The 57,529-nt window shown below is 69.6% G+C and carries 51 protein-coding genes and 1 pseudogene (2 of these 52 only partly in view); 19 read left to right on the plus strand and 33 right to left on the minus strand.

Annotated features, from left to right (window positions below; all coding sequences use genetic code 11):
* The 3 genes from AB0H49_RS21175 to AB0H49_RS21185 all read right to left on the minus strand — a co-directional run.
* A protein-coding gene (locus AB0H49_RS21175; RefSeq protein WP_354999843.1) for a Tex family protein crosses the window boundary here: on the minus strand, positions 1 to 1,007 show its beginning. 1,324 nt of this gene lie to the left of the window's left edge; 1,007 of the gene's 2,331 nt are visible here — the first part of the coding sequence; its start codon is at positions 1,005 to 1,007; its stop codon lies off the left edge, out of view.
* A gap of 440 nt (positions 1,008 to 1,447) precedes the next feature.
* A complete protein-coding gene (locus tag AB0H49_RS21180; RefSeq protein ID WP_357253737.1) occupies positions 1,448 to 3,082 on the minus strand; it encodes an AMP-binding protein in 1,635 nt (544 codons plus the stop codon).
* Entirely contained in the window at positions 3,079 to 4,722 is a 1,644-nt protein-coding gene (locus AB0H49_RS21185; protein WP_357253739.1) for an AMP-binding protein, read from the minus strand. Before AB0H49_RS21185 ends, AB0H49_RS21180 begins: the two co-directional genes overlap by 4 nt.
* 96 nt (positions 4,723 to 4,818) lie before the next feature.
* Between AB0H49_RS21185 and AB0H49_RS21190 the strand changes: the two genes are divergently transcribed.
* Together AB0H49_RS21190 and AB0H49_RS21195 are read left to right on the plus strand one after the other, a co-directional pair.
* Positions 4,819 to 5,670, plus strand: a complete 852-nt coding sequence (locus AB0H49_RS21190) for a LuxR C-terminal-related transcriptional regulator (RefSeq protein WP_357253741.1) — start codon at positions 4,819 to 4,821, stop codon at positions 5,668 to 5,670.
* A 357-nt stretch (positions 5,671 to 6,027) separates the two neighbouring features.
* Entirely contained in the window at positions 6,028 to 6,396 is a 369-nt protein-coding gene (locus tag AB0H49_RS21195; protein WP_141809511.1) for a VOC family protein, read from the plus strand.
* Positions 6,397 to 6,471: 75 nt separating this feature from the next.
* Here the strand turns inward: AB0H49_RS21195 and trmD are convergent, their stop codons facing one another.
* The 4 genes from trmD to rpsP all read right to left on the minus strand — a co-directional run bounded on the left by trmD (position 6,472) and on the right by rpsP (position 8,489).
* Positions 6,472 to 7,155, minus strand: coding sequence for a tRNA (guanosine(37)-N1)-methyltransferase TrmD (gene trmD, locus AB0H49_RS21200; protein ID WP_354999326.1), 684 nt, complete (start codon positions 7,153 to 7,155; stop codon positions 6,472 to 6,474).
* A 52-nt stretch (positions 7,156 to 7,207) separates the two neighbouring features.
* Positions 7,208 to 7,732: a ribosome maturation factor RimM gene (rimM, locus tag AB0H49_RS21205; RefSeq protein WP_354999325.1), complete on the minus strand. Its 525-nt coding sequence runs from the start codon at positions 7,730 to 7,732 to the stop codon at positions 7,208 to 7,210.
* Positions 7,733 to 7,975 carry an RNA-binding protein gene (locus tag AB0H49_RS21210; RefSeq protein WP_067782143.1) on the minus strand — a complete coding sequence of 81 codons (243 nt, stop codon included), beginning with the start codon at positions 7,973 to 7,975 and terminating at the stop codon, positions 7,733 to 7,735.
* 82 nt (positions 7,976 to 8,057) lie between these two features.
* A complete protein-coding gene (rpsP, locus tag AB0H49_RS21215; RefSeq protein ID WP_067782140.1) occupies positions 8,058 to 8,489 on the minus strand; it encodes a 30S ribosomal protein S16 in 432 nt (143 codons plus the stop codon).
* A 286-nt stretch (positions 8,490 to 8,775) separates the two neighbouring features.
* Here rpsP and AB0H49_RS21220 point away from each other — a divergent pair, with 286 nt between their 5' ends.
* Positions 8,776 to 8,949, plus strand: a complete 174-nt coding sequence (locus AB0H49_RS21220) for a hypothetical protein (protein ID WP_354999323.1) — start codon at positions 8,776 to 8,778, stop codon at positions 8,947 to 8,949.
* A gap of 58 nt (positions 8,950 to 9,007) precedes the next feature.
* Here AB0H49_RS21220 and AB0H49_RS21225 read toward each other — a convergent pair whose 3' ends face one another.
* The 8 genes from AB0H49_RS21225 to ftsY form a co-directional block, all read right to left on the minus strand.
* On the minus strand, positions 9,008 to 9,562 hold the full coding sequence (locus AB0H49_RS21225) for a dihydrofolate reductase family protein (RefSeq protein ID WP_357253744.1): 555 nt from the start codon (positions 9,560 to 9,562) through the stop codon (positions 9,008 to 9,010).
* Positions 9,563 to 9,819: 257 nt separating this feature from the next.
* Complete coding sequence (locus tag AB0H49_RS21230; RefSeq protein WP_357253845.1) at positions 9,820 to 10,914, minus strand: amidohydrolase family protein; 1,095 nt, start codon at positions 10,912 to 10,914, stop codon at positions 9,820 to 9,822.
* Positions 10,915 to 11,013: 99 nt separating this feature from the next.
* Complete coding sequence (ffh, locus tag AB0H49_RS21235; RefSeq protein ID WP_354999321.1) at positions 11,014 to 12,582, minus strand: signal recognition particle protein; 1,569 nt, start codon at positions 12,580 to 12,582, stop codon at positions 11,014 to 11,016.
* A 102-nt stretch (positions 12,583 to 12,684) separates the two neighbouring features.
* On the minus strand, positions 12,685 to 12,975 hold the full coding sequence (locus AB0H49_RS21240; RefSeq protein ID WP_067782136.1) for a hypothetical protein: 291 nt from the start codon (positions 12,973 to 12,975) through the stop codon (positions 12,685 to 12,687).
* 156 nt (positions 12,976 to 13,131) lie between these two features.
* The gene (locus tag AB0H49_RS21245) at positions 13,132 to 15,582 is read right to left on the minus strand and encodes a [protein-PII] uridylyltransferase (RefSeq protein ID WP_357253746.1); all 2,451 of its coding nucleotides are present in this window, start codon (positions 15,580 to 15,582) and stop codon (positions 13,132 to 13,134) included.
* Positions 15,583 to 15,665: 83 nt separating this feature from the next.
* The gene (locus AB0H49_RS21250; RefSeq protein ID WP_040868325.1) at positions 15,666 to 16,004 is read right to left on the minus strand and encodes a P-II family nitrogen regulator; all 339 of its coding nucleotides are present in this window, start codon (positions 16,002 to 16,004) and stop codon (positions 15,666 to 15,668) included.
* A 4-nt stretch (positions 16,005 to 16,008) separates the two neighbouring features.
* A complete protein-coding gene (locus tag AB0H49_RS21255) occupies positions 16,009 to 17,307 on the minus strand; it encodes an ammonium transporter (RefSeq protein ID WP_185757244.1) in 1,299 nt (432 codons plus the stop codon).
* 440 nt (positions 17,308 to 17,747) lie between these two features.
* Positions 17,748 to 19,343, minus strand: coding sequence for a signal recognition particle-docking protein FtsY (ftsY, locus tag AB0H49_RS21260; protein ID WP_357253748.1), 1,596 nt, complete (start codon positions 19,341 to 19,343; stop codon positions 17,748 to 17,750).
* 163 nt (positions 19,344 to 19,506) lie between these two features.
* Between ftsY and AB0H49_RS21265 the strand changes: the two genes are divergently transcribed.
* Positions 19,507 to 19,896 (plus strand): DUF2237 domain-containing protein, encoded by a 390-nt coding sequence (locus AB0H49_RS21265; RefSeq protein ID WP_019048221.1) that lies wholly within the window; start codon positions 19,507 to 19,509, stop codon positions 19,894 to 19,896.
* A 269-nt stretch (positions 19,897 to 20,165) separates the two neighbouring features.
* On the opposite strand, the gene AB0H49_RS21270 is transcribed toward AB0H49_RS21265, so the two are convergent.
* Positions 20,166 to 20,951, minus strand: coding sequence for a TetR family transcriptional regulator (locus tag AB0H49_RS21270; protein WP_357253750.1), 786 nt, complete (start codon positions 20,949 to 20,951; stop codon positions 20,166 to 20,168).
* Between the two features lie 109 nt (positions 20,952 to 21,060).
* Between AB0H49_RS21270 and AB0H49_RS21275 the strand changes: the two genes are divergently transcribed.
* From AB0H49_RS21275 to AB0H49_RS21285, 3 genes are all read left to right on the plus strand, one after another.
* Positions 21,061 to 21,957, plus strand: coding sequence for an NmrA family NAD(P)-binding protein (locus AB0H49_RS21275; RefSeq protein WP_357253752.1), 897 nt, complete (start codon positions 21,061 to 21,063; stop codon positions 21,955 to 21,957).
* A gap of 136 nt (positions 21,958 to 22,093) precedes the next feature.
* Entirely contained in the window at positions 22,094 to 22,981 is an 888-nt protein-coding gene (locus tag AB0H49_RS21280; RefSeq protein WP_357253754.1) for an MBL fold metallo-hydrolase, read from the plus strand.
* 241 nt (positions 22,982 to 23,222) lie between these two features.
* Complete coding sequence (locus AB0H49_RS21285; RefSeq protein ID WP_357253756.1) at positions 23,223 to 24,203, plus strand: nitroreductase family protein; 981 nt, start codon at positions 23,223 to 23,225, stop codon at positions 24,201 to 24,203.
* Between the two features lie 60 nt (positions 24,204 to 24,263).
* Here the strand turns inward: AB0H49_RS21285 and smc are convergent, their stop codons facing one another.
* Positions 24,264 to 27,878: a chromosome segregation protein SMC gene (gene smc, locus AB0H49_RS21290; protein ID WP_357253758.1), complete on the minus strand. Its 3,615-nt coding sequence runs from the start codon at positions 27,876 to 27,878 to the stop codon at positions 24,264 to 24,266.
* Positions 27,879 to 28,152: 274 nt separating this feature from the next.
* On the opposite strand from smc, the gene AB0H49_RS21295 reads away from it, so the two are divergent.
* Positions 28,153 to 29,607, plus strand: coding sequence for a hypothetical protein (locus AB0H49_RS21295; protein WP_357253760.1), 1,455 nt, complete (start codon positions 28,153 to 28,155; stop codon positions 29,605 to 29,607).
* A gap of 244 nt (positions 29,608 to 29,851) precedes the next feature.
* Here the strand turns inward: AB0H49_RS21295 and AB0H49_RS21300 are convergent, their stop codons facing one another.
* Complete coding sequence (locus AB0H49_RS21300) at positions 29,852 to 30,799, minus strand: DUF4231 domain-containing protein (RefSeq protein WP_357253762.1); 948 nt, start codon at positions 30,797 to 30,799, stop codon at positions 29,852 to 29,854.
* A 167-nt stretch (positions 30,800 to 30,966) separates the two neighbouring features.
* A complete protein-coding gene (locus AB0H49_RS21305) occupies positions 30,967 to 31,392 on the minus strand; it encodes a DUF1707 domain-containing protein (RefSeq protein ID WP_357253764.1) in 426 nt (141 codons plus the stop codon).
* A gap of 181 nt (positions 31,393 to 31,573) precedes the next feature.
* Between AB0H49_RS21305 and AB0H49_RS21310 the strand changes: the two genes are divergently transcribed.
* Together AB0H49_RS21310 and AB0H49_RS21315 are read left to right on the plus strand one after the other, a co-directional pair.
* Complete coding sequence (locus AB0H49_RS21310; protein WP_354999310.1) at positions 31,574 to 32,659, plus strand: S-(hydroxymethyl)mycothiol dehydrogenase; 1,086 nt, start codon at positions 31,574 to 31,576, stop codon at positions 32,657 to 32,659.
* Complete coding sequence (locus AB0H49_RS21315; RefSeq protein ID WP_357253766.1) at positions 32,656 to 33,282, plus strand: MBL fold metallo-hydrolase; 627 nt, start codon at positions 32,656 to 32,658, stop codon at positions 33,280 to 33,282. The genes AB0H49_RS21310 and AB0H49_RS21315 overlap by 4 nt, the downstream gene beginning before the upstream one ends.
* Positions 33,283 to 33,363: 81 nt before the next feature.
* Here AB0H49_RS21315 and AB0H49_RS21320 read toward each other — a convergent pair whose 3' ends face one another.
* From AB0H49_RS21320 to AB0H49_RS21360, 9 genes and pseudogenes are all read right to left on the minus strand, one after another.
* Entirely contained in the window at positions 33,364 to 33,813 is a 450-nt protein-coding gene (locus AB0H49_RS21320; protein WP_354999308.1) for a DUF350 domain-containing protein, read from the minus strand.
* A gap of 39 nt (positions 33,814 to 33,852) precedes the next feature.
* A complete protein-coding gene (locus tag AB0H49_RS21325; protein ID WP_354999307.1) occupies positions 33,853 to 35,019 on the minus strand; it encodes a glutathionylspermidine synthase family protein in 1,167 nt (388 codons plus the stop codon).
* Positions 35,019 to 35,720 (minus strand): hypothetical protein, encoded by a 702-nt coding sequence (locus AB0H49_RS21330; protein WP_354999306.1) that lies wholly within the window; start codon positions 35,718 to 35,720, stop codon positions 35,019 to 35,021. The genes AB0H49_RS21325 and AB0H49_RS21330 overlap by 1 nt, the downstream gene beginning before the upstream one ends.
* Before the next feature lie 31 nt (positions 35,721 to 35,751).
* Positions 35,752 to 36,060 carry an acylphosphatase gene (locus AB0H49_RS21335; protein WP_354999305.1) on the minus strand — a complete coding sequence of 103 codons (309 nt, stop codon included), beginning with the start codon at positions 36,058 to 36,060 and terminating at the stop codon, positions 35,752 to 35,754.
* A gap of 138 nt (positions 36,061 to 36,198) precedes the next feature.
* Positions 36,199 to 36,666: an OsmC family protein gene (locus AB0H49_RS21340; RefSeq protein WP_354999304.1), complete on the minus strand. Its 468-nt coding sequence runs from the start codon at positions 36,664 to 36,666 to the stop codon at positions 36,199 to 36,201.
* A 150-nt stretch (positions 36,667 to 36,816) separates the two neighbouring features.
* Positions 36,817 to 37,593 carry a response regulator gene (locus AB0H49_RS21345; RefSeq protein WP_354999303.1) on the minus strand — a complete coding sequence of 259 codons (777 nt, stop codon included), beginning with the start codon at positions 37,591 to 37,593 and terminating at the stop codon, positions 36,817 to 36,819.
* Positions 37,594 to 38,012: 419 nt separating this feature from the next.
* A pseudogene (locus AB0H49_RS21350) lies at positions 38,013 to 40,493 on the minus strand (sensor histidine kinase KdpD); the annotation flags it as partial.
* Between the two features lie 71 nt (positions 40,494 to 40,564).
* Positions 40,565 to 40,723, minus strand: coding sequence for a hypothetical protein (locus AB0H49_RS21355; RefSeq protein ID WP_354999302.1), 159 nt, complete (start codon positions 40,721 to 40,723; stop codon positions 40,565 to 40,567).
* Positions 40,724 to 40,891: 168 nt separating this feature from the next.
* Positions 40,892 to 42,337: a serine/threonine-protein kinase gene (locus AB0H49_RS21360; RefSeq protein WP_357253770.1), complete on the minus strand. Its 1,446-nt coding sequence runs from the start codon at positions 42,335 to 42,337 to the stop codon at positions 40,892 to 40,894.
* A gap of 187 nt (positions 42,338 to 42,524) precedes the next feature.
* Here AB0H49_RS21360 and AB0H49_RS21365 point away from each other — a divergent pair, with 187 nt between their 5' ends.
* Genes AB0H49_RS21365 through AB0H49_RS21380 form a run of 4 tightly spaced genes read left to right on the plus strand, consistent with a single transcriptional unit; the run spans position 42,525 to position 47,515 of the window.
* Complete coding sequence (locus AB0H49_RS21365; protein WP_354999300.1) at positions 42,525 to 42,803, plus strand: potassium-transporting ATPase subunit F; 279 nt, start codon at positions 42,525 to 42,527, stop codon at positions 42,801 to 42,803.
* Positions 42,804 to 44,474 (plus strand): potassium-transporting ATPase subunit KdpA, encoded by a 1,671-nt coding sequence (gene kdpA / locus AB0H49_RS21370; protein WP_357253772.1) that lies wholly within the window; start codon positions 42,804 to 42,806, stop codon positions 44,472 to 44,474.
* 1 nt (position 44,475) lies between these two features.
* Positions 44,476 to 46,629 (plus strand): potassium-transporting ATPase subunit KdpB, encoded by a 2,154-nt coding sequence (kdpB, locus tag AB0H49_RS21375; protein ID WP_357253774.1) that lies wholly within the window; start codon positions 44,476 to 44,478, stop codon positions 46,627 to 46,629.
* Position 46,630: 1 nt separating this feature from the next.
* Positions 46,631 to 47,515 (plus strand): potassium-transporting ATPase subunit C, encoded by an 885-nt coding sequence (locus AB0H49_RS21380; protein ID WP_357253776.1) that lies wholly within the window; start codon positions 46,631 to 46,633, stop codon positions 47,513 to 47,515.
* A 96-nt stretch (positions 47,516 to 47,611) separates the two neighbouring features.
* On the opposite strand, the gene AB0H49_RS21385 is transcribed toward AB0H49_RS21380, so the two are convergent.
* Complete coding sequence (locus AB0H49_RS21385; RefSeq protein WP_357253778.1) at positions 47,612 to 48,133, minus strand: hypothetical protein; 522 nt, start codon at positions 48,131 to 48,133, stop codon at positions 47,612 to 47,614.
* A gap of 189 nt (positions 48,134 to 48,322) precedes the next feature.
* Between AB0H49_RS21385 and AB0H49_RS21390 the strand changes: the two genes are divergently transcribed.
* The 5 genes from AB0H49_RS21390 (at position 48,323) to AB0H49_RS21410 (ending at position 53,780) form a co-directional block, all read left to right on the plus strand.
* On the plus strand, positions 48,323 to 48,763 hold the full coding sequence (locus tag AB0H49_RS21390) for a carboxymuconolactone decarboxylase family protein (protein WP_354999295.1): 441 nt from the start codon (positions 48,323 to 48,325) through the stop codon (positions 48,761 to 48,763).
* Between the two features lie 61 nt (positions 48,764 to 48,824).
* On the plus strand, positions 48,825 to 49,913 hold the full coding sequence (locus AB0H49_RS21395) for a winged helix DNA-binding domain-containing protein (RefSeq protein WP_354999294.1): 1,089 nt from the start codon (positions 48,825 to 48,827) through the stop codon (positions 49,911 to 49,913).
* Positions 49,914 to 50,297: 384 nt separating this feature from the next.
* On the plus strand, positions 50,298 to 51,392 hold the full coding sequence (locus AB0H49_RS21400) for a glycosyltransferase family 4 protein (RefSeq protein ID WP_357253848.1): 1,095 nt from the start codon (positions 50,298 to 50,300) through the stop codon (positions 51,390 to 51,392).
* A gap of 74 nt (positions 51,393 to 51,466) precedes the next feature.
* Positions 51,467 to 53,524, plus strand: coding sequence for a glycogen debranching N-terminal domain-containing protein (locus AB0H49_RS21405; protein WP_357253849.1), 2,058 nt, complete (start codon positions 51,467 to 51,469; stop codon positions 53,522 to 53,524).
* A 70-nt stretch (positions 53,525 to 53,594) separates the two neighbouring features.
* Positions 53,595 to 53,780 carry a hypothetical protein gene (locus AB0H49_RS21410; protein WP_141809478.1) on the plus strand — a complete coding sequence of 62 codons (186 nt, stop codon included), beginning with the start codon at positions 53,595 to 53,597 and terminating at the stop codon, positions 53,778 to 53,780.
* A 21-nt stretch (positions 53,781 to 53,801) separates the two neighbouring features.
* Here the strand turns inward: AB0H49_RS21410 and AB0H49_RS21415 are convergent, their stop codons facing one another.
* The 4 genes from AB0H49_RS21415 to mutM all read right to left on the minus strand — a co-directional run.
* Positions 53,802 to 55,352, minus strand: coding sequence for a substrate-binding domain-containing protein (locus AB0H49_RS21415; protein WP_357253781.1), 1,551 nt, complete (start codon positions 55,350 to 55,352; stop codon positions 53,802 to 53,804).
* 104 nt (positions 55,353 to 55,456) lie between these two features.
* A complete protein-coding gene (locus tag AB0H49_RS21420) occupies positions 55,457 to 56,515 on the minus strand; it encodes a PHP domain-containing protein (RefSeq protein ID WP_357253783.1) in 1,059 nt (352 codons plus the stop codon).
* A 4-nt stretch (positions 56,516 to 56,519) separates the two neighbouring features.
* Positions 56,520 to 57,101, minus strand: coding sequence for a dihydrofolate reductase family protein (locus AB0H49_RS21425; protein ID WP_354999291.1), 582 nt, complete (start codon positions 57,099 to 57,101; stop codon positions 56,520 to 56,522).
* Positions 57,102 to 57,167: 66 nt separating this feature from the next.
* On the minus strand, positions 57,168 to 57,529 hold the end of the coding sequence (mutM, locus tag AB0H49_RS21430; RefSeq protein ID WP_357253785.1) for a bifunctional DNA-formamidopyrimidine glycosylase/DNA-(apurinic or apyrimidinic site) lyase. 499 nt of this gene lie beyond the right edge of the window; the window shows 362 of its 861 coding nt (coding positions 500–861); its start codon lies off the right edge, out of view; the stop codon is at positions 57,168 to 57,170.

A 57,529-nucleotide genomic window follows, 5' to 3' on the forward strand; every position in this document is an offset into this window, starting at 1 on the left:
ACCTTGCCGGTGGCATCGACGACCGCGACCTTGACGCCGGTGCGGTAGCCCGGGTCCAGGCCCATCGTGGTGCGAGTGCCCGCGGGCGCCGCGAGCAGCAGATCGCGCAGGTTGGCGGCGAACACGTCGACCGCGTCCTTCTCCGCGGCCTGACGCAACCGCATGCGGGTGTCGATACCGAGGCTGACCTGAAGCTTGGTGCGCCACGCCCAGCGCACCGTGTCCAGCAGCCAGGAATCGGCGGGGCGGCCCTTGTCGGCGATGCCGAACCGCACCGCGATGCGGCCTTCGTAGACACTGCGCTCGCCTGGCTCGGGCTCTTCGGTGTCCGGCTCGAGGTGCAGGGTGAGCACGTCCTCCTTCTCACCGCGCAACAGCGCGAGCACGCGGTGCGAGGGCAGCTTGTGGAACGGCTCGCTGAACTCGAAGTAGTCGGCGAACTTCGCGCCCGCCTCCTCCTTGCCCGGCCGCACCGTCGAGCTGATCTGACCGCGGTTCCACATCATCTCGCGCAGCTCGCCGACCAGATCCGCGTCCTCGGCGAACCGCTCGACCAGGATCGCGCGGGCGCCGTCGAGCTGCTCGGCGGTGTACTGGCCGGGATCGGTGGTCGGATCGCCGATCAGCGCGTCGGCCACCGGCTCATGCCCCGCCTCGCGCGCGATCTGCGCCTTCGTGCGCCGCTTCGGCTTGAACGGCAGGTAGATGTCCTCCAGGCGGGCCTTGGTCTCGGCGAGCATCAACTGCCCGAGCAGCGCGTCGTCGAGTTTGCCTTGGCCACGGATGGATTCGATGATCGCGCCACGGCGCTCGTCGAGTTCGCGCAGGTAGGACAGCCGCTCGTCGAGCTGGCGCAGCTGGGCGTCGTCCAGCCCGCCGGTCACTTCCTTGCGGTAACGCGCGATGAACGGCACGGTCGAACCCGCGTCCAGCAGTTCGACCGCGGCGCGGACCTGGCTCTCGCGCACACCGAGTTCGTCGGCGATACGCCTGCCCACGCTGGCCAGCGGGGCGCCTGTCGGTGCGGCGGCGGTCGTGTCGGTGCTGTTCTGCTCTGAACTGGCGATCTCGGGCGCTGTCGTCACGACCCGCAACACTAGCTCGTCAGCCCGCCTCTCCGCGTCTCAGGCCGGTCGTGAGAGCCTCGGGAGTTTCGCAACGGGCCGGCGGTCGGGAGCGGGGTATGTTTTGGGCGTACCCGACGAGTTACCCGGGCCTCGCGAAATCAGTTGTCGCCTCGGCAGGCCTACCCCCGCGTTCGCTCCGGCCGTGCGCGGGCTGACAGCGGACTACCTCCGGCAGCGCTCATCGGGCGTACCTCCGCATTCCCTCCGGCCATGTGTGCGCTGACGACGGGCTCCGTCCGGCTGCGCCCATTGTGCCCCGAGGAACGGAGGCGCCGGTTTCGGTGCGCCCGTTCCTCGGGGCTCAGTGGGGGCAGCTCGGGCTAGCCGAGGAGTTCCCTTGCCATCTCTCGCATCTCGGCCTTGCGGATCTTGCCCGTGACGGTCATCGGGAATTCGTCGACCAGGTGGACGTAGCGCGGGATCTTGAAGTGGGCGAGTTTGCCGGTGCAGAAGGCGCGCAGGGACTCGGCGTCCAGCGGGATGGCGCCCTCGCGCATGCGGATCCAGGCCATCAGTTCCTCGCCGTACTTCGCGTCGGGCACACCGATCACCTGGGCGTCCAGGATGTCCGGATGGGTGTAGAGGAATTCCTCGATCTCGCGGGGGTAGATGTTCTCGCCGCCGCGGATCACCATGTCCTTGATCCGTCCGGTCACGGCGATGTACCCGTCGGCGTCCATCACGCCGATGTCGCCGGTGTGCATCCAGCGGGCCGCGTCGATGGCTTCGGCGGTCTTCTCCGGCTGATCCCAGTAGCCGAGCATCACCGAGTAGCCGCGGGTGCACAGTTCGCCGGGCTCGCCGCGCGGGACGGTCAGACCCGTTGCGGGATCGACGATCTTGACCTCGAGATGCGGGCCGACGCGGCCGACGGTCGCGGTCCGGCGATCGAGGTCGTCCTCGCGGCGGGTCTGGGTGGAGACCGGAGACGTTTCGGTCATGCCGTAGCAGATGCACACCTCGTGCATGCCGAGCCGGTCGATGACCCGCTTCATCACCTCCACCGGACACGGCGAACCCGCCATGATGCCGGTCCGCAAAGTCGACAGATCTGGTGTCGCGCCCGTCTTCTCGAGCACCGAGTCCAGCTCGGCGAGCACGGCGATGAACATCGTCGGCACGCCGTAAAGGGAGGTGCAGCGCTCCAGGGCGACCGCTTCCAGGGTTGCCGCCGGGTCGAAGGCCTGCGCCGGAATCACCACCGCCGCACCGTGACTGGTGGCGGCCAGATTGCCCATCACCATGCCGAAGCAGTGGTAGAAGGGCACCGGCACGCAGATCCGGTCTTGTTCGGTGTACCCGCACAGCTCCCCGACGAAGTAACCGTTGTTGAGGATGTTGTGATGGCTGAGCGTGGCGCCCTTTGGGAAACCCGTTGTGCCCGAGGTGTACTGGATGTTGATCGGATCGTCCGCCGACAACGTCACCGCCACGGCGGCCAGTCGCTCGGCGTCGACCGGCGCGTCGGCCACCGCGGCCCAGTCCGCGCCGCCGAGGATCAGAACCTGGTCGAGGCCCGGGCATTCGGGTCGGACCTCCTCGATCATGGCGACATAGTCCGAGGTCTTGAACTCCGGTGCGGCGATGAGCATCCGAACCCCGGCCTGGCGCAGCACGTATCCGAGTTCGCTGGTGCGGTAGGCCGGATTGATGTTGACCAGGATCGCGCCCAGCTTGGCGGTGGCGTACTGCACGAGGAACCACTCCGCGCAGTTGGGGGCCCAGATGCCGACGCGATCGCCCTTGGTGAGACCGCGGGCGGCGAGACCGGACGCTATCGCGTCGACCGCCGCGACGAGTTCGCGGTAGGTCCAACGGCGTCCGGTCGGCGAGTCCACCAACGCTTCCCGATCCGGATGTGCCGCGGCGGTGCGGTCCAAGTTGGCCCCGATGGTGTCGCCGAGCAGCGGCGCGTCCGAGGTGCCCGAGGCGTAGCTCGGCAGCGCGAGGTTCATCGAGCACCTCCCTGCTGCCGCAGCACGAAACGCTGCACCTTGCCGCTGGGCGTCTTCGGCAGACTCGTCACGAAATGCACCCGGCGCGGATAGGCGTGCGCCGCGAATTTCTCCTTCACCAATTGCTGTAGCTCGGCGGCCAATTCGGCGCTGCCCGCGGATCCGTTGCGCAACACCACGAATGCCTCCAGCACTTCCCCGCGCAACTCGTCCGGCAGACCGACCACCGCGGCCTCCGCCACCTGGTCGTGCAGCACCAGCACGCTCTCCACCTCGAACGGGCCGATGCGGTAGCCCGCCATGATGATCACGTCGTCGTCGCGGGCGGAGAAGTGGAAGAACCCGTCGGCGTCGCGGGATCCGGCGTCGCCGGTGAGATACCAACGGCCGTCGGCGGTGTAGCGCTGCGCGGTGCGCTCGGGGGCGTCGAGATAGCCCAGGAACCACAGCAGCGGACTGCGCTCGGTGTCGATCGCGACCCGGCCGAGTTCACCGGGCGCGGCCTCGACGTCCGCGTCCTCGGCGAGCACGGCACAGGTCCAGCCGGGCAGCTGCCTGCCCATCGATCCGAGCGGGGCGTCGGCGCTGAGCTCGTCGTGCCAGGCGTTGCAGACGACCATGCCGTGCTCGGTCTGCCCGTAGTGGTCGCGGACGGCGACGCCCAGATTCCGCGCCGACCAGGCGACGACCTCGGGGGTGAGCGGTTCGCCCGCGGAGGAGGCGCGGCGCAGCGCGAAACCCGTTGGCGGCGCGTTGTCGTCGGCCCGCAGGGCGCGGTAGACGGTGGGCGCGGCGGCGAAGTTGGTGACCCCGAAGCGCTCCATGACCCGCCAGGTGAGCGGCGCGGAGAAGCCCGCGTGCAGCAGCAGGCTGCGGGTGCCCGACGCGAGCGGGCTCAGGATCGCGTAGTAGAGCCCGTAGGCCCAGCCCGGATCGGCGGCGTTCCAGTAGACGTCGTCGGGGCGGACATCCAGCGCGAACTCCTGATACGCGTGGAAGGAAGCCAGCGCGCGCAGCGGGATCGGCACGCCCTTCGGGGTGCCGGTGGTGCCGCTGGTGAACAGCTGGACGAGCAGTCCGTCACCGCCGACCGCGACCGCCGCGGCGCGCGGGTCGTCGGCGGCGTACGCGTCGAGCAGGTCGGCGAAACGCAAGGTGTCCGGTCCGACCTCCTCGGACGATCCCGCGACGACCAGTCGCCATGGCGCGTCGGCCGGAATGTCGTCGCCGGGCGCCAGCTTCACGGCCTGATCGGCGTCCGCGACGACGAGCGCGGCGCGGGCGGCCGCCAAGCGGAAGGCGATGGCAGGCGGCGCGAACGCGGTGAACAGCGGCACGTGCACAGCGCCGCGGCGCCAGATGCCGAGCAGCGCCACGATCAGGTCCGCGGACTTGCCCATCAGGGTGGCGACGCGATCGCCGCGCCCGACCCCGAGCCCGGCCAGCGCCGCGGCGAAACGCGCCGAACGCTCGCGGAGTTCGCCGTAGGTGAGGTCGGTGGCGCTCAGGTCGGCGTCCACCACCGTGAACGCGACGCGCTCCGCCGGATGTCGGTCGCACAGCAGCTCCGCCGCACAGGCCTCCGGTCCGTCGTAACACTCCAGCAGTTCGCGCACCCGCGCGTCCAGGTCCGTGCTCATGTCGCCTCTCCTCGTCGGTGATCCACGCCACCCTCGTGTCCCATAGGATGTGGGTTGCATCACGTTCGTCACTACCCCCGAAAAGGGGTGAGTCGTTTGACCACCACTTCCCTGCTGCGGCCCCGCGACGCGGACGCGCTGCGCGCCGAGATCCGCTGGGTGGCGCATCGGGCGGGCGTCCCCGTCGTATTCGGTGGCGAGGTGCACGAGGATGCGTTGCTGCTCACCGAGTTCGTCGGGACGATGACCAACGGGCTGCGCGGCCTCACCGTGTTGCGCCGTTCGGGCCTCGGCGGGCAGGTCATGGATATGCGCAGGCCCGCGTCGGTGGCGGACTACCGCAACGCCGCCTCCATCACCCACCACTACGACGCGCCGGTCTCGGGCGAGGGCATCCGCTCGGTGCTCGCGGTGCCGGTGGTCGTCGACGATCGGTCGCGCGCGGTGCTCTACGCCGCGACACGCGGTACGAGCCCGCTCGGCGACCGGACCGCCGATCTGATGATGCAAGCGGGCAAACGGCTGGCCACCGAGTTCGCGATCCGCGACGAAGTGGATCGGCGGCTACGGCTGCTGGAGATGACGGCGCCGACGCCGGACACCGCGCCCGCCGCCACCGAGGAATTGCGCGACATCGGAGCCGAACTGCGCGGCCTGGCCCGCACGGCCACCGACGAGCGACTGCGGGCCCGGCTGCACGGCATCTGCGACCGTCTCGGCCGGGTCCTCACCGGCGAACCCGCTCCCGACGCGCCGCGCCTGTCCCGCCGGGAATTGGACGTGCTCGCCGAGATCGCGCTCGGATGCACCAATCAGGAAGCGGCCCAACGTCTCTCGCTCGGTGCGGAAACGGTGAAGAGCTACCTGCGCAACGCCATGACCAAACTGGACGCGCGCACCCGGCACGAGGCCGTCGTCACCGCCCGCCGCCTCGGCCTTCTTCCCTGATTCGGACCGACCTCCCTCATCCGGCACCGACCGTCGGCTCGGCCCGTGCCATGATCATGCGGTTGTGCGAACGCACCCTGGTCGCTGGCCGCGAACCCAGCGTGCGCGGGGAAGCCCCGATTCTTGCCATGGCGCTGGATCATTCGGAGCCGCAGTCCGCGCCCTGGGGTCTGATGATCCACGGGTACCAACGGCAGCATCGCCGTCATACCGGCTCGATAGCAACCGCTCTGCGCCCCTTGGGCCTTCGGCGTTTCCGGTGTTCGGGCCGATTCGCCCGGCCGCCAAGGGATTGCGGCGGCCGTTGGAGGACTCCCGGGTCGGGGCGGTGATGTGGTCCGCCCTACACTCCCTTGCGTGACAGAGCCTTTCCGTATCGCGGGATTGTCCCTGGACTGCGCCGACCCCGATGCGCTCGCGCGGTTCTACCTCGATCTGCTCGGCGGACACACACTGTGGAGCAAGGAGCGCAGCGCGGCGATCCGCATCCCGTCCGGTCTAGCGGTCATCGCGCAGCGGATCGCGGACTACAAGCCGCCCGTGTGGCCCGGTAGCTCGATCGTGCACTTGGATTTGGCGGCCGACGACGACTTGGACGCGTGCGAGCAGCGCGCGCTCGCGTTGGGTGCGGTGCCCGCGCCCACCCAGCCGGGCGACCGGTGGCGGGTCTTGCTCGATCCGGCCGGGCATCCGTTCTGCATCACGACGGCGCAGTTACCCGACTGAACGACGCTGTCGATCCTCCGACTGGCGGACAACCCGATAACGTTGGCGCTTCAGGAAATTCGGCCGCTGGATGATTCACTCCGGCGGCAGCAGATCCGGGCGGCGTTCGCGGGTGCGGGCCAGTGACTGTTCGCGACGCCAGGCGGCCACCTTCGCGTGGTCGCCGGAGAGCAGGATCGGTGGCACGTCGAGGCCGCGCCAGCTGACGGGGCGGGTGTAGCTCGGACCTTCGAGCAGGCCGTCGGAGAACGAATCCTCTTGGTGCGACTGCTGATTGCCGAGCACGCCGGGCAGCAGGCGCACGACGGCCTCGGTCATCACCAGCACCGCGGCCTCGCCGCCGATGAGGACGTAGTCGCCGATGCTGACCTCTTCGACGCGCACCCGCCGCGCGGCGTCGTCGAACACGCGCTGATCGATGCCTTCGTAGCGGCCGCAAGCGAAGACCAGATGCTGCTCGGCGGCCCAGCGCTGGGCGGTGGCCTGGGTGAACGGGACGCCCGCCGGGGTGGGCACCACCAACAGGGCGTCGTCGGGGCACACCTCGTCCAGCGCGTCGCCCCAGACGGTCGGCTTCATGACCATGCCCGGCCCGCCGCCGTACGGCGAATCGTCGACCGACTTGTGCACGTCGTGCGTCCAGCGCCGCAAGTCGTGCACGTCGACGGAGATCAGTCCCTTGTCGATGGCCTTGCCGAGCAGCGCCGTGCGCAGCGGCTCCAGATACTCCGGAAAGATCGTGATGACGTCGAGCCTCATCCCAGCCCCTTCGTTCCGCCGAGATTCCCGCGCCCGGCGCGCGCAGTGCCCATCACTCGGGATCGAGCAGGCCCTCGGGCGGATCGATGACCACCAGCCGGTCGGCGAGCGACACGGTGGGCACGATCGCCGTGACGAACGGAATCAGGATTTCCCGGCCGTCGTCGGCGGCGCGTACCGAAAGCAGTTCTCCCGCAGCCGAATGCAGCACCTCGGTGACCGTGCCGACGACCGTGCCATCGGTGAGCTGGACGGTCAGCCCCTCCAGCTCGTGGTCGTAGAACTCGTCCGGATCGTCCGAGGGCGGCAGGTCCGCGCTGTCCACGACGAACAGCGTGCCGCGCAGCGCGTCGGCGGCGGTGCGGTCGGCGATCCCGGCGAGAAACACGAGGAGCCGGCCCGAGTGCTCGCGGGCCGACTCCACGGTGAAGTCGCGAACCTCCGACGAGCGCGGCAGGCGACCACGCAGGGTGGTGCCCACCGCGAAACGCTCTTCGGGTTCGTCGGTGCGGACCTCGACGACGAGTTCGCCGCGCACACCGTGCGACTTGGCGACCCGCCCTACGACGAGTTCCATCTACTGATCGGTGTCGACCACGTCGACCCGGATGCCCCGGCCGCCGATGCCCGCGACGAGAGTGCGCAGCGCGGTCGCGGTGCGTCCGCCGCGGCCGATCACCTTGCCCAGGTCCTCGGGGTGGACGTGCACCTCGACGGTGCGCCCGCGACGGCCGGTGATCAGCTCGACGCGGACGTCATCGGGATTGGCGACGATGCCGCGCACCAGGTGCTCGACGGCATCCGCCACTACCGCGCTCACGACTCCACCTCGCTAGCGCTCGGCTCGGTCGCGAGCGCGGTGCGCGCTGTGTCGATGGTTCGCTCGCTGCGCTCGCTCACGATTACTCGGCAGCCTCGGTAGCGGCCTCGCCCTCGGCCTCTTCCTTCTTGGCCTTCTTCTTCGGGGTGACGGCCTCGGCGACCGGCTCGTTCTCGGCGGCGGCCAGCGCGGCGTTGAACAGGTCCAGCTTGGACGGCTTGGCCGGCTTCACCTTGAGCGTGCCCTCGGCGCCCGGCAGGCCCTTGAACTTCTGCCAGTCACCGGTGATCTCCAGGAGGCGCTGCACCGGCTCGGTCGGCTGCGCGCCGACACCCAGCCAGTACTGCACGCGCTCCGAGTCGATCTCGATCAGCGACGGCTCTTCCTTCGGGTGGTACTTGCCGATGGACTCGATGGCCCGGCCGTCACGACGGGTGCGGGCGTCCGCGACGACGACGCGGTACTGCGGGTTGCGGATCTTGCCCATGCGGGTGAGCTTGATGCGAACAGCCATGCTGATCTGCCTCTTTCAGGTAGTTGGTCACGGCGCGATTCAGCGACCCGCACGGTCTGCGAGCCCGGTTTCGCGCTTGAAGTGTGTGACCGCCGCGCGGTACGTAACCGGAGACGGGCTGACACTGTCCGGAAGGACGGTGGTCCATTCTGCCAGACCGGTCCGCTCCGCCCGAAATCGCCTCTCGACCTCGATCACCAGGGCTCGGTGACGCGGCCAGGGCGACGATACCGGCGGGTTTCGGCCCGAATGCAACGTTTCGCGGCCGCGTCGCAATAACCCGGTCATGGGGATCTTCCGACGCAACACCAGGCGCACCAGTTTCAAGCGCGAGGCCGCGCGTGAGGTGGGCGGCGAGGTCGCGGCGGAAGCGGCGATCAATGCCGCTCCGCTGCTGTTCCGACTCCTCGGCGCGGGGTTGCGCGGCATCGGATCGGCTGTCAACGCGATCCTGAACTGAGCTGCCGGGCGGCCGTACGGGCCGGATCCTCCCCTACCTGCGATGAAATCGCCGCGAATCAGGCGGGGCGGTAGCGCAGCAGCACCACTCCGGAACGGAACGGCTTGCTCTCGACGAGGCGCAGCGCCGGAATCCGCGCACCTTCGTCGAACAGCCGCGCGCCGCGGCCGAGCACGATCGGGTAGACGAACAATCGGTATTCGTCGACCAGCCCGGCCTCGATGAGCTGGTGGGCCAGCGCGATGCTTCCTGTGCAGACGATGTCCTTCCCCGGCCGCTCCTTCAGCGCGCGCACCTCGTCCAGCCCGCGCAGCACCGTGGAGTTCTGCCATCCCGGGTCGTCCATCGCGCGCGACACCACGTATTTCGCCATCTGGTTCAGGTCGTCGGTGATGCCGGTCCGATCGTCGGTCTGCTGCGGCCAGTAGCCGCGCATGTCCTCGAAGGTGACGCGCCCGAACAGCACCGCGTCGCAAGCGGCGGTGTGGGCCATGAGCTCGGCCAGGATGTCGGATTGATCGTCCACCGCGTCGTTGCCGACGGTGAACCATCCCTCCGTCGCATCGATCACCCCGTCCAGCGTGATGTTCTCCGTCACCACCAGATCCCGCATGGGCCGACCTCCTTGGTACGAAAACGCCTTCCTCACTACCGACGAGACGAGTACGCCGAATTCATCGCACAGGACTGCGCAAGCGAGCCACACACCCTTCATACGCCGCACACAGGCGGTGCCTATGTGCGGCGTATAGAAGGCGTGTGGCTCCAGATCGATCCCCCGCGCGCAGATGATGAAGTCGCCGGTGAGGCCGGAGACTCCGCGGGAGCCGAACTCGCTTGCGAGGTGGTACGCGGTGCGATTGGCCGCGCTCAGCGGTGACCGGTGACGGGGTCGGCGGAGGGGCAGACGCGGCCACGGAGGACGACGTATTCGGGACTACGGAGAGCCGCCGGTGCGACGCGGGGATCTTCCCGGTAGACGACGAGATCGGCGGGCGCGCCGTGCTCGATGCCCGGCCGACCCAACCAGCTGCGCGCGTTCCAGGAGGCAGCGCCGAGCGCGTCGTGCGCGGACAGGCCCGCGCCGGCCAGCGCGGTGATCTCGTCGGCGATGCGGCCGTGCCGGATGGAGCCGCCCGCGTCGGTGCCCGCGTAGATCGGCACGCCCGCGGCGTACGCGGCGGCGACCGTCTGGCGCACGCGGCGGTGCAAGTCGCGCATGTGGGCGGCGTAGACGGGAAACCTGCCCGCGCTGTCCGCGATGGACGGGAAGGTGTCGATGTTGATCAGGGTCGGGACCAGGGCGGTGCCGTGCTCGACCATCATCTCGATGGTCTCGTCGGTGAGGCCGGTGCCGTGTTCGATGCAGTCGATGCCCGCGCCGATGAGCCCGGGCAGCGCGTCCTCACCGAACACGTGCGCGGTGACCCTGGCGCCGTTGGCGTGCGCGGCGTCGATGGCCTCTTTCAGGATGGCGTCGCTCCACAGCGGGCGCAGGTCGCCGACGGAGCGGTCGATCCAATCGCCGACGATCTTCACCCAGCCGTCCCCGAAACGCGCCTGCTCGGCCACGATCTCCGGGAGGTCGCGTTCGTCGTCCAGATCGATACCGAGTTCGCGGATGTAGCGCTTGGGCCGCGCGATGTGCCTGCCCGCGCGGATGATCGTCGGGAGTTCCTCGTGCTCGTCGACGAAGTGCGTATCGATCGGCGACCCGGCGTCGCGCATCAGCAGCACCCCGGCGTCGCGCTCGGTCACCGCCTGGGCGAGTGCGCCCTCGCGGGTCTCGTGGCCGCCGCCGTAGCGGATGCCGACGTGGCAGTGCGCGTCCACCAGCCCCGGCACGATCCACCCTGCGGCGCAGAGGGTTTCGGCTCCCGGCACCGGCTCGAAGGACACCAGCCCGTCGCGCACCCAGAGATCGCGCACCTCGTCGTCCGGCAGAACAACCCCGCGTAGATGCACAGCGACCTCCTCGACGTCCTCGGCTGTCCTCAACGTATCGGCCGCCGAGGGCAGACCGGAGATCGGCTCTCGCACCACCGTCCGCGCCCCGGTGGTCCCCTACTTCTTCGGGAACTTGAGCTTTGACAAGTCGAAACCGTCCAAGCCCGGCGGCAATTCGTTGAGACCGGCGGGCATGTTCGACAGATCGGGCATGCCCGCGGGCATCTGCGGCATCCCCGGCATTCCCATGCCGGGCAGACCGCCGCGCACCTTCGGCGGCGTCGGCCCGCGACCGCCCTTCTTGCCCTTCTTGCCCTTCTTGCCGCCGCCGCGGCGCGAACCGGGCAGGCCCATCTGACGGCCCATCATGGCCATCATCTTCTTGGCCTCGAAGAACCGGTCGACGAGCTGGTTGACCTCGGAGACCGAGACGCCGGAGCCGTTGGCGATGCGCAGGCGGCGGGAGGCGTTGATGATCTTGGGGTTGTCCCGCTCGGCGGGCGTCATGCCGCGGATGATGGCCTGCACCCGGTCCAGCTGCTTGTCGTCGACCTGGGCGAGCACGTCCTTCATCTGACCCGCGCCGGGCAGCATGCCGAGCAGGTTGCCGATCGGGCCCATCTTGCGGATCGCCAGCATCTGCTCGAGGAAGTCCTCGAGGGTGAGTTCGCCGCTGCCGATCTTGCGCGCGGCCTCCTCGGCCTGCTGCGCGTCGTACACCTGCTCGGCCTGCTCGATCAGGGTGAGCACATCGCCCATGCCGAGGATGCGGCTGGCCATGCGGTCCGGGTGGAAGACGTCGAAGTCCTCGAGCTTCTCGCCGCTGGAGGCGAACATGATCGGCTCGCCGGTGACGTTGCGGACGGAGAGGGCCGCGCCACCGCGCGCGTCGCCGTCGAGCTTGGTCAGCACCACACCGGTGAAGCCGACGCCGTCGCGGAAGGCCTCGGCCGTGTTGACGGCGTCCTGACCGATCATGGCGTCGAGCACGAACAGCGTCTCGTCCGGCTGCACCGCGTCGCGGATGCCCGCGGCCTGGCGCATCAGTTCCTCGTCGATGCCGAGGCGACCGGCGGTGTCGACGATGACCACGTCGTACTGCTTGGTGCGCGCCTCGGCGACACCGGCGCGCGCGACCTCGATGGGGTCGGCGGCGGAGATGCCGAGCGGGTTGTCGCCACCGCCGATCGAGGTGCCGGGATGCGGTGCGAACACCGGCGCGCCCGCGCGCTCGCCGACCACCTGGAGCTGGGTGACGGCGCCGGGACGCTGCAGGTCGCAGGCCACGAGCAGCGGCTGATGGCCCTGGCCCTTCAGCCACTTGGCGAGCTTGCCCGCCAGGGTGGTCTTACCGGAACCCTGCAGACCGGCGAGCATGATCACCGTCGGCGGGGTCTTGGCCAGGTTCAGCCGCCTGGTCTCGCCGCCGAGGATGCCGATCAGTTCCTCGTTGACGATCTTGACGACCTGCTGGGCCGGATTCAGCGCCGCGGAGACCTCCGCGCCCTTGGCGCGCTCCTTGATCTTGGCGATGAAACCGCGCACCACGGGCAGCGCGACGTCGGCCTCGAGCAGGGCCAGACGGATCTCGCGGCACGTGGCGTCGATGTCGGCCGGTGACAGACGCCCCTTACCACGCAGATCCTTGAGGGCACCGGTAAGCCGGTCGGACAGGGATTCGAACACCGATCGCGCTCCTGATCTCGAGTGACGTCAACTTGCTCCCAGCGTAATGGGATCGCCCGCGTGTTCGTGCAGGCGGTGCGTCCTTCGAGCGGCGCGCGAAAGTTATTCGAGTGCGCGGCGGCGTGGTTTGGAAGTCTTGCGGTAATCGTGGTTCTCCAGCCGGACCATGTACGCGGCCTCCCGGCCGGTCAGTCCTAGCTCGAGCGCCAGATCGTCGAGCATCGCCCAGTCCGCGCCCTCCGGCGCGTCGGGCGTGGTGGAAACCGTCGAGGCGATCGTCATCGCGGTCACGGCCTGCTGCGCGGTCAACGTACGGCCAGGCAACCAGGAAACGACCCAGCGATCTCCGCCGACACACCGCGCCATATGCGTGGTTTCGTCGCTCGTCATCATCGAAGCCGAAACAACCTCAATTGCCACCGACCTGCTCCCCTCGTGCTCGCGATAGCCAGACGCTCTGATAGTAGGGGTCACCCGCCCCCGCGGAGAGAAGTTCCAGCAAATCGCGTGCAACGCCGCGGTTCGCATCGCGGCGCGGGCTGTCGAGGGTCAGGAAACGGACGAATCGGCGTCCTCGGTGTTCTTCGGCGCGGGGCGCGGCACCACGTCCAGCACGGCCTTCTCGATGGCGTCGCGGCGTTGCGGCCCGTCCTCGGCGCCGAGCTCCAGGCAGAACGCGTCGACCACGGCCGAACCCATGGTCACCACCTTCGCCCAGCGCACGTCCGCGCCGCAGCCCGCGAACGCGGCGGCCAACCGGCTGAGCAGGCCGACGCGGTCCTCGGCGCGCAGTTCGAGGATCACCTGCCCGGGCGTCGCGGTCGACGACCAGATCAGCCGCGGCTGGGCCCGAGCGTAGGGACTCGGGCCCGCTCCGGTCGCTTCGCGTTCGCGCTTGGCGAGCAGCGCGGGCAGATCGAGATCCCCGGCGATGGCCCTGATCAGCTCCTGGCGCAGCAAACCGGCGTCCGGCGGGTCGCCGAATTTCGGCGAGACGACGAAGGTGTTGACGGCCGAGGAGCCCTCGCCGCCGAGTGCCGCGGAGAGGACCCGGAGCGAATGCAGCGCGAGCACGCCCGCGGCGTCCGAGAGCAGGCCCGGCGCGTCCGGCGCGATCACCGTGGCCACGTAGGTGAACTTGCCCTCGCCCGGCTTCAGGTCGACGTGCACGCCGCCCGCCGCGGCCTTGGCCAGCAGTTCCGGCGCGATGGGCTCGGGCGTCGGCAGTTCGTAGCCCGCCATCACCGTGCGGCAGCGTCGCACCAGGTCACCGATGAGCGAGGCCTTCCAGTCGCCCCAGACGCCGGGGCCGGTGGCCAGCGAATCGGCCTCGGCCAGGGTGTGCAGCAGTTCCAGCAGCTGCGCGTCGCCGTCGAGCGCGTCGACCACGAACCGCACCGTGTCCGGGTCCGCGAGGTCGCGACGGGTCGCGGTGTCCGGGAGCAGCAGGTGGTGGCGCACGACGGCGCTCAGCGTGCGCACGTCGGAGGGCCACAGCCCGAGCCTGCGGCCGATGTGGGTGGCCAGTTCGGCGCCGACCACGCTGTGATCGCCCGCGCGGCCCTTGCCGATGTCGTGCAGCAGTGCGCCGAGCAGGAGCAGGTCCGGGCGGGCTACGCGAGTGCTGAGCGCGCTCGCGTAGGCCACCGTCTCCATCAGATGACGGTCGACGGTCCAGGTGTGCAGTGCGTCGCGCGGCGGCAGATCGCGCACCGCGCCCCATTCCGGAAGCAGCCTGCCCCACAGCCCGGTGCGATCGAGCGCCTCGATCGCGTCGATGGCGCCACGACCGGCGCCGAGCAGCACGAGCAGATCGTTGAGCGCGTCCTTGGGCCACGGCTCGCGCAGTTCCGGCGCGTCCTCGGACAGGCGGTTCAGCGTGGTGGCCGACATCGGCAGCCCGGTCTGCGCCGACGCCGCCGCCACCCGCAGGATGAGCCCGGGATCGCGCTGCGGCCGCGCGTCCCTGGCCAGCACCACCTCGCCCGCGTGTTCGACCACCCCCTCATCGAGTGGTCGTCGCACGGGCATCCGGCGCAGCCGAGCGAGTCCGCGGCGTGGCAGCGCGTTGGCCGCGGTCCGCAGTCCGACGTCGACGGAGTAGCTGACCGTCCGAGCCGAATCGCTGAGCGTGCGCGCGAGATCGAAACGATCGCCGATCCGCAGCGCCGCGCCGATCTCGTCGGCGTCCTGCGCGCGCAACTGATCGCGGGACCGTCCCGCGACCCGATGCAGCTCCGTGCGAACATCCAGCAAACGCCGCTGTGCCTGCTTGACGCCGCCACCGGGCACCTCGGGACCGAGCCCCGGCATGGCGTCGGTCAGCTGGGCGACGGCCAGCGCGTCGAGCAGCTGGATATCGCGCAGGCCGCCGCGCCCGTTCTTGAGGTCGGGCTCGGCGCGGTGCGCGATCTCGCCGCTGCGCTGCCAGCGGGCGTGCGCCTGGGCGATCAAGTCGTCGAACCGGTTTCGGATTCCGGTGCGCCACTCGCGGCGCACGCCGCCGATCAGCAGGTTGCTCAACTCCACGTCGCCGACGATGTGCCGCGCCTCGAGCATGCCGAGTGCCGCGATCAGATCGTCGTTGGCGACCCGCAGCGCCTGGGGGACGGTGCGCACGCTGTGGTCGAGTTTGATGTGGGCGTCCCAGAGCGGGTACCAGAGCTGGTCGGCGACCTCGGCCACCCGGGCCGGGTCCACGTCGTCGTGCAACAGCACCAGATCCAGATCCGAGTACGGCAGCATCTCCCTGCGCCCGAGCCCGCCCACGGCCACCACCGCGAGGCCGCTGTCGGCGGTGATGCCGAGTTCGGCGCCCTTGCTGGTGAGCCACAGTTCGAAGAGGTCGACCAGCGCCGACCGGAGGGACTCGGCGTCCAACCGCGGATTGCGCGGCACCCCGCCGTCGAGCAGCTGGTTGCGCGCCGCGACCAGATCGGCGGCCCCGTTGGAGACCCGTTCGCCGTTGCCCTGCTTGCCGTTTCCGCTACTGCTACCCACAACCCACCGCCCGTTCGATGCGTGCGGCCCCGCCCCGACCGGGCTTTCCGGTGGGAGCGGGGCCGCCGCTCATCAGTGTTCGCTTACAGCGCGTCGGTACCGCGTTCGCCGGTCCGTACGCGGATGATCGACTCCACCGGGGTCACCCAGACCTTGCCGTCACCGATCTTGCCGGTGCGGGAGGCCTCGACGATCACCTCGACGACCTTGTCGACCGACGCGTCGTCCACGACGACCTCGACCCGCACCTTCGGCACGAAGTCGACCGAGTACTCGGCACCGCGGTAGACCTCGGTGTGGCCCTTCTGCCGCCCGTAGCCCTGCACCTCGCTGACGGTCATGCCGAGCACGCCCGCCTGCTCCAGCCCGGACTTGACGTCCTCGAGCGTGAACGGTTTGACGATTGCGGTGATCAGTTTCATGTCGTCATGCCTCCTTGACGAGCGAGCGTGCCGTGCCACCCACAGCAGCGAAATCGTATGCGGTTTCCGCGTGCTCGGACTCGTCCAGGCCCACCGACTCGCCCTCGTCCGTAGCGCGCAGACCGATCGTGAACTTCACGATGTAAGCGATCACCGCGGTCGCGACCAGGGAGAACGCAAGCACGGTGAACGCACCGACAGCCTGCAGCTTCAACTGCTCGATCCCACCACCGTAGAACAAGCCTTCGACAGCCGCCGGAGCTTCGGGCGCGGCGACCAGGCCGACCATCAGCGTGCCGACCAGACCACCGACCAGGTGCACGCCGACCACGTCGAGCGAGTCGTCGAAGCCGAACTTGAACTTGAGGCCGACCGCGAGGGCGCACAGCGCACCCGCGACGATGCCGATGGCCAGCGCGCCGACGACGTTCACCGAGGAACAGGCCGGGGTGATCGCGACCAGACCGGCGACGATGCCCGAGGCGGCGCCCAGCGAGGTGGGGTGGCCGTCGCGGATCTTCTCCACCAGGAGCCAGGCCAGCATGGCGGCGGCGGTGGCGATGGTGGTGGTCAGGAAGGTGGCGCCCGCGATGCCGTTGGAGCCGACGGCCGAACCGGCGTTGAAGCCGTACCAGCCGAACCACAGCAGACCGGCGCCGAGCATCACGAACGGCAGGTTGTGCGGACGGAACGGCGTCTGCGGCCAACCCTTGCGCTTGCCGAGGATCAGGGCGAGCACCAGACCGGCGGCGCCGGCGTTGATGTGGACCGCGGTGCCACCGGCGAAGTCGATGGCCTTGAGGTTGTTGGCGATCCAGCCGCCCTCTTCACCGGTGTAGCCGTCGAAGGCGAAGACCCAGTGCGCGACCGGGAAGTACACCACGGTGACCCAGATACCGGCGAACAGCAGCCAGGAGCCGAACTTGAGGCGGTCGGCGACCGCGCCCGAGATGAGTGCGACGGTGATGATCGCGAACATCAACTGGAACGCAACGAACACCGACAGCGGAATGGTTCCGTTCAACGGAATCGCGGCCGGGGCCGCCGGATCGGTGGAGGCAAGGTAGCTACCGCCGAAAACGCTCTTCAGACCGAAATACTGCCCCGGGTCGCCGATGAGGTTCGCCTTGTCCTCACCGAAGGTCATGGAGAAGCCGTACAGCGCCCACAGGATGGTTACCAATCCCATGGCGCTGATGCTCATCATGATCATGTTCAGCACGTTCTTGCTGCGGACCATGCCGCCGTAGAAGAACGCGAGTCCGGGTGTCATCAAAAGCACGAGTGCTGAACTCGCCAGCATCCATGCGGTGTCACCGGCGTCCGGCGCGCCGATTACGGGAAATGCCACCTTGAAGTCCTCCTCATCTCGGGCCCAGCCGCCTTCGGCAAATGGACCTGCACAGAAGGGTCGCCATTCGGTGTTTCATCCGTTGAGCTGTCGTGTTTCACCTGGGTGAACGGATAGCGCGGTTGTGTTGCTTCCACGTTTCGCGATGTACACCACATGTTTGCGGGTCGTTGTGAGCTTTGTTTCGACGCGCCGCGAGGAGGGGTTACCGGCGAGTTCAGCGCCGCAAACTTTCCGTTCACCGACCGTCGCGTCGGAAGTCTCGAGGGCGCGGGCGGAAGTCTCGCGAAAGAACGCCGAGGCGGCCCCCGAGTCGAGATCGTCCGCTATCGATTCGCAAACGAGGAACGGCCGAGCGGGTGGTCCGCTCGGCCGTCGAACGACTCCTCGGCTCAGCCGAGCAGAGCGTCCACGAAGGCGCCGGGCTCGAACGGGGCCAGATCGTCCGCGCCCTCGCCGAGACCGACCAGTTTCACCGGGACACCCAGTTCGTGCTGCACCTGGAAGACGATGCCGCCCTTGGCCGTGCCGTCCAGCTTGGTGAGCACCACGCCGCTGATGTCGACGACCTCGGCGAACACCCGCGCCTGCATCAGGCCGTTCTGCCCGACGGTGGCGTCCAGCACCAGCAGGACCTCGTCGACCTCGGCCTTCTTCTCCACCACGCGCTTGACCTTGCCCAGCTCGTCCATCAGGCCGGTCTTGGTGTGCAGGCGGCCCGCGGTGTCCACGAGCACCGCGTCGACGCCGCGCTCGATGCCCGCGCTGACCGCGTCGAACGCGACCGCGGCCGGGTCGGCGCCCTCCTTGCCGCGCACCGTCTCCGCACCGACCCGCTCGCCCCAGGTCTGCAACTGGTCGGCGGCCGCGGCACGGAAGGTGTCGGCCGCGCCGAGCAGCACGCGGCGGCCGTCGGCGACCAGGACCCTGGCCAGCTTGCCGGTGGTCGTCGTCTTTCCGGTCCCGTTGACACCGACGACCAGCAGGATCGACGGATGGTCCGCGTGCGGCAGCGCACGGATGGAACGGTCCAGTTCGGGGCGCAGCGCCTCGACGAGCACGTCGCGCAGCACGGCCCGGGCCTGGTCGGTGGTGCGCACGCTGCGCGCGGCCAGTTCCTCGCGCAAGCGGGCGACGACGGCGGTGGTGCTCGCGGTGCCGAGATCGGCGAGGACCAGGGTGTCCTCGATCTCCTCCCAGGAGTCCTCGTCCAGGTCACCGCCGCCGAGCAGGCCGAGCAGGCTCTTGCCGACCGCGTTCTGCGAGCGGGACAGGCGGCCGCGGAGACGGACCAGGCGGCCCGCGGTCGGTTCGATCTCCTCGAGCGCGGGTGCGGTCTCCGCGGCGGCCGCGGTGTCGGGCACCGTCGTGGCGGGCTCGGTGTCGGACGGCGGCTGGTCGACCGGAGTCTTCGGCTCGGCCGTCGGGGCGACCGGCTGCTCGACCGGGGCCTGCTCGGTTGGTTGTGTGTCGGTCGGAACTTCTGCGTCCGCTGGGGCCTGTGTGTCCGCAGGTGCCTGTGTGTCGACGGGCGACTGCGTGTCGGCCGGGGCCTGCGTATCGGCTGCTTGCGATTCGGTCTCCGTCGCGGCGGGAGCCTCCGTCGCGTCCGCCTGTTCCGGTTCGACCGGCGCGGTGGTCGGCCCCTCGGGCTGGGTGAGAACATCGCCGTCCGGTAGCGGCACGTTGGTGATGCCGCGCCGCGGCGCGTCGCGCGGAACGGCCGCGTCGTCGCCGACGTGCGGTTGCCCTTCGGTATCGGTTCGCTCCAGGGTCGGTTCCGGGCGTGTCGCGGTGGCCGCGCCGCCCTGACTGAAGCTGAATCCGCCCGCCGCCGTGTAACCGCCCGACCGGTCGGTCAGCTCCTTCTCCGGCTTCGGCGCCGTGATCGAGACGCGGCGGCGCTTGTACAAGACGAATCCGGCGACGAACGCCACCACGAGCAGGGCGGCGACCGCGGCTATCAGAATCCAGGCTTCGGAACTCACGCCGACCATCCTTGCAGAACTCCGCATCGCCGCTGGATAGGGTCGCTCGGCCGCGGTGCGCGAAAGGACGTGCACATAGCACGCCACGCGCGGAGCCCGGACACAGCCCCCGAGATTTCTTGTCCTGCGGAACTTCTCGCGAACTGACAATAGGATCGGCGACGTGACCGATCGAAACGTGCTTGGGGGGCCGCTGGAAGAGTGCGGCACCGATCCTCTGACCGGTTTCTACCGGGACGGCTGCTGCAGCACCGGGCCAGAGGATCTGGGTAGCCACACCGTGTGCACCGTCGTCACGGCCGAGTTCCTCGAACATCAGGCGTCCATCGGCAACGACCTGAGTACGCCGCGCCCGGAGAACAACTTTCCCGGACTGCAGCCGGGCGACCGGTGGTGCGTGGTCGCGGTGCGCTGGTTGCACGCTCACGAGGACGGCGTCGCCGCGCCCGTCGTGCTCGCGGCCACCCACGAGAACGCCCTGGAAGTGATCTCCATGGACATCCTGCGCAAGTACGCCGTCGACGTCCCCGACGACGTGAGCGACCTGTTGTAGCGGTCACACGCCCCCACCGAATCATCCGGCGGTCTCGTTCCCGCCCTGGGATCTCGCCGCGCCGACCACCGGCACAGAAGGACCATCGATGACGTCCTCGCCGCCGTCGTGCCGGTGACACCGCCCGGATAGCCGCATCGAACACGACTCGCCCGGCCGCTCTCGTGGCCGACGGGTGGCCGCACGGGGGTAGGGGTGATCAGCGTGTGGGCGCCTATAGGAACAGCCCTCGAACCCACAGATCCGCCCGGACGCGACGCCACGGCCGTTCAGCCGATGGCGCGTGCGGCGGCGCGGGAACGGTGCGCCTTCTGCCGACAAGCCGCCGAGCAATAGCGGCGCGGGCGTCCGGCCCCGGGCACGGCCAGTGCCGTCCCGCAGACCGGGCAGCGCGGACTGGCCTCCGTTTCGTTACGAGCATCTGTTTCGTCACGCGACTTCCGAGCGGGGCCGAATTTCGTTACGCCCGCAGCGCTCGGCGTGGCGCGCAGCGCGTCGAGCAGGATGACCACCGCGGGCGCCAACTCGGCACCGGCAGGCCGATTGCGTTGGATGGCAACGCATCCGGTGAAGACGTCGAGTACATCGGCCACCGCGATGTCGGCGCGGACCGCACCCTGCCGCTGCGCCGCGAGCAGCAGCGCATCGAGCGCGCGGTGGAAACGCTCACCCGCACTGCGCATCAGCGTGCGCGGCCAGCCGTCGTCGGACTGCACCATCTCGCAGAGCGCCTGGTTGCGCGGGGTGGTCGACACCACCTCCGCGCACACCGCGAAGAACGCCGCGCCGGGATCCCGCGCACCGACCCGCTCGGCGGCGAGCCGGGCCAGCCGGTCGACGCGCTGTTGCATGACCGCTTCCAGCAGATCGGTTTTCGTCGGGAAGTGCCGGTAGACCGTGCCCGCGCCGACGCCCGCGCGGCGCGCGACCTCGGCCAGCGTCACCGCGACGCCGCGTTCGGCGAAGGCCCGCTGCGCGGCGGCCAGCACGAGGGCGCGGTTGCGTTGCGCGTCGGCACGCGCCGCGAGGGTGGAGGAGCCGGTGGAGACCGCCATTTCGTTACGCACCTTCCATCGAGCGCCTGGCGAAGCGGGTCGAATCACCCGTAACGTCCGAAAACGGGTCGAGCGACCCGATTCTATCGAGAACGCAGAAAAGGCGAACATGTCCACACAGCACGACCCGATACTCGTCACCGGCGGCACCGGAAAGCAGGGCGGCGCGACCGCCCGGCGACTTCTCGCGGACGGTATTCCGGTGCGCGCCCTGGTGCGCGACCCCGACGCTCCGGCCGCCCGGGCACTGGCCGAGGCGGGCGCGGAGTTGGCGATCGGCGACTTCGACGCACCGGATACTCTGGTGAAAGCCGCGACCGGCGCACGCGGCGTATTCGTTGTTCCCCCAGCGACTTACCGCGCCGACGGCTGGGACGGCGACCTGGAGGCCCAGCGCGGCACCGCACTGGTCGACGCGGCGCGCGCCGCCGGAGTCGACCACGTCGTCTTCGCCGGCATCGCCTCGATGGGAGATGCCAGCGCGTGGGGTGCGCACGGCAAAGAACGCATCGAGCAGGCCGTCGCCGCGGGCGGTCTTCGCTACACCGTGCTGCGCCCGGTCCGATTCATGGAGAACTACCTGCTCCGGGGTTCTCCGGTGGACGGCATCGCCGACGGCGTGCACCGCCACCTGTTCCCGGCCGAGCGGCCGTTGCAGATGATCGCGGTCGACGATGTCGCGATCTTCGCGGCGCTTGCCTTCGCCGACCCGGACCGCTTCCACGGCCAATTCCTCGAATTGGCAGGCGAGGCAATCACTCCCGTCGACGCCGCCGCCGCGATCGCCCGGGCCACCGGGCACCAGGTGCGCTACGAAGAGGTGAGCGAGGCCGAAGCCGCGGCGATCGGGCCCGAGATCCACACGGTGTGGCGGGTGACCAGGGAGACCGGCGGCTGGCACGCCGACATTCCCGCGCTGCGTGAACTGCACCCAGGCTTGCGAAGCCTCGAGACCTGGCTCGCGTCCGGCGGAGCCGACCGGATCAGGTCGCTGATCGACACTTAGAAGACAAGCGCCCCTGTTGGGGCGAGAAACGTTCTACAGCACCGAGATTCGATCGACCGCTCGCGGCGACACGGCGCCGAAACACCGATAGAGTCATAGCACCTCCACACCGAACGCCAGTGAAAGCCGAGTCGCGATGACCACCACCGTCGCCGAGCGTTTGATCCAACCCGCCCCGATCCGCACCGTGCATGTCGGCCCGCTCCGCGTGACCTACCTGCCCGACGGACTGACCACCATGAACGCGCGCGCCTGGCTGCCCACCGCGCCCGACGGGTTCTGGAACACCCACCGCGAGTACCTCGACGCCGACGCCTTCGTGGGCAGCGTCGGCGGACTGCTGATCGAATACGGCGAACGGGCGATGCTGATCGACGCCGGTTTCGGTCCCCTCACCTTTCGGACCGGTGTCGGGGTCCTGCGCGGCGGCGCGCTGCTGGACAGCCTCGCCCAGGTCGGCCGCGAGCCCGCCGAGATCGAGACGGTCGCCGTCACCCACCTGCACGCCGACCATTTCGGCTGGCTGTGGCAGGCGGCGCCGGGTGCGACCCGGCCGCCGTTCGCGCACGCCCGAGTGCTGATCTCCGAGGTCGAGTGGCACCATCGCGCGCTGGCCGCCGCGGCAGGCACCACCGCGGAGATGCTGGACGTGTTCGCCCATCAGGTCCGCACCGTAGCCGACGGTGACGAGGTCTTTCCCGGTGTGCGGGTGCGGGCGCTGCCCGGGCACACCACCGGGCACACGGGCTTCGTCATCGGTTCCGGCAGTCAGCGGCTGGTCGCGTTCGGCGACGCGCTGCACTCGTCCCTGCAGATCGCCCACCCCGAGCTATCGGCCGTGGCCGATCACGACCCGATGTGCTCGGCCGACGTGCGGCACGGCCTGGTCGAGGAACTCGCCGTGCCCGGGACCCTCGGCTACGGCTGCCATTTCGCCGACGTCCAATTCGGCAGCGCCATCCCCGCCACCGCCGGGCGTATGTGGCAACCGCACCGGTTCCCCGCGCCGGATCGGATCCGGTGACAAGAAGACGCACGGGCGTACAACGACCGGCAGTCGGGTGACGATCCGTTCGTCGACCTGGAATCCGGAGTGGTCAGACTGCTCGCGATCACCGGGGGACCGCCGACTTCCATACGGATGTGACATATCTCCCGAAGAAGAATTCTTCTGGATGTCGAGTGTTTCAGACTGCGAGAATTGATTCAGGCCGGAAATATCGACACGCCCGATCACAGCCGACCCGAGAGGATCATTCGACTCAATGGTCGATCGACAACCGAGCGCAGAAGACTTCGAAAACGCCGTGGCGATGGCGGTCCGCGCACCGTCGGTGCACAACACCCAACCGTGGCGCTGGCGACTGGATGAAGGTTCCGTCGACCTGTACGCCGATCCCACCAGGCAACTTCCCTCGACCGACCCGACCGGCCGTGCGCTGCTGCTCAGCTGCGGCGCGGCGCTGCACCACCTCCGCGTCGCGCTCGCGTTGCACGGCTGGTCCGCCGAGGTGGACTACCTGCCGAATCCGCTCGACCACGAGCACCTGGCCCGCGTCAGGGTCAGCGTCGACAGCCCGTCCCGCGACGACATCGACCTCGGCGCCGCCATTCTGCACCGGCAATCCGACCGCAGGCGCTACTGCGACCGCCGGGTTCCCTTCGGCCGGCTGCGCCAGGTCGCCGAGCGCGCGGTGCCGTTCGGCGCGGTGGCGCGAGTGGTCCCGCCGCCGATGCGCAAGCCGCTCAGCCGCGTGACCCGCGCCGCGGCGGGCAGGCACGCCCACGATCGCGCCTACCTCGCGGAACTCGCCGCGTGGAGCGGCAGACACGGCACCGCGGACGGCGTCCCCGCCGCCAACACCCCGCGACCGCGCCCCGACGACGACGTCCCGCAGCGTGTCTTCCTCGAGCCGGAACTCGCCGACACCCCATTCGAGAACGACGGCTCCGAATGGCTGGTGGTCGGCACCGCCGCGGACGACCAGCGTTCCGCACTGCGCGCGGGCGAGGCCGCCAGCGCGTTGCTGCTCACCGCGACCAGTCTCGGCATGGCCAGCTGCCTGCAGACCGAACCGCTCGGCATGGCCGAATTGCGCTCGGCCATCCGCGCCGACGTCCTGCAGGGCTGCGCCCACCCGCAGGCGATGGTCCGCCTCGGCTTCATGCCGACCAGCGTCGCCCCGCTGCCGTTCACCCCGCGCCGCTCGATCGACGAGGTGATCGACGCCCGGATCTCGGCCTGACCAGCGCTATCGGACGCCGCAGTCGTCGAACCGCGAATCACCTAGTGGGGGCGGAGATGCTCATGCCGACGCGGGCGCGAGGTTCTCGCCGCGAAGTCGCTGCGAGATGACCTGGGTGATGCCGTCGCCACGCATGCTCACGCCATAGAGCGCGTCGGCGATCTCCATGGTCGGCTTCTGGTGCGTGATCACGATCAGCTGACTCTTCTCCCGCAGCTGCTCGAACAGCCCGATCAGCCTGCGCAGGTTGGTGTCGTCCAGCGCGGCCTCGACCTCGTCCATGACATAGAACGGCGAGGGCCGGGCGCGGAAGATGGCCACCAGCAACGCGACCGCGGTCAGCGACTTCTCGCCGCCGGACAGCAGCGAAAGGCGCTTGACCTTCTTGCCCGGCGGGCGGGCCTCCACCTCGATGCCGGTGGTGAGCATGTCCGACGGGTCGGTGAGCAGCAGCCTGCCCTCGCCCCCGGGGAAGAGCTTGGCGAACACCTGGACGAACTCGCGCTCCACGTCGGCGTAGGCCTCGGTGAAGACCTGCAAGATGCGCGCGTCCACCTCGGCGACCACGTCGAGCAGGTCCTTGCGCGCGTTCTTGACGTCCTCGAGCTGCGTGGACAGGAAGTTGTAGCGCTCTTCGAGGGCCGCGAACTCCTCCAGCGCCAACGGGTTCACCTTGCCGAGCGTGGCCAGGTCCTTCTCGGCGCGTTTGGCGCGACGCTCCTGGCTCGCCCGGTCGTAGGGCATCGGCTGCGGTGCGCTGACCTGTTCGCCCCGCTCCTTGGCCTGCTCGTACTCCGCCATTTCCAGCGGTGACGGCGGCAGCGGCACGTCGGGGCCGTACTCCGCGATCAGGTCGTTCAGCGCGATGCCGAACTGTTCGGCGATGGTCGTCTCCAGCTGCTCGATCCGCAGCGCGGCCTGCGCCTTGGCCACCTCGTCGCGGTGCACCGCGTCGGTGAGCTGGGCCAGCTGGGTGCTCAGCGCGCGCACCCGCTCCTTGACCTGCTCGACCTGCGCCGCGCATTCGGTGCGGCGGCGAACGAGGTCGTCGCGGCGGGCGCTGGCCTCGGCCACCACCTTCTCCAGCTCCGCGGCCACCCGCGCGCCCGACTCCGCGACGGCGGCGGCCACCGCGGCGGCTTGGCGGCGCGCGGCCTGGGCGCGTTCGGCGCGGGCCCGCGTCTCGCGTTCGGCGCGGGCCGCGCGGCGCAGCGAATCCGCCTTGCCGCGAACCGATTCCGCGCGTTCCTCGGCGGTGCGCACGGCGAGCCTCGCCTCGACCTCCATGGAGCGGGCCTCGGCCAACGCGGCCGCCGCCTCCTCGCGATCGCGGCCCGCGGACTCGGTGCCCGCGGCGCCGATGCCGTCGGCGTCGATCTCGGACTGTTCGAGTTCGGCGTGCCGCAGCCGGTCCTCGAGTTCGGCGAGCGACCCCAGCGCCTCCTCCCGCGCGGATTCCGCCTCGGTGCGCTGGGCGGCAAGCCGGTCGCTGTCGGTCTGGGCGGCGCGGGCGGCTTGACCGAGCCTGCCGAGACGGTCGTAGATGGCCATCAGCGCCTGATCGGATTCGTGCAGCGCGAGCAGCGCGTGGTCCACGGACTCCTTGCGATCGGCCTGTTCGGCCAGCGCGCCGGAGAGCGCCGCCTCCAGTTCCTCCGCGTGCCGCTGCGCGGCGATCAGTTCGGTCTTCGCGGCGTCGATGTCGGCCTGGATCTCCAGCTGGCTCGGGGCGCGGTCGGATCCGCCGAGCAGCCAGCCGGTGCCGGTGAGATCGCCGTCGCGGGTGACCACCCGCAGCTCGGGGCGGGCCGCGACGAGTTCGGTCGCGGCCGCGAGATCGTCGACCACCGCGATGCCCGCGGTCAGCGCGCCGATGGCCGCCCGCACGGAGTCCGGGCATTCCACCACCTCGACCAGCCAGCGCGCCGAACCGGGCAGCGCGCCGCCAAACTTGCGCGCCGCCTCCGCCGCGCCGAAGACCAGTGCGGCCCGGCCCCCGTCGGCCTCCTTGAGCGCGGCCACCGCCGCCTGCGCGCAATCCTCGGTCTCCGCGGCCACCGCGTCGGCGAGCGGGCCGAGCGCCGCGGCGACGGCCGCTTCGAATCCGGTGTGCACGCGCAGCAATCCCGACAGCGAACCGAGCAGCCCGTCGGCGCGGTTCTCCAGCAGCCAGGCGGCGCCGTCGCGGCGGGCCAGACCCATGCCGAGCGCCTCGATGCGCGCGGACAGCGAGGCCACCCGCTTGCTCGCGTCCCGATCCTGTTCGCGCAGTTCGGTGACGCGCTGATCGGCCAGTTCCAGCGCCTGCACGGCGTGCTCGTGCTGGGCGTCGAGGCCTTCTTCGCCCGCGTCGAGTTCGCCGAGTTCGTCCTGCACGCTGTCGAATTCGGCCTGCGCGGCCTCGCCGCGGTGCCTGGCCTCGGCGATCGCCACCGAGAGGCGGGCGATCTCCGCGTCCACCGACTGCGCCCTCGTCCGCAACGTGTCGACCTTGCCGGAGAGCCGGGCCAGCCCCTCGCGCCGATCCGCGATCGCGCGGACCGCGGCCAGGTGCGCCTGCTCGGCGGCCTTCGCCGCGTACTCGCGCTCGGCCAGCTGCTCCCTGGCGGCTTCCAAGGTCTCGACCGCGATCTCGACGGCCTCGCGCAGCTCGGCTTCCTCCGCTTCGACGCGATCGGCCTCCGCCTCGAGCTGATCGGGGTCGCGGCCGGTGCCGACGGGCGCCTCGGTGTCGAGATGACGAGCCCGATCACCCGCGATGCGGATGGTCGCGTTGACCCGCTCGGCCAACGCCGAGAGCTGGAACCAGATCTGCGCCGCGGCCTCCGCGCTCGGCGTGAGCTTGGACAGCTGGAATTCCTGCTGCGCCAGCGCGGCGTTCGCGGCGTCCAGCTCGCTCTGCACGGTGATCTGCTGTTCGCGGGCGTAGGCCTCTTTGCTCTGCTGGCTCTCCAGTTCACCGCGGCGAGTCACCAGGTCGTCGGCCGCCAGCCGCAGGCGCGCGTCGCGCAGGTCGGCCTGCACGGTCTGCGCGCGCCGCGCCACCTCGGCCTGCCTGCCGAGCGGTTTGAGCTGGCGGCGCAGTTCGGTGGTGAGGTCGGTCAGGCGCGCGAGATTGGCCTGCATCGCGTCGAGCTTGCGGACCGCCTTCTCCTTGCGCTTGCGGTGTTTCAGCACGCCCGCGGCCTCTTCGACGAAGGAGCGGCGGTCCTCGGGCCGCGATTCCAGGATCGCGGAAAGCTGGCCCTGCCCGACGATGACGTGCATCTCCCTGCCGATGCCGGAGTCGCTCAGCAGTTCCTGCACGTCCATCAACCGGCAGGAGCTGCCGTTGATCTCGTACTCGCCAGCGCCGTCGCGGAACATGCGCCGGGTGATCGACACCTCCGCGTAGTCGATGGGCAGCGCGCCGTCGGAGTTGTCGATGGTCAGCGTCACCTCGGCGCGGCCGAGCGGGGCGCGTCCCGCCGTGCCCGCGAAGATGACGTCCTGCATCTTGCCGCCGCGCAACGCCTTCGCACCCTGTTCGCCCATCACCCAGGTGAGCGCGTCGACGACGTTGGACTTGCCGGAACCGTTCGGGCCGACCACACAGGTGATACCGGGTTCGAAGCGCAGCGTCGTCGCGGACGCGAAGGACTTGAAGCCCTTCAACGTCAGACTCTTCAGGTGCAAATTCGACGACCTTTCCGTGCGCGGTGGTCGGACACATCCCCGCGGGGCGACCAGCCATGGTATCCGCCTGCCGCCGCATCGCTCGTCGGCGGGCGGCGCACCACGGCGCGGGCAGGGTCCGACGCGACCGGTGCGCTACAGGTTGACGAGCCGACCCGCGATGTCACGCGTTTCGATGTGCTCGAGGCCGCTCATCTCCCGCCAGAGGCCTACTGGCCTTACGATCCTGTCTGATTCGGCAGCGGCAATGTCTTTGTTCGGGAGCAATCAGCGGATGCGCGCACCTTCGGTCGACACCGGCACGGCCCTCCGGCTTGCCCGGATCGCCGCGCTCGTCGTGGGCTGTCTGCTGTTCCTGCACGCGTGCGAGCGGACGCGGCGGGTCGTACCGACCGACGTCTGGATCGAGCTGGCGATCGCGGCCGCGCTCGGCGCCGCCGCCATGGTCGTCGCCTGGTTCGAGATCGCCCGCGCGGAAGAACTCGACGAAGCCGAGGCGCCCGAGCCCGCGCGTGACGCCGGTCCGGCGGAAGCGCCGCGCGAGTGCCGCATCGAGTCCGACGGGCGCACGGTGCGTGCCCGCATCGCCAAGTCGGGCAATCTGGTCTTGCACGGACACGACTACAACGGACCCCATCCCGGCCACGAATGGTCCTGGACCTTCCGCCCTGCGGTCTTCCCCGCCATCCGCGCCGCGCTCGGCGGCGACAGCGAGAGCGATCTGATCGACCTCCTGGAGGACGTCGTCCTCGACTCGCGTCCGGAGATCCGGGACGACCCCGGCGCCTGGCTGCGCGCGCACGGTATCGCCGCCGCCTACCGCGAGAAGGGCGACCACCCGAGTCGCGTCACCACCAAATTGCCGATCTTCCGTGGCATGCGCCGCCTGCCCGAGAACGAAAGCGCCAGGGCGCTGCCGGGTGGCCGCGGCGAGGACGAGGTACCGGAGCGGTCCGCCCGGTCGACGAGCGGTCGGGAGCCGGTGGCCACGAGAGCAAGCGTCACCAGGTCGCGGGAGCGATCACCCCGGGAGGTGTCGGAAACCCAGCAGACGGCGCAGACTCCCGACTCCCGTCGCGCCACACCGGTTTCCCGCCGCGGAGCAACCGCTACCGAAACCCGCCGCGCCACCACCGTTGCCGAATCACGTCGCGCCACCAACGGCTCCAAAACCCGCCGCACCACCACCGTTGCCGAAACTCGCCAAGCCGCTGAGGCTTCGGAAACGCGCCGAGCCTCGAGAGCTTCCGATACTCGCCGAGCCGCAACGGCTTCCGAAACGCACCGCGGCACAAACGTCGCCGAAACTCGCCAGGCCGCAAAAGCTTCCGAAACGCACCGCGCCGCGGCGGTCTCCGAAGCCGTGGACGACCGCCCCGCCCTTCCTCGGCGCGAGCGCACAGCCGAACGCGCGACCACCGGGCGCGCCCGGCAGTCCTACGAACCGCCGCGACCAGCCGACGAACCCGCATCCGACCGACCCTCGCGCGACCACCATCCGACACCGAAACGTGCTCCGGCGGCGGCGGCTTCGCCGTCCGCACCGGACCGCCCTGTACCGCGCATGCCCGCCGCGGCCGCCGCTTACGAAGCCGCGTCCGACCGAGCCGCCCCACCGCACCACACGCCCGCCTATGACGCGCCCACCAGCAGGCACTCCGCGGAACCGCCCGACCGCGGCTACCCGCCCCCGCCCCTCGAGCGCCGCCGTGCACACCGGTACCGATGAGCGCATTCGCCACTACCGACCGTCCATGGGGCGGCCCGTGAGCTTTTCCGATCGGCGCTCCGGAGCGGTGCGATTCACACGCTCTTGTCCTCGCCCGCCGCTGGATGCGATCTCCGCCGGAACGGCTCGCTGACGCGTCGACAGCACCGAGTCCGGTAAGCAGCCCCCGATCGGGCGCGTCCGGTGTATCGAGTCGCGCTCCACCTCGGATGATGCCGACTCGGCGCAGGCTGAGCCGCGACGCTCACCGTCCGTCGTGCTGAGGCTCCGCCCATTTCGCCACCCAGGTCTCGTTCTGCTGGGCGATCACCGTTTCGCAGTCGTCGACGAACGTCGTCCAGCGTGGCTCGTCGGTGGGTGAGCCCTCCGCTCGCCACTCGCGTAGCAGCTGCCCGAGCCGCCGGGCGGTCGCGGAGTAGCTCATCACCAGGAACTCGTAGCGGCGGCCCGCCAGGTAACCGGCGACTCCCGCGCCGAGCGTCGTCAGCACGGCGACCCACGGCGTGAGGTTGGCGGCCCAGGTGGTTCGGCCCGAGCTGGACGAGGCGCCGACGAGGACCGCTCCGATGGCGGCGACCACGGTCGCCGCCACGCCGAGCAGCAGGACCGCCGCGCGCAACCGTCGCGCCCGTGCGGCGTATTCGCGGGCCCTGCGGTCGTAATAGCCGGTGATCTGGCCCTGCACCCGATCCCGCACGTACTGGTCGGGGGTCAGCACCGGGGGCGGCCTGGAGGCGGCGAGCGCGGCGGCGTCGGCACCGTTCGACGTCAGAAACGGCAGCAGATCGTCAGTGGACTCCTCGATTTCACCGACGGCCCGGTGCAGCCGGAGCAGGGCGTCGTCGTCGCGAAAGGGGCGCGCCCCGGCCCGGAACCGGTAGATCACCTGTTTGATGTTCTCCGCGACGGCGCGGGCCCTGGTCCAGCGACGAAGTTCGGCGGGGGTCAGGAAATGCGCGGTGAGGAACGTCGCCAGGGCGAGGCAGACCGCACCGAGGGCGGCGACCACGAGTTGCGGAAGGCCCGACGTGCGCAGGACGGTCGCGGTCGCCGCCGTGGCGATCGCACCCAGGCCGCTGAGGCAGAGGACGGCGACCCGGGTGCGGTCGGCACGCCGTTTCGCGGTATCCGCGGCCCGAGCCCAGCGCATTCGCCGCGCCCACAGCGCCGCGACTGCCTCGTCGTCGCTCACGATCGCCTACTCGGCTGCACGCCTCGTATTCTCACCTGCGGCGATGGCGCCGTCCGGGAAATCGGCCGGGTGGCACTCGGCCTGCCGCGACAGGTTCGGGCGGCCGCCGCCTCGTGGGCTCCGGCCGACCGCAGACCGCGCCCGGCCGGAGCGAAGGCGGACGTCGCCTAACTCGCCCGCTTGCAGGCGCCGCCGGATTCCCAGCCGGTGAGCATGCGGAAGGCAAGCACCGCGCCCCACGGTCCGATGACCCAGACCGGCCACGGGTAGGTGAACTCGCCGACGCCGATCGAGATGGCCGCCCAGATGACCAGCACCAGGATGCTGACACCGAGCCAGCTGCCGCCCTCGATGCGCTGCCACACCGGAATCCGCGGCCGCGACTTCGGCTGCGCGGCGGACTCTTTCGTCAGCTTCGGCAGGTCGGCGAGCACCAGTTGCAGGTCGTCGCGGGTGGTGGTGCCGTAGACGCGCGCGACCCGCTGATCGTATTCGGCCAGGTCGAGGCGACCGTCGGCCATGTGCCTGCCGAGCAACCGGACGACTTGGTCGCGTTCCGCATCGGAGGCGCGGGTGCCGGTCGAGATGTCCATGCCAGTTCCTATCGACGATTCCACCCTCCACAGTGGAATATTACCCATAGCCTGCACCCTCCAATGTGGAATGTCAACCCTCGGCAGGCGCGGACTTCACCGGACACCTCCCCGCGCGGCGCGCGGCACGGCAAGATGGATCGGGTGCCGACGGCGGCATGCGAGCTTCGAGGAGGATTTCGTGTCCGAAACCGTGCGCGGCGTCATCGCCCGAGCCATCGGCGCTCCGGTCGAACTGGTCGACGTGGTCGTCCCCGATCCCGGTCCGCACGACGTGGTGGTGCGTGTCCAGTCCTGCGGCGTCTGCCACACGGATCTGCACTACCGCGAGGGCGGCATCAACGACGAATTCCCGTTCCTGCTCGGCCACGAGGCGGCGGGTGTGGTGGAAACCGTCGGCGCGGCGGTCACGCACGTGGCCCCCGGCGATTTCGTGGTGCTGAACTGGCGCGCCGTCTGCGGCGAGTGCCGCGCGTGCAAACGCGGACGCCCCTGGTACTGCTTCGCCAGTCACAACGCGAGCAAGAAGATGACGCTCACCGACGGCACCGAACTGAGCCCCGCGCTGGGCATCGGCGCCTTCGCCGACAAGACGCTGGTGCACGAAGGACAGTGCACCAAGGTCGATCCCGAGGCCGACCCCGCCGTCGCCGGCCTGCTCGGCTGCGGCGTGATGGCGGGCATCGGCGCCGCCATGAACACCGGCAACGTCTCGCGCGGCGACACCGTCGCGGTGATCGGCTGCGGCGGTGTCGGCGACGCCGCCATCGCGGGCGCCCGGCTGGCCGGTGCCCGCACCATCGTCGCGATCGACCGCGACCCGCGAAAGCTGACCTGGGCCAAGGAGTTCGGCGCCACCCACACCGTCGACGCCAGTACCGAGGACGTGGTGAGTCGCGTCCAGGAACTCACCGACGGTTTCGGCGCCGACGTGGTGATCGACGCGGTCGGCCGCCCGGAGACCTGGAAACAGGCCTTCTACAGCCGCGATCTCGCGGGCACCGTCGTGCTGGTCGGCGTCCCCACCCCCGACATGACCATCGAGATGCCGCTGATCGACCTGTTCTCCCGCGGCGGCGCGCTGAAGTCCTCCTGGTACGGCGACTGCCTGCCGGAGCGCGACTTCCCGATGCTCGTCGACCTGTACCGGCAGGGCAGGCTGCCGCTGGACCGCTTCGTCACCGAGCGGATCGCGCTCGACGAGGTGGAGCGCGCCTTCGCCGCCATGCACGCGGGCGAGGTGCTGCGCTCGGTGGTGGTCTGGTGAGCGCGCGCATCGACCGGGTGGTCACCTCGGGCACCTTCTCGCTGGACGGCGGCACCTGGGCGGTCGACAACAACGTCTGGCTGGTCGGCGACGACCGCGAGGTGCTCGTGGTGGACGCGGCGCACGATGCCGACGCCATCGTCGGCGCGGTCGGCGGGCGGCACGTCGTCGCGGTGCTGTGCACGCACGGCCACAACGACCACGTCACCGTCGCGCCGGAACTCGCCGAGCGCCTGGACGCGCCCGTCCTGCTGCATCCCGGCGACGAACCGCTGTGGCGGATGACCCATCCGGACGCCGACTACCGCTCGCTCGCCGACACGGCGCGAATCTCGGTGGCTGGCACCGAGATCGAGATCCTGCACACGCCGGGCCATTCGCCCGGCTCGGTCTCCCTCTACCTGCCGGAGCTGCACGCGCTGTGCACCGGCGACACGCTCTTCGCCGGAGGCCCCGGCGCGACCGGCCGCTCCTACTCCGACTTCGACACCATCATCGATTCCATCCGGGACCGCCTGCTCACGCTGCCCGAGGAGACGACGGTGCACACCGGCCATGGCGAGGGCACCACCATCGGCGCGGAGAAGCCGTCGCTGGCCGACTGGATCGCCCGCGGGCACTAGCGACTCGGATGTCGGTCACTGGGCGAACCGGACGCGGAGCCGGGTCGCCGTCGCCCGCACGACTCGCCGCGCTGGAATCGGTCAGAGAATGGCGACCGCGACCACCAGGCCGAGCGCGAAGTGGGCGGCCGCCACCACGAGCACCTCGGTGGTGAACTTCTCCGCGTGCAGCGCGGTGCCGATGTCGATGCCGAGCACGCGCTCGACGACCCGCACCGAGATCACCTGGGCGATGATGCCGACCAGACCGAACACCAGCGCGGCGATCAGGCCCTCGGCGAGCTTGCCGCCCGCCGCGAAGATCGCGAGCACCACGATGAACGCCATGCTCAGCATGCCCGCCGCCGTGACGATGATCGCGTTGGGCTTGCCCTGGGCCACCATCCCCCGCAGCTTGCCGGGGGTGGTCAGGTCGATGGCGTAGAAGCCGACGAGCATCAGCGCGAGGCCGACGAGCGCGTAGAGGATGATCGCCCCTACGCCTTCGCCGAGCGCGCTCCAGTACCCCGATTCGAGGGCGACTGCGGTCATCGTGGTCCTTCCGGAAGTGGTCCCTACTGGGTGAGTGGTCTATTCGGTGGGTATGCGGTGCGGGACGAACGCCGCGGCGTCGTCGGTGATCAGTCCCGCGGTCTCCCGGATGCCGAGGCCCGCGGAAGCGTCGCCGACGATCCAGGCGCCGAGCACAGGCCGCATGTCGTCGAATTCCGGCAGCGGGTCGAGCAATTGGTACACGAACCCCTCGGCGCCGTAGACGCCGCCGGTGGCGGTCTCCAAGCCCGCGCCGACGATCGTCATATTGGCGCCCTCACGGCCGAGCTTCGGTTTGCGAATGTATTCGGTGAGCTCGTTGGGCTGGTCGAGATAGGCGGGCAACAGATTCGGATGCCCGGGATACATCTCCCACAGAATCGCCAGGATCGCCTTGTTGCTGAGCAGTGTCTTCCACAGCGGCTCGATCCACATGGTCTGCGGCAGGCTCTGCACCACGCGCTTGCCGAAATCGTCGTCGAGCACCCACTCCCAGGGGTAGAGCTTGAAGACGGACTCGATCGGCGCCTCGGCCAGATCGACGAAACGCTCCAGCTCCGTGTCGAATCCGACTTCCTCGATGGGCAGCGCGATGGTGTCGAAGCCCGCCTCGGCGGCGGTCTCCTGCATGTAGGCCGTCGTGACGTTGTCCTCGCCGGTGGCGTCGGCGGAGGACCAGGTGAAATGCAGCTGCGGGGAGGGCAATTGGTCGCGCAACTCACCCCAGCGCTCGACCAGCTTCTCGTGCAACGAGTTCCACTGGTCGTCGTCGGGATACTGCGCGGTCAGCCAGTGCCACTGCACGATCGCCGCCTCCAGCAGCGAGGTCGGCGTATCGGCGTTGTACTCCAGCAGTTTCGCCGGGCGGCGCGCGTCGTAGCGCAGGTCGAAGCGGCCGTACACGTGCGGGTCACCGCGACGCCAGGATTCGGCGATCGGCTCCCAACTCCATTCCGGCAGACCGAAATCCCGGAACCGCTCGGTGAGCACGACGTGCTCGACGGCGTTCAGGCACATCGAGTGCAGCAGTTCGACATCGGCCTCGAGCGCGAGGATCTCCGGCATGTCGAACTCGTAGTGCACCGACTCGTCCCAGTACGGGCGCGGCTGGCCGCTGGCGTCGCGGCCCGGGGCGCCGTAGACCAAGCCCTGCCCCTCGATGATCCGCTTCCAGTCCTGGCGCGGCGTGCCGCGGACTCGACGCATCAGGAACCACCGCCGCCGGTGCTCTTGCTGCCCAGTCCGCCGCGCTGGATGGTGGTGCCGGACTTGGTGGTGATCTGTGCCCCCTTGGGTTTCAGCGTGGAGCCGCCGACGGGCGGCTTGCCGACGGTGTTGTTGCCGCCGTAGTAGTAGCGGTACTGCGGGCCGCCGCCGTAGATGATGATCGGGCCCGCGTGGCCGTGCGAGCCGCCGCCGCTGTCGTCGACGAAGCCCGTCGTGCCGGGCGTGCAGTACTTGTCCTCGACGACGATCTCCTGGCCGTTCTCGTTCTTCACGCAGTAGGCGGTGACCTCGTCGGGCGCGGTGAGCGCCCGGTACGCCAGATAGCCGCCGCCGACGAGACCCGCGACGCCGACGATGGCGACGCCGCCGATCAGCACGCGCTTGCGGGTCCGCTTCTTGGCCTCGGCCGCCGCTTCGGCCGCGCGCTGCGCCTCGGCGGCGCGTTTGCGCGCCTTGTCCCTGGCGCGCGCCTCGGCCACGGTCGGCGGGCGGGGCTGGGTGACGCCGGGTTCCTGACGGTGAATACGGCCCGGTCGAGGACCGGGCGGCGGTCCCTGCTCACTCGGCCCCGGCAGGTCCGGCGGCTCCGGCACGTTCAGCTCAGGGGTGGTCCACTCCGGTTGCTCGGCGGGCTCCTCGGGACGCCGCTGGTCCCCGTCGCCCGGGTTCTGCGTGCTCACCGATCTCTCCCCATGGCCGTCGGATCCACCACTAGCGCTCCTCGAATCCGGTCGAATCACCCCGCGGAGGCTCCCAGCTTTCCACAACCAAAGTCACCCGGCCAGGCGTATCACCCGATCGCAGCAGTTCCAGCAAACGCTCGCACGCCGCGCGGGTGCCCTCCGCGATCACGTGCACGCGTCCGTCGGGGGCGTTCCGCGCGGAACCGACGAGACCGAGTTCCAGCGCACGCGACCGTGTCCACCAGCGGAAACCGACGCCCTGCACCGTGCCGTGCACCCAGGCGCCGAGCCGGACCCGGTCGGTGGATTCGGCCGCGCCGTGCGGAGTCTCAGTCATCCGCTCAGAATGCCGTACCGATCGCCGCGCGCGGCGCAGGGGGCCGGACATGCCGAGCGCCCGGCCGCAGAAAGGTGCGGACGGGCGCTCGGGAACGGTTCGGGCGTAGCGCGATGCGCACTTCGCCCGGCAGTGCTGTCAGGAGTCGATGTCGAAGGCGAGCGTGACCTTGGTGCCCGCCTTCAGCGTGCGGCCCACGGTGCACACCTTGTCGATGGCGCGCTGCACGGTGACCAGCAGCCGCTCGCGCGCCTCCTCGTCGAGCTCGCTCAGGTCGAGCTCGAACACCTCGTCCAGCTGCGGGTAGACCTCGTTCTCCCGGTCGGCGTCGCCCGCGACGTGGATGGTCGCGTCGAAGTTGTCACCCAGCTTGCGCGAGAGCGGGAAGTCCGCGCTCAGGCCGGAGCAGGCGGCCAGCGCGATCTTCAGCAGCTCGCCGGGCGTGAACACACCGGGCACGCCCTGCGATCCGATCAGCACCTCGGCGCCGCGGGAGCTGCGTCCGGTGTACGCGCGGGTGCCGGTGCGCTCGACCCAGAGGGTGGTCGGCTCCACGGTGGTAGACGCCGTGGCGCCGGTCGCGGGGGCAACGGTTGGTTCAGCCATGGGTTCGATCCTGCCATCTTCGTCGGGAACGGCTCACGCCTGCCAACAGCGTGCGAGCGGACGCCATTCCTGGGTGCGACCGCGGCCACATCGGCCATCCGACGCCGTGCGTCGACGGCCCACGCCTGTCCGAGGAAGGCGCGGCTCCGCTCAGACCTGGAAGCGATACCCCATGCCCGCCTCGGTCAGCAGGTGCTTCGGCCGCGACGGATCGTCCTCCAGCTTGCGGCGTAGCTGCGCGAGATAGACCCGCAGATAGTGGGTTTCGGTCGCGTAGGACGGCCCCCACACCTCGCGCAGCAGTTCCTTGCGGCCGACGAGTTTGCCCTTGTTGCGGACCAGCATCTCGAGCATCCCCCACTCGGTCGGCGTGAGATGGACGGCCGCGCCGTCCTTGGTGACCTGCTTGGCGGACAGGTCGACGGTGAACGAATCGGTGACCACCACCGGATCGGACGTCTCGCCGTCGGTGGCGCCGCGGCGCACGGCGGCACGCAACCGGGCCAGCAGTTCGTCCATGCCGAACGGCTTGGTCACGTAGTCGTCGGCGCCCGCGTCGAGCGCCTCCACCTTGTCGGTCGAGTCGGTGCGCGCCGAAAGCACGATGACCGGCGCGCTGGACCACCCGCGCAGTCCGCCGAGCACCTCGATGCCGTCCATGTCGGGCAGCCCGAGGTCGAGAATGACCACGTCGGGGTGCTTGTCCGCGGCCGCGCGCAGTGCGGCGGCGCCGGTGCCCGCGGTGATCACCTCGTAGCCGCGCACCGACAGGTTGATCCGCAGCGCGCGCACGATCTGCGGCTCGTCGTCGACCACCAGCACCTTGGTCGGCGGCGGCTTCGACGCTTCGGCCTCCGGCCTGACGTCGCTCACCACGAATTCCCGTGCGGCCAGATCCGTTTCACCACGTTCCACCACCTTCGTCATCCTGGCGTACCTCCGGCCCGCGCCGCGCCACCGCCGTCTCTACCATCCTCCCCGGCCCCGACACGCTCCACCGAAGCCGCGCCGGACGACTCGCGACCGACCCCGGCCGGGCGCCATTCGCTCGCCGCGATCCCGCCGCCCGCCGCTGACTCCGACGTCGGCGCTGACGCTGAACCGCTTCCCCCCGGCACCTCGACCTCGCTCGTCGCCCCGCCGCCGTCGACGCCGACCGCCGACCCGGGCTCTGGCGCCGCACGGTTACGCTCCGACACCTCGGCCGCACTCGGCCTCTCGCCCCCGTCGAGGCCGACCGCCGACGCCACCTCGGCCGCGCCTCGTGCGTCCGCGCTTTCCGAACCGGCCGTCCACGCTTCGGCCCGCACCTCCGCCGCCTCCTCCACGACCGTCGCAGCCGACTCCGCTGCGGGCAGATCGACCAGCATCGTCAACCCACCGCCCGGCGTCGGTTCGGCGTGCACCACGCCGCCCATCGCCTCGACGAAACCGCGCACCACCGAGAGCCCGAGGCCGACGCCGGTGGTGTTGTCCCGATCGCCCAGCCGCTGGAACGGTTCGAAGAGCTGCTCCTCCGCGCCGGGCGGCACCCCGGGTCCGCGGTCGACCACCGCGATCGCGACATGATCGCCAGCACGCTCGGCGGTCACCCGCACCGGGCTGTCGGGCGGTGAGTGGCGGATCGCGTTGTCGATCAGATTGGCGAGCACGCGCTCCAGCAGACCCGCGTCGGCCAGCGCCGACACCTCGCCGACGGACACCTCCACCCGGTTCATCGCCGCGCGGCGCAGACCGCGGGCGCCCATCCCGACGCTCACCAATGCGCGGTGCACCACCTCGTCCATGTACACCTGCCGCAGCTGCGGGCTGACCACGCCGACCGCCAGCCGCGAGGAGTCGAGCAGGTTGCCGACCAGCGCGGTGAGCTGGTCCACCGATTCCTCGATGGTCTCCAGCAATTCGGTGGTGTCCTCCGGCGAGAACTCGATGTCGTCGCTGCGCAGACTGGATACCGCGGCTTTCGCGCCCGCCAGCGGCGTCCGCAGATCGTGGCTCACCGCAGAGAGCAATGCACGGCGCAACCGGTCCGCCTCGAGCAGCGCCGCCGCGGCGCCCGCCTCCTCGGCGAGCCTGGCCTGGCGCACCAGCCCCGCCGCCTGGTTGGCCACCGCGTTGAGCACCGGAAGGTCGGCCGCGTCGAGCGTGCGTCCGGCGAGCAGCAGCAGGCTTGTGCCATCCCCCGCCTCGATGACGGTGTCGGCCGCACCCTGCTCCCCAGGCGGTTCCGTGCCGACCTCAGCGACGACGGCGCCGCCGTGGACCATGCTCACCGCCCGCAGCCCGAACGTCTCGCGGACCTGTTCGAGCAGATTGGGCAGGTCCGCCCCGTGCAGCACCGCACCGGCGAACATGGTCAGCAGCTCGGCCTCGCGAGAGGCCTTGCGCGCCTGCCGCGTTCGCTTGGCGGCGACGTCCACCAGCGCCGCGACCGCGAGGGCGACGATCAACATCACCACCACCGTGACGAAGTTGTCCGGTTCGGCGATGGTGAGGCTGTAGCGCGGATCGGTGAAGAACCAGTTCAGCAGCAACCCCGACAGCAGTGCCGAGAACGAGGCGGGCAGCACACCGCCGAGCAGCGCGACCGCCACTACCCCGATGAAGAACACCGCGCTGAGCCCGCCCAGCTGGAGGTGGGCGTCGAGCACGGCGGCGCTGAGCACGCACACCAGCATCGGGACCAGGAGGGCAGCGGTCCAGGCGAGAGCGGGCTGACGCGGCACCAGTCCGCGCCAGCGCACGCCGTTATGGGCCTCCTCGTGGGTGACCATGTGCACGTCGATCTTCCCGGAGCGCTGCACGACGGCCGAGCCGATGCCCTCGTCGAAGATGCGCGCCCACCGGGAACGCCGCGAGGTACCGAGCACCAGCTGGGTCGCGTTCACCTCGCGGGCGAACTCCAGCAGCGTGCCGGGCACGTCGTCACCGGTGACGGTGTGCAGCGAGGCGTCCAGGCTGGCCGCGAGTTCGCGCAGCCGAGCCAGCCGCTCGGTCGAGACGCCCGCGAGCCCGTCCCCACGCACCACGTGCACGACGACGAGATCAGCGCTGGATTTCGTCGCGATCCGGCTCGCCCTGCGCACGATCGTCTCCGACTCCGGCCCGCCGGTCACCGCGACGACGACGCGTTCGCGCGCCTCCCACAGCTCGGTGATGTGGTGGTCGGCACGGTATTTCGCCAGCGCGGCGTCGACCTGGTCGGCCAGCCACAGCAGCGCGAGTTCGCGCAGCGCCGTGAGATTGCCCGGCCGGAAATAGTTGCGCAGCGCGGCGTCCACCTTGTCGGCCGCGTAGACGTTGCCGTGCGAAAGCCTGCGCCGCAGCGCCTCCGGCGTGATGTCCACCAGCTCGACCTGTTCGGCGCCGCGGACGACGGCGTCCGGGACCGTCTCGCGCTGCTGGATGCCGGTGATCCGCTCGACGACGTCGTTGAGGCTCTCCAGGTGCTGAACGTTGACCGTCGAGATGACGTCGATGCCCGCGGCGAGCAATACCTCGATGTCCTGCCAGCGCTTCTTGTTGGCGCTGCCCGGCGTGTTGGTGTGCGCGAGTTCGTCCACCAGCACGACCGCGGGCGTGCGCCGCAGCACCGCGTCCACATCGAGTTCCGGGAACCGCGCGCCGCGGTATTCGATGAACTTCGGCGGTATCCGCTCGATACCCGCCAGCAACTCCTCGGTCCTGGCCCGGCCGTGCGTCTCCACCACCGCGGCCACCACATCGCGACCGCGCCCCAGCCGCCGGTGCGCCTCGCCGAGCATGGCGTACGTCTTGCCGACGCCCGGCGCGGCACCGAGGTAGATGCGTAGTCGACCGCGTTTCACTTGTCCATCATCGCTCTTCCGAGCAGCCACGCCGCGAATCCCTCGAATCAGTCGGCGCGCTGCGTCGACCCTCACGCATCGACGGTCCGCGCGGCGTCCCGCGGCCGTACGCGCCGGCCCCCGACGGTCGCCCGCCGCGGCCCGACCGCCTCCCCGCGCAGCGCGAACCCCCGAATGACCAGCGCGCAGCACACGAATCCGAGCAGCACCGCGATGGTGACGGTCGACATATCGATCCTCTCCACAGAACAAGAAGGGCACCGGTTGCGCTGGAAGCCCCGCCTGGCCGGCCACTACACGAATACCGCCGTCACCGCCGTCCACCACGCGTCTTTACGGTCTCTTGACGCCCCTTGCCCGGGTCTTGACGCCATCCTTGTGGTCGGTCGAAAGCGGTTTCAGCGCCGCCTTCTCGCACTCCGGATGGCGGCGCGGTGGGCGATCCAGCGGCCGGTGGAGCGGGCTGAGGCACAAATGAGCACTGTGCCGAAAAAGAGAAAACCGAGAACGGAGGGCCCCAATGGGTCGCCGTTCTTCGTCACGATGGCCGCACCGATACCGAAGGTAGCCAGCAGCACGGCGATAGCTGAAGAGACGATTGCCAGGACACGGCCGACCCGGGTGGCCATGAACAGCAGTAGTCCGGAACCGCCCGACAGCACCGTGACGATTCCGACGACCACGAGCGCGAGGAACGACTCCGCCGCACCATCGGAACGGGTCTCGACCATTTCGCTTGTCTCGATCGCGCCGAGAACGAAGAGGGCGCCACTGAGCAATCCGACGAGCGTCATGAGCAGTCCCGCGACCACCGCGGCGGCCTTCGACGGGGCCGGGTCGTGCGGTCCGGCCCAGCCCGGCCAGGGATAACCGCCTGCGGCAGCCAGCGGGTGCGGCCCGGCCATCGGGACCGGCCCACCGGGCGTCGGCCATGCCGCGGGATCGACCCACTGCTCCGGTCGCCGATCCTCGACCGGGTGTACCGTCGGCGCCGCGGGCATCACGACATGCTTGCCCTCGAGCACATCCCGAAACGCGGTCGTGAATTCCGAACAGCTGCCGAACCGTTCGGCACGCTGCTTGGCCATGGCGCGGGCCAGGACGGCGTCCACGGCGGGCGGCAGATCCGGGCGCGTGGCGGTGAGCCGCGGCACCGGCTTCGAGAGATGGCCCATGACGACCTGGCCGGGGTTGGTGGCCGCATAGGGCGGATGTCCGCTGAGGATGGCGAACAGCGTGCAGGCCAGGGAATACTGATCGCTGCGCTCGTCGACCACCTCGCCCGACAGCTGCTCCGGCGATCCGTAGGCGATGGTGGCGGTGAAGGTGCCGGTGGCGGTGAGGTGGGTGTTGGCGTCGGTGAGCCGGGCGATACCGAAATCGGTGAGTACCGAATGTGATTCGCGGCCACCTGCGGCGTCGGCGAAGAGGATGTTGGCGGGTTTGACGTCACGGTGCAGCACAGCCCGGCTGTGCGCGTAGTCGAGCGCCGCCGCCGTCTCCCCGATCAGCCGGGCCGTCGTCGTCACCGGCTGCGCTCGACCATTCCACGCCGAGGCGTCCATGCCGCGGATGTACTGCATCGCGATCCACAGATGCCCCTGCTCCGCACCGCGATCGAACACCCCGACGATCCCCGGATGCTCCAGCCGCGCAACGACATCGGCCTCCAGCTCGAACCGCCGAGTCAGCTCGGGATCGGTGGAAACCTGCTGGTTCAACAGCTTCAACGCGACGCTGCGCGGCAACCGCGGATGCCGAGCCAGATAGACGGTCCCCATTCCGCCCTGCCCGAGCACCCCTTCGAGCCGATAGCCGGCGAAGGTAGCACCCACCCCCAACACGACCGCTCCTTCCGCACGCCTTCGACACCGTGACGCTACCGCACCCTTCTGCTCCGGCTCGGCGCGGAACGGGCGGGCGGACGCCGATCACCACGGGTCGCCCCGTCGAGGCGATGTGTGTGGCAGGGGTGCGGCCCGCACGTTTACGACCGGTTCGTCCAGCGACCCGCCCGTTAACGGATCGTCAATGCCGAGGCACGAGGCGCTAAGAACCCGTCAGGGAGGCGGCCTGCCACGACGAACGAGCGTTGTACTCGCTGTGCGCTCCACATCCGGGAGCGCAAGGAGGTCGGAAAGTCATGTCTGTCGTGGTGTTCACGGCGCTCACGATCGCGGTGTTCGCACTGCTGGGTCTGATTCAACGAGGGGTGGAGAAGCTGTGACCGCGAACCTGATCGGTCTCGCGCTCGCCGTTCTCGTCGCCGTCTACATGGTGGCGGCCCTGCTCTTCCCCGAGAGGTTCTAGGTGAACACGACAACCGCGGGGATCGTCTTCGTGGCGTCCCTGGTCTTGGCGCTGGTCCTGGTGCACGTCCCACTCGGCGACTACATGTACCGCGTCTACAGCAGCACAAAGCACTCCCGCGCGGAGCGGCTGATCTACCGCGCCATCGGCGCGAAGCCGGAAGTCGAGCAGACCTGGGGCGTCTACGCCCGCAGCGTCCTCGCGTTCTCGGCGGTCGGCATCCTGTTCCTGTTCTTCTTCCAGTTGATCCAGGACAAACTGCCGCTGCACCTGAACGATCCGGGCACCGAGATGACCCCGGCGCTGGCCTGGAACACCGCGGTCAGCTTCGTGACGAACACCAACTGGCAGAACTACTCCGGCGAATCCACCCAGGGGCACCTGGTGCAGATGGCCGGGCTCGCCGTGCAGAACTTCGTCTCGGCCGCGGTCGGCATGGCGGTCGCGATCGCGCTGGTGCGCGGTTTCGCCCGCAGGCACACCGGTGATCTCGGCAACTTCTGGGTCGACCTGGTGCGCGGCACGCTGCGCATCCTGCTGCCGATCGCGTTCGTCTTCGCGATCGTGCTGGTGGCGGGCGGCGTCATCCAGAACTTCCAGCTGCACGACCAGGTCGCGCAGACCTTGGCGGGCGCGGAGCAGACGATCACCGGCGGCCCGATCGCCAGCCAAGAGGTGATCAAGGAACTCGGCACCAACGGCGGCGGCTTCTACAACGCCAACTCCGCGCATCCCTTCGAGAACCCGACGACCTGGACGAACTGGATCGAGATCTTCCTGCTCCTGGTCATCGCCTTCTCGCTGCCGCGCACCTTCGGCCGGATGGTGGGCAGCACCAAGCAGGGCTACGCGATCGTGGCGGTGATGGGCACGATCGCGCTGGCCAGCATCGCGCTGACCAACCTGTTCCAGCTGCAGCACCACGGAACCGTGCCGACGGCCATCGGCGCGGCCACCGAGGGCGTGGAAACTCGCTTCGGCGTGTCGAATTCGGCCACCTTCGCGGCTTCGACGACGCTCACCTCCACCGGTGCCGTGGACTCGTTCCACGATTCCTACACCAGCCTCGGCGGCATGATGGTGATGTTCAACATGCAGCTCGGCGAGGTCGCGCCCGGCGGCGTCGGCTCCGGCCTGTACGGCATGCTGATCCTCGCGGTGATCACCGTCTTCGTCGCGGGCCTCATGGTCGGACGCACACCGGAATACCTGGGCAAGAAGATCACGCCGCGCGAAATCAAGCTGGCCGCTTCGTATTTCCTCATCAGCCCGCTGCTGGTGCTGACGTTCACCGCGATCGCCATGGCGCTGCCCGGCCAGCGCGCGGGCATGCTGAACGGCGGGCCGCACGGCCTGTCGGAGGTGCTGTACGCGTTCACCTCGGCCGCCAACAACAACGGCTCCGCCTTCGCGGGCCTCACCGGCAACACCGAGTGGTACAACACCGCACTCGGCCTGGCCATGGTGCTCGGCCGGTTCCTGCCGATCATCTTCGTGCTCGCGCTCGCCGGATCACTCGCCAAGCAGGGCACCACGCCCGCGTCGATCGGCACGCTGCCGACCCATCGCCCGCAGTTCGTCGGGCTGGTGGTCGGCGTGACCGTGATCCTGGTCGCGCTCACCTTCCTGCCCGCGCTCGCGCTCGGGCCGCTCGCCGAAGGAATCCACTGACATGATCGGTACCGCAACCGAACCCGACATCCGGCCCGAGACAACGCCGGAACGCGGCGACCACAAGGTCGCCCGCGGCGTGCTCGACCCCGCCCTACTGCTCACCTCGCTGCCCGACGCCTTGCGCAAGCTGGACCCGCGCACGCTGTGGCGCAATCCGGTGATGCTGATCGTGGAGGTCGGCGCCGCCTGGTCGACCGTGCTCGCGATCGCCGATCCGAGCGTGTTCGCCTGGGCCATCGTGGCGTGGCTGTGGCTCACGGTGCTGTTCGCCAACCTGGCCGAGGCGGTCGCCGAGGGCCGAGGCAAGGCCCAGGCCGACACGCTGCGCAAGGCCAAGACCGACACGGTGGCGCGCCGCCTGGTCGACTGGTCGCCCGGCGCGCGGGTGGTCGAAGAGCGGGTCGCCGCACCCGAACTGCGTCGCGGCGACCACGTGGTGGTCGAGGCGGGGCAGGTCATCCCGGGCGACGGTGACGTCGTCGAAGGCATCGCCTCGGTGGACGAATCGGCCATCACCGGCGAATCCGCCCCGGTCATCCGGGAATCCGGCGGTGACCGTTCGGCCGTCACCGGTGGCACCACCGTGCTCTCGGACCGGATCGTCGTCCGCATCACCCAGGAGCCGGGGCAGAGCTTCATCGACAAGATGATCGCCTTGGTCGAGGGCGCGAGCAGGCAGAAGACGCCGAACGAGATCGCGCTGAACATCCTGCTCGCCGCGCTCACGATCATCTTCGTGTTCGCCGTCGTCACCTTGCAGCCGCTGGCCATCTTCTCGAAGGCGAACAACCCCGGCGTGCTGGACACGGCGGCGCTGAACGCCGACGGCATCACCGGGATCGTCATGGTCGCGCTGCTGGTCTGCCTGATCCCGACCACCATCGGCGCGCTGCTGTCGGCGATCGGCATCGCGGGCATGGACCGGCTGGTGCAGCGCAACGTGCTCGCCATGTCGGGCCGCGCGGTCGAGGCCGCGGGCGATGTCAACACGCTGCTGCTCGACAAGACCGGAACGATCACGCTCGGCAACCGGCAGGCCTCGGACTTCCTTCCGATGCCCGGCATTCCGGACGACGAGCTGGCCGACGCCGCGCAGCTGTCCAGCCTCGCGGACGAAACGCCGGAAGGCCGCTCGATCGTGGTGTACGCCAAGCAGGCCTACAACAAGCGCGAGCGCACCCCCGGCGAGCTGACCGGCGCGACCTGGGTGGAATTCACCGCGCAGACCCGCATGTCGGGCGTCGACCTCGCCGACGGTCATCGGCTGCGCAAGGGCGCGGCGAGCGCGGTGACCGAATGGGTGCGCGCCAACGGCGGTTCGGTGCCCGACGATATCGGCGTCATCGTGGACGGTATCTCCGCCTCCGGCGGCACTCCCCTGGTCGTCGGCGAGATCAACGACGGCGTCGCCCGGCTGCTCGGCGTGATCCACCTGAAAGACGTGGTGAAGCAGGGCATGCGGGAGCGCTTCGACGAGATGCGCAGAATGGGCATCCGCACCGTCATGATCACCGGCGACAATCCGTTGACCGCCAAGGCGATCGCGGACGAGGCGGGCGTCGACGACTTCCTCGCCGAGGCCACCCCCGAGGACAAGCTCGCGCTGATCAAGAAGGAACAGGACGGCGGACGCCTGGTCGCCATGACCGGCGACGGCACCAACGACGCCCCCGCCCTTGCCCAAGCCGACGTCGGTGTCGCGATGAACACCGGCACCTCGGCGGCCAAAGAAGCGGGCAACATGGTCGATCTCGACTCCGACCCGACCAAGCTCATCGAGATCGTGGAGATCGGCAAACAGCTGCTCATCACGCGCGGCGCGCTGACCACGTTCTCCATCGCCAACGACATCGCGAAGTACTTCGCCATCATCCCGGCGCTGTTCGTCGGGCTGTTCCCCGGCCTGGACCTGCTCAATATCATGCGCTTGGCCAGTCCGCAGTCGGCGATCCTTTCCGCGGTGATCTTCAACGCGATCGTCATCGTGGCGCTGATCCCGCTGGCGCTGCGCGGCGTGCGCTACCGACCGTCGCACGCGTCGAAACTGTTGAGCCGCAACCTGACCGTGTACGGCCTCGGCGGCATCGTCGCGCCGTTCGTCGGCATCAAGCTCATCGATCTCGTCGTCCACCTCCTCCCCGGGATGTCCTGACATGCGTATGTCCACTTGGATCCGGCAACACCTTGCCGCACTGCGCGCTCTGCTGGTGCTGACCGCGATCACCGGAATCGTCTATCCACTGGCAGTTTTCGCGATCGGCCAACTGCCGGGGCTGAACGAGAAAGCCGACGGCTCGCTGCTCGAGTCGGACGGAAAAGTGGTGGGCAGCAGCCTGATCGGCCAGTCGTTCACCGACGCCGACGGCAACGCGCTCGCCCAGTACTTCCAGAGCCGCCCGTCCGCCGCCGGTGACGGCTACGACCCGCTGTCCACGGCGGCGAGCAACCTGGGACCCGAGGACATCGTCGACCAGAACGTCTTCGATGCCGAGGGTCGAGCGAGCCTGCTGAGCACCGTGTGCGCGCGAAGCAAGGAGATCGGCGACCGTGAGGGGGTCGACGGTTCCCGTCCGTTCTGCACGAACGACGGTGTGGGCGCGGTGCTCTCGGTGATCGGTCCGCGCGACGCCAATGGCGAGATCTCGCGTCCGGTCCAGGTCATCAGCGTGAACCAGGCGTGCCCCGCCACGCCGTTCGTCGACGCCTACCACGGCGTGCGAGTCGAGTGCGCCGAGGAGGGGGTCGACTACTCGGTCGGCCGCCTCGTGCCGATTCGCGGCGACGCGCCCGCCGACCCGGTGGTCCCCGCCGACGCGGTCACCGCGAGCGGCAGCGGACTCGATCCGCACATCTCCCCCGCCTACGCGGAGCTCCAGGTGCCGCGGATCGCCAAGGAACGCAACGTTTCCGAGGAGGAGGTGCGCGCGCTCGTCGCGGCGCACACCGAGGGAAGGACCCTCGGGTTCCTCGGTGAGCCGCGGGTCAACGTGGTCGAGCTGAACCTCGACCTGGACAGCACGCACCCGTTCCGCGGCTGAGTTCCTGGCTCACCGCATCAGTAGCGGACAGCCCCGGCGCAGATGCGCCGGGGCTGTCCGCGTTTCGGCGGCGGAGCCACCGTCGAACAACCTGTCTCACACCGTGGTTCGAACCGTCAGGTCGTCCAGCAGGATCATGACCTCACCTTCTCGCTTGACGACGTCGGTCAGCCGGATCCTCAGCCCCTGGAGATCGGCGTCGGCGATCGCGTCGGCCGGTTCGTGACCGAGGCGCTGCCAGTCCGGGCCCGCGCCGATACTGCCGAGCGCCAACTCTCGCTCACCGTGTTCGCCGCCGAGGCGCGCGGACACCCGGATCGACGCGTGCGGCGAGCGCACCCACAGGTTCACCATCGCCAACCGACCGGCGATCGAGAACGACTGTCCCGGCTTCGCCACGAGCTCGACCTCGAGATCGGCCTCCGCCGACTTGACCAGCAGCACGAGCGCCCGGTGATCCTCGCCCGCGACGCCGTCGGCGTAGACGCCGGGCGTCTTGCTCGGCGCGCCCTCGGCGAACGTGGTGAGGTGCGTCCGGCCCGCCCCGTCCCCCGCGAGCTCCCACTTGTCCTTGTTCTCGAAGTCATCGAGCAGCACCTCGACCGATGCGTCCGACATCCCCGCTGTCCCTTCCCTGCGTCGCATCCCGCCGGACACCCTCCGGCTCGCCATGAACCCTACAAGTTCACCGGGTGCGCCCGCCGCGCGAGGACACGCGGCCGGGTCCGAAGCCCTTTCGATGTCACATTTCTCGGAGCCATCTCGTCTCACCGGGGTAAGGCGAAATCTCGACGAAAGGACGACCGCATGTCACGGATGAAGCTGCCGGAGCTCGCACCCGAGGTCTACCAGGCGTGGATCGCCGCCGAAGGCGCGATCCGGCGTGGGCCGCTGGACCCGATGATCCGGGAACTGGTGAAGATTCGCGCCTCGCAGATCAACGGGTGCCTGTACTGCATCGATATGCACACCACCGACGCGCGCCTGGCGGGCGAGACCGAGAAGCGCATCTTCCAGCTCGACGCCTGGCGCGAATCCTCGCTCTACACCGAGGCCGAGCGTGCCGCGCTGGCCTACGCCGAAGCCGTGACCCGCCTCGGTGAGCACGGCGTGAGCGACGAGATCTGGGCCGAGGTGGAGAAGCACTTCGAGGAGGGCGCGCGAGCGGGCTTGGTCGCGATCACCGCGATGATCAATCTCTGGAACCGGATCGGCGTGCCGCTGCGCATGCGACCCGAGCCGGTCTGACGGGCGGGCCCGACCGGGACGGACCGGTCGGATTGTCGGTGCCATCGGCCAGGATGGGGTCATGACGGAACTATCGCTACGCGAGCTGAACCGGACCCTGCTGTTGCGCCAGAAGCTGGTCGAGCGGGTGGATCTGACGCCGTTCGAGCTCGTCAGGCACCTCGTAGCGGTGCAGGGTCAGGAACCCAACTGGCCCTACATCGGCCTGTGGACGCGCCTGGCCGAGTTCCGGCACGACGATCTCGCCGCCCTGCTGCGCGATCGAGAGCTGGTGCGCTCCACCATGATTCGCCGCACTGTGCATCTGGCCGACGGCGCCGACTTTCGCTGGCTGCGCCCCACCGTGCAGCCGATCGTCGACGCGGCGCTGAAAGCCGCGTACTACCGCGAGGAGATCGACGGCATCGATCTGGTCGAGCTCGCCGCCGCGGGCCGCGAACTGCTGGCCGGAAAGCAGTTGAGCCGCGGCGATTTCGGCAAACTGCTCGCCGACCGGTTTCCGGATCGGCATGTCCGCAGGCTCGCCGAGACCGTCGAATTGCTCGTCCCCCTGGTGCACGGCCCGGACACCGGGACGTGGGGCCGGTGGCGCAACCGCTACGTCACCGTGGGTCTGGCCGAGGAGTGGATCGGCGCGCCGATGGCAGAGCCCGACCCCGCCGCGCTCATCCGGCGCTATCTCGCCGCCTTCGGTCCGGCGACCGTGGCGGACATGCAGGCATGGGCGGGCATCACCCGGCTCGCCGAGGTGGTCGACGAGATGCGCTCGGAGCTCGTGGTCTACACCGACGACCGGCACCGCGTGTTGTTCGACCTGCCGGACGCGCCGCTGGCCGATCCGGAACTCGACGTCCCGGTGCGCTTCCTGCCCGCCTTCGACAACGCGCTGCTCGGCCACAAGGACCGCCGCAGGGTGATCAGCGAGGAGGATCGCCAGCGCACCGCGAAGGAAGCCTCGGCGGGCGTGCCGATGTACCTCGTCGACGGATTCGTGCACGGCCGCTGGGCGCTCGAGGACGACACCGTGCGCATCACGCCCTGGCATCCACTCTCCGCCGCGGACGAGGCCGCCCTCCGGGCGGAAGCTGTAAGTTTGCTGGAGTTCGCCACGCCCGACGGGCATGGAAAAATTTTTGTGGAGAGCGCATAAAAGCTCCGAAAAAACCGCTGCCGATAAGCACAAATTCGAGATGGAACTATCAGTCCGGTAACAGATCGAAGAAGATTTCCAGCAACTCCTTGGTTTGAGCCTCGCCAAACGAGGTACAACCCCTTCGGCCTCCCCTGACACGTTCCACTGTGACAGGCCAACCAAAGCCCCATGGACGGCGGTGAAGTTTTCGCTCCACCTCCGCCGGCGGCGGCCACCACGTTAGGCACCCGGCGCATCGGTGTGCTGGGTGGATGCGAGTGCAATGGTTGTGTCCCTGGAAGGAGGGTCATGAGCGCAGTGTTCTCGGCGCCGGTTTCGGCGCAGCGTGTGGCTTCGGATCTTCTGTCGATCGATCACCCTGGTACCCGATTCCGCATTGCCATGGTTGTTCCGCCCTATTTCGACGTGCCGCCGAAGGCTTACGGCGGCGTCGAGGCGGTAGTCGCCGATCTGGTCGATTCGTTGGTAGCGCGTGGCCATGATGTGACGCTGTTCGGTGCGGGCGAGCCCGGTACCAAGGCTCGCTTCGTTCCCCTCTGGGATCGGGCATTGCCCGAACGGCTCGGAGATCCGTTCCCCGAGGTCGTGAACGCGCTGAAGGCGCGAAGGGCGATCGAACGCCTGCACGCGACACACGGCGTCGATCTCGTGCACGACCACACCTTCGCCGGTCCGCTCAACGCACCGGCGTACTACGGCCTCGGCCTGCCCACCGTGGTGACCGTGCACGGGCCGGTGCAGGACGACTGCTACCGGTACTACCAGGCCATGGGCGACGAGGTGTCGCTCGTCGCGATCAGCGACCGCCAGCGCGCGCTCGCCCCCGAGCTGCACTGGGTCGGGCGGGTGCACAACGCGCTGCAGGTGCAGGACTGGCCGTTCCAGACCGAGAAAGAGGACTACGCGCTGTTCCTCGGCCGGTTCAACGAGTGCAAGGCGCCGCATTTGGCGCTGGAGGCCGCGCACGCCGCCGGAATTCCACTCATCCTGGCTGGCAAGTGCAGCGAACCACCTGAGCTGGCGTACTTCGAGGAGAAGGTGCGTCCGCTGCTCACCGACCGCGATCACGTCTTCGGGATGGCCGACGCCAAGGCCAAGCGCAAGCTGCTCGCCGGTGCGCGCTGCCTGCTGTTCCCGATCCTCTGGGAGGAACCCTTCGGCATGGTGATGATCGAATCGATGGTGTGCGGCACACCGGTGGTCGCGCTGCGCGGCGGCGCGGTCGAGGAGGTGGTCGTCGACGGCGTCACCGGACGCATCTGCGACGATCCCGCCGAACTGACCGCGGCGATCGCCGAGGTGCAGACGATGGATCCGGCGGCGTGCCGGGCCCACGTCGAGGCGAACTTCGGCGCCGACGGCGCGGGCCGCGGCTACGAGCAGGTCTACCGCAAGCTCCTGCGGCCGAAGACCCGGGTCGCCACCCGTGTTCCCGAGACCACCGTCCCCGTGGCGGTCGCGGGCAGGCTCGCGTGACGGGAGCCTCCGCCGCGAGCGGCCCGACGCCGCTCAACTCGGGTGAACCCGCGGGCTTCGGCGGAGCCGGGTCGGTGACCCTGGTAGAAGGTGGCACCTTCTGCCTGTCGAACCGGCTCGGCGACGTCGAGCCCGGCCGCCCGCACGGGCTGTTCTTCCGGGACGCGCGCGTCCTGTCGCGGTGGGAACTGCTCGTCGACGGCAGACCGGCGGAGCCGCTGTCGGTCCTCAGCCCGGAGGCGTTCATCGCGCGATTCGTCATGCGCAGGCCGCCGCATGCCGGGCTGGCCGACAGCACCCTGCTCGTCGTGCGCGAGCGCATCGTCGCCGACGGCATGCACGAGCTGCTCACCTTGGAGAACATGGGCCGCGAACCCACCGCGGTCACGTTGGAGCTGCACGTCGACGCCGATTTCGTCGACCTGTTCGCGGTCAAGGAGGGCCGCGCGGGACATTCGCGCGCCGATGTGACCGTCGCCGAAGGCGAACTGCTGCTGCACGATCGCTCCGACCGGATGCGGGGTATCACGATCTCGGCCACCGTGGAACCCTCGGTGCTGCCCGGCACGCTGGTGTGGCGGGTCGTCGTTCCGGTCGGCGGCAAGTGGCAGACCGAGGTCATCGCGCAGCCGACGCTGGGCAACCAGCAGGTGCAGATGCCGCTCATGCCGGGCGAGCACATGGGTTTCAGCGCACCGTGCCGCAAGATCGCGGCGTGGCGCGACACCGCCACCGACATCTCCTCGGCGGACCCGGTGCTCACCCAGGTGCTGCGCCGTACCGAAAGCGATCTGGGCGCGCTGCAGATCCACGACGACACCGGCGAGAGCAGGCCGTTCGTCGCGGCGGGCGCGCCGTGGTTCATGACGCTGTTCGGGCGCGACAGTCTGCTCACGGCGTGGATGGCGTTGCCGCTCGCCGTCGACCTCGCCCTCGGCACGCTGCAACAACTGGCGGAACTGCAAGGCCAGGAACTGAATCCGCTCACCGAAGAAGAGCCGGGCCGGATCATGCACGAGATGCGGCGCGGACCTTCGGGCGGGCAGGTGCTCGGCGGCAACATCTACTACGGAACCGCCGACGCCACACCGCTGTTCGTGATGCTGCTCGCCGAATGCCATCGGTGGGGCGCTGATCCGGCGGCGATCGAAGATTTGCTGCCCGCCGCGGACGCGGCCCTGGAGTGGATCACCGAGTACGGCGACCGCGACGGTGACGGGTTCGTCGAGTACCGTCGCGCCACCGATCGGGGTCTGATCAACCAGGGCTGGAAGGACAGCTACGACGGAATCAACGACGCGGGAGGGCATCTCGCCGAGGCTCCGATCGCGCTGTGCGAGGTGCAGGGCTATGTGCACGCCGCCCTGCTCGCCAGGGCCGAGCTGGCCGAAGCCTTCGACGAGACGCGCCTGGCCGGGCGCCTGCGCGAGCGGGCGGCCGAACTGCGCGGCAAGTTCACCGAACAGTTCTGGATGCCCGATCGCGGCTGGTACGCGGTCGCGTTGGACGGCACCAAACGGCACGTCGACGCGATGACCAGCAATACGGCGCACTGTCTCTGGGCGGGTATCGCCAGCGACGAGCACGCCGAGGAACTGGTGCGTCAACTGGCCAAGGAGGAGATGGACACCGGATTCGGGCTGCGCACGCTGGCCTCCAACATGGGCGCCTACAACCCGATGAGTTACCACTGCGGCTCGGTCTGGCCGCACGACACCGCGATCGCCGTCGCCGGCCTGCTGCGCTACGAGCACGTGCCGGGCGCGACGAAGCTGGCCACCCGGCTGGCCACCGGATTGCTGGACGCCGCAGCGGCTTTCGACGGGCGCCTGCCCGAGCTGTTCTGCGGATTCCCGCGCTCTCGGTTCGCGGTACCGGTGCCCTACCCCACGTCCTGCTCGCCGCAGGCGTGGGCGAGCGCCGCGCCGCTGCTGTTGGTGCGCGCTTTCCTCGGCTTGAATCCCGATGTGCCGCGACGCACGCTGACGGTGCGACCGCGGCTGCCCCAGTCCTGGGGCCGGGTGACGCTCACCGCGCTGCGCCTCGGCGACGTCAGCGTAGACCTGGAAGCCGAGGGTCATCAGATTCACGCGGCACGACTGCCGGACGATTGGCAACTGATCACGCTATGAAACGCTCATAACGGCCCGCGCACGGGAAACGGGCGTCCCGCAACGCACTGTCGCGGGCTGGAGGTGCACGATGCAGACATCGCTGGACAAGCGGGATCTGTGGAGCACTCAGCACAGAGACTGCGGTATCGAACCGACCGACCTGGACATGGAACTCGCGCAGTTCCTCCGCAGCGTCCACGCCGGGCACGGGCCGGACTGTCGCCAGTATCTGGCGGCCGCCGCCTACTGTTTCGGCCACACCGAAACGGACTGACCCGCAACGCGCGACGACCGTTCAGGAAGCCGGTGCGCAGCGGCATCGTTCGAGCAGATCGCTGGCACACGGCTCGTTGCCGTGCGCGCGAAGCACTTCCGCCCCCACGTCCGCGGTCAGGTAGTGCAGGAAGCTCGCGGCGAGCGAATCGCCGGGTAGATCGCCGTTGCTGTAGGCGTATTCGACGCCCCAGAAGGGGTAGGAGCGATCGATCGCGGCCTGTCGTCCCGGCGCGACGCCGCCGAGCGTGAGCACGCGCATCTCGGCCCTGCGCGCCTCGGACAGCTCCGAATAGCCGATCGCACCGGGAATCTCCCCGACCGCCTTGTGCATGTCCTTGGTGACCGGCACGTCGCAGTAGGTTCCCGCGGTGTCCTTGATGGCAGTGCAGCTGCGGTGCGGGCGGGCCGGTTGCGCTCCGCCGAGCAGCGCGTTCTCGAAGATCACCCGAGTGCCCGATCCCGGCGCCCGATCGATCAGCACGACGGGCAGATCCGGACCACCCACCTCGCGCCAGTTGGTGATTCGACCCTGATAGAGATCCCTCACCTGGGCGACGGTGAGATCGGTGATGCCGAGATCTTCGTGCACGACGACGGCGAACGCCGACAGCGCGAGGGGACGAGCTTGCAGCGCGGTGTAACCCGGACCTTTCGCACCGTCGCTGATCGTCAGGAGGCTGTAATCCGGCCCGGCCTCGGCCAACCGGTCGAGACCCCGTTCGGTGCCCTCGAAGTCGAAGGCGAATTCCGCTCCCGTGCAGCGCTTCTCGTACTGCGCCGCAGCGTCGCGGATCACCGGATCGAACGCCGAGGAGCCGACCAGCGTGAGCTTTCCCGCGGCGCAGTCGAGCGGCGGCGGCGGCGGCTGTAGCGTGTCGACGACGAACTGCCCGATGATCACCGACACCAGGAACACGGTGAGCAGCAGCATCACGCGGGAGATGCCGGTGCGGCTGCGCGTCTCCACGACGCTCCCGCCGCGAATATCGCCACGCAGCAAGGGGTCCGGAGCCTGATCGTTGGCGTCCCCGTTGCCCTCCCCACGCTGCAGGATGGCGAGGATCTTGTAGTGCGCCTTCCGGGTCAGCGGCACCTTCGGCAGATCGATAACGCCCGTACGCCCATCGGCTCCCACGGTGATGGCGATGCCCGAGGTGGGACCGAGTCTCGAGGCCAGGTCCGTGTCACTCAGCTCGGTCACGGCCATGCCGATCACCCGGCGCTGCGGGAAGTGCAGATGCAGACCGACCTGTTGGGAGGGCGACAGATAATCCGACTCGGAGATCGCGGTGTTGCCGCTGTTCTCGATGCGGACCAGCACCACCGACAGCCCGCGAAGCTGTTCCCGCAGTTCGGCTTCGGTACCTGCGGGGTCGGGATGCAGCCGCTCCAGCACACCGGGATACACCGATCCGATCTCGCCGGTGACGGGCGTGTCCATCTGCACGCGGTAGCCGAGCCGCCTGCGGCCGACGAAGACGAATTCCCACAGGAAGGCCGCGAGCGGCACCACGATACCGATGAACGCGAGGACGGTATCGAGCGGAAAATCGGCCAACGCTTGCCCCACCCCTGAGTATCCTTTCGCCCCTCATTCTGCTGTGCCGCACCGCGATTCGTCCGCGCGGCCCCCGAGTATTCGCCGAGCGTTCACCGGCCGACCATCCGGCTCGGTCAGTGCGACGCCGCCCAAGCCAGCAACTCGTCCACCGGCCAGGTGTTGATCACCCGGTCCGGATCGACGCCGTTGGCGACGGCGCGCTCGCAACCGTAACCCTGCCAATCCAATTGGCCCGGTGCGTGCGCGTCGGTGTCGACGGAGAAGTGGCAGCCGATCTCGACGGCCAGCCGCAGCAGCCGGGAGGGCGGGTCCAAACGCTCCGGGCGGCAGTTGATCTCGACCGCGGTGCCGTACTTCTTGCACGCCTCGAAGACGAGTTCGGCGTCGAAGGTGGATTCCGGGCGGGTGCCGCGGCCACCGGTGACCAGCCTGCCGGTGCAGTGACCGAGCACATCCACGTTCGGATTCGCGACCGCGTAGACCATGCGCTTGGTCATCGTCTCGCTGTCGGCGCGCAGGTGCGAATGCACGCTGGCCACCACGATGTCCAGCTCGGCGAGCAGGTCGGCTTCCTGATCGAGAGTGCCGTCGTCGAGAATGTCGACCTCGATGCCGGTCAGGATGCGGAACGGCGCGAAGTGCTCGTTCAGCTCGGCGACCAGGTCCAGCTGGCGGCGCAGCCGCTCGGCGGACAGGCCGTTGGCGACGGTCAGGCGCGGCGAATGATCGGTGAGCGCGCAGTACTCGTGCCCGAGCGCCGCGGCGACGCTCATCATCTCCTCGATCGGGCTGCCGCCGTCGGACCAGTCGGAGTGGGTGTGCAGGTCGCCGCGCAGCCGGGTGCGCAGCGGCTTGCCCGGCACGCCGATGGGCTGCGCGGCGCGGCGCAGATCGGTCAGGTAATCGGGCACCTGCCCCGCGTAGGCCTGCGCGATGACGGCGGCGGTCTTCGGTCCGATGCCCGGCAGATCCTGCCAGATCCCCGCCGCCTGGTACATGGCGAGCTCATCGGCCGACAACCCCGCCACCACATCGGCGGCGCCGCGGTAGGCCTTGACCCGGTAGCTCTTGGCGCGTTCGCGCTCGAGCCAGAAGCCGATCTCGCGCAGCGCTTCCACCGGACCGGGCGTGTCGGCCCTGTCCGGTTCGGCGATGCGATCGGCGTCCGTCACGCGGCTAGTGGATCCGGCTGTACTTCACGAATGCCACCCCGTCCTCGAACACCCGGCTGGTGATCACCCGGAACCGCGCCGCCTCCGGCAGGCGTGGCCCGGAGCCGAACAGCGAGCGGCCGCGGCCGAGCACGATCGGATACAGCTTGAGGAAGATCTGGTCGATCTCCGGAAGCAGTACCTGAGCCAGCTCGCCGCCGCCGCACAACCAGATGCCGAGTCCCCGGTCCCGCTTGAGTTCTCGGACCCGCCCCAGCGGATCGTCCGAGATCAGCTCGACGGCCGGGTCCGGGCTCTCCGGCAGCGTCGTGGACACGACGAACTGCCGCAGATGCGCGTACGGGCTCGAGGTGCCGGTCCGCACCCCGAAGTCGTGCGTCTTGCGGCCCATCAGCACCGTGTCGAAGTTGGCATTGCGCTTGTCGATGCCGCGCGCTTCCCGCACCTTGGTCGGCAGGGTCTCGGGATACTGCGCGGTGATCGCCGGACCGTGGTCGCCGCCGACCGGGAAGAAGTCGACCGACCCATCCTCGGTGGCGATGAACCCATCGATCGTCGACGCGACGTAATAGGTGAGCTTGCGCATATGTCCTTCCTCCAGGCGACCGGGCGGGGGTCCCGGACCGCATGAGGAAACGGTAGCTCGCTCGGCTCAGCGGTGGCGCGGCTTCGGCTGGCAGCGCGGACAGTAATAGGAAGAACGGTTCATGAAACGCTCGCGGACGATGGGCGCGCCGCAGCGCGGGCACGGTTCGTCCGCCCTGCCGTAGACGGCGAGCGCGCGTTCGAAGTAGCCGGACTCGCCGTTGACGTTCACGTAGAGCGCGTCGAACGAGGTGCCGCCGGCGACGAGCGCCTCGCCCATCACGGCGGCAGTCGCGTCGAGCAGCGCGCGGACCGCGGGGCGGGTGAGACCGGAAGCCGGACGACCGCCGTGGATACGGGCACGCCAGAGGGACTCGTCGGCGTAGATGTTGCCGATGCCGGAGATCACCGACTGGTCCAGCAGAACTC

It is taken from the genome of Nocardia sp. NPDC050713, from assembly GCF_040654315.1.
Lineage (GTDB): Bacteria > Actinomycetota > Actinomycetes > Mycobacteriales > Mycobacteriaceae > Nocardia.

Excerpts from the sequence above, each read along its gene's own strand:
- AB0H49_RS21180 (WP_357253737.1), bottom strand. The coding sequence starts at position 3,082 with ATGAACCTCGCGCTGCCGAGCTACGCCTCGGGCACCTCGGACGCGCCG.
- AB0H49_RS21185 (WP_357253739.1), bottom strand. The coding sequence starts at position 4,722 with ATGAGCACGGACCTGGACGCGCGGGTGCGCGAACTGCTGGAGTGTTAC.
- trmD (WP_354999326.1), bottom strand. The coding sequence starts at position 7,155 with ATGAGGCTCGACGTCATCACGATCTTTCCGGAGTATCTGGAGCCGCTG.
- rimM (WP_354999325.1), bottom strand. The coding sequence starts at position 7,732 with ATGGAACTCGTCGTAGGGCGGGTCGCCAAGTCGCACGGTGTGCGCGGC.
- rpsP (WP_067782140.1), bottom strand. The coding sequence starts at position 8,489 with ATGGCTGTTCGCATCAAGCTCACCCGCATGGGCAAGATCCGCAACCCG.
- AB0H49_RS21220 (WP_354999323.1), top strand. The coding sequence starts at position 8,776 with ATGGGGATCTTCCGACGCAACACCAGGCGCACCAGTTTCAAGCGCGAG.
- AB0H49_RS21225 (WP_357253744.1), bottom strand. The coding sequence starts at position 9,562 with ATGCGGGATCTGGTGGTGACGGAGAACATCACGCTGGACGGGGTGATC.
- AB0H49_RS21240 (WP_067782136.1), bottom strand. The coding sequence starts at position 12,975 with ATGATGACGAGCGACGAAACCACGCATATGGCGCGGTGTGTCGGCGGA.
- AB0H49_RS21250 (WP_040868325.1), bottom strand. The coding sequence starts at position 16,004 with ATGAAACTGATCACCGCAATCGTCAAACCGTTCACGCTCGAGGACGTC.
- AB0H49_RS21255 (WP_185757244.1), bottom strand. The coding sequence starts at position 17,307 with ATGCTGGCGAGTTCAGCACTCGTGCTTTTGATGACACCCGGACTCGCG.
- AB0H49_RS21270 (WP_357253750.1), bottom strand. The coding sequence starts at position 20,951 with ATGGCGGTCTCCACCGGCTCCTCCACCCTCGCGGCGCGTGCCGACGCG.
- AB0H49_RS21275 (WP_357253752.1), top strand. The coding sequence starts at position 21,061 with ATGTCCACACAGCACGACCCGATACTCGTCACCGGCGGCACCGGAAAG.
- AB0H49_RS21280 (WP_357253754.1), top strand. The coding sequence starts at position 22,094 with ATGACCACCACCGTCGCCGAGCGTTTGATCCAACCCGCCCCGATCCGC.
- AB0H49_RS21285 (WP_357253756.1), top strand. The coding sequence starts at position 23,223 with ATGGTCGATCGACAACCGAGCGCAGAAGACTTCGAAAACGCCGTGGCG.
- AB0H49_RS21295 (WP_357253760.1), top strand. The coding sequence starts at position 28,153 with ATGCGCGCACCTTCGGTCGACACCGGCACGGCCCTCCGGCTTGCCCGG.
- AB0H49_RS21305 (WP_357253764.1), bottom strand. The coding sequence starts at position 31,392 with ATGGACATCTCGACCGGCACCCGCGCCTCCGATGCGGAACGCGACCAA.
- AB0H49_RS21320 (WP_354999308.1), bottom strand. The coding sequence starts at position 33,813 with ATGACCGCAGTCGCCCTCGAATCGGGGTACTGGAGCGCGCTCGGCGAA.
- AB0H49_RS21325 (WP_354999307.1), bottom strand. The coding sequence starts at position 35,019 with ATGCGTCGAGTCCGCGGCACGCCGCGCCAGGACTGGAAGCGGATCATC.
- AB0H49_RS21335 (WP_354999305.1), bottom strand. The coding sequence starts at position 36,060 with ATGACTGAGACTCCGCACGGCGCGGCCGAATCCACCGACCGGGTCCGG.
- AB0H49_RS21340 (WP_354999304.1), bottom strand. The coding sequence starts at position 36,666 with ATGGCTGAACCAACCGTTGCCCCCGCGACCGGCGCCACGGCGTCTACC.
- AB0H49_RS21345 (WP_354999303.1), bottom strand. The coding sequence starts at position 37,593 with ATGACGAAGGTGGTGGAACGTGGTGAAACGGATCTGGCCGCACGGGAA.
- AB0H49_RS21355 (WP_354999302.1), bottom strand. The coding sequence starts at position 40,723 with ATGTCGACCGTCACCATCGCGGTGCTGCTCGGATTCGTGTGCTGCGCG.
- AB0H49_RS21365 (WP_354999300.1), top strand. The coding sequence starts at position 42,525 with ATGCCGAGGCACGAGGCGCTAAGAACCCGTCAGGGAGGCGGCCTGCCA.
- kdpB (WP_357253774.1), top strand. The coding sequence starts at position 44,476 with ATGATCGGTACCGCAACCGAACCCGACATCCGGCCCGAGACAACGCCG.
- AB0H49_RS21380 (WP_357253776.1), top strand. The coding sequence starts at position 46,631 with ATGCGTATGTCCACTTGGATCCGGCAACACCTTGCCGCACTGCGCGCT.
- AB0H49_RS21385 (WP_357253778.1), bottom strand. The coding sequence starts at position 48,133 with ATGTCGGACGCATCGGTCGAGGTGCTGCTCGATGACTTCGAGAACAAG.
- AB0H49_RS21390 (WP_354999295.1), top strand. The coding sequence starts at position 48,323 with ATGTCACGGATGAAGCTGCCGGAGCTCGCACCCGAGGTCTACCAGGCG.
- AB0H49_RS21395 (WP_354999294.1), top strand. The coding sequence starts at position 48,825 with ATGACGGAACTATCGCTACGCGAGCTGAACCGGACCCTGCTGTTGCGC.
- AB0H49_RS21400 (WP_357253848.1), top strand. The coding sequence starts at position 50,298 with ATGGTTGTTCCGCCCTATTTCGACGTGCCGCCGAAGGCTTACGGCGGC.
- AB0H49_RS21410 (WP_141809478.1), top strand. The coding sequence starts at position 53,595 with ATGCAGACATCGCTGGACAAGCGGGATCTGTGGAGCACTCAGCACAGA.
- AB0H49_RS21425 (WP_354999291.1), bottom strand. The coding sequence starts at position 57,101 with ATGCGCAAGCTCACCTATTACGTCGCGTCGACGATCGATGGGTTCATC.